This window comes from Cytobacillus sp. SAFR-174 (genome assembly GCF_051964675.1).
Lineage (GTDB): Bacteria > Bacillota > Bacilli > Bacillales > Cytobacillaceae > Cytobacillus.
Genome location: NZ_JBQCMZ010000031.1, coordinates 1 through 44,595, shown reverse-complemented (window position 1 = coordinate 44,595; position 44,595 = coordinate 1). Strand labels below are relative to the sequence as shown.

Genomic DNA, 44,595 nt, shown 5'->3' with positions numbered 1-44,595 from the left:
ATATTGGCCCCTTGGTCAAGCGGTTAAGACACCGCCCTTTCACGGCGGTAACACGGGTTCGAATCCCGTAGGGGTCATACAAAAAAGCTGTCAACAATTTGTTGGCAGCTTTTTTGTTGTCTTTTTGCAGATCACTTTTGCGTTCCGTCCGCTCCTATTTAATCAAATTTCTCTTCTTCCCTGCTTAATTTATTGCCTGGATTATTCAAATCGATTTCAGAAGATATTCCCGTATAAGGGCCCCTAAACATATCACCAGTGGCCATAATCTTTCCATCTGGTGCTTCAAATAGCGGAATTCTTATTTCCTTTTTGGAAGCCTCATTCAATAAAAACTCTTCTTCTTTATTGCTCAAAATATTATTCTCCTTTCATTTTTTGCTTGCATACTTTGTTTTATTTTGTCTAAGTTTACCGGAGATTATGTCGAAGGCTGTTAAAATGGGCAAAATGCTATCGGATATTAGCGGAATATGAACGTTGTTGTCATAAAATTAAAAAAACTTTTACAAGGACTTTTCCCAGATGCAGCGAATATAACAGGAAAGTCAAAAGAATCGAGACTGGGTGGGGAGAAGGATGGTAGTGGATACTTTGTTTCCAACCGATTATCAGCTGCATTTGTTCCATGAAGGGACGCTTTATGAGAGTCACCAGTTATTTGGTGCACATGTAGTTTCAAACGGAGGAGCAGTGATTACCCGTTTTTGTGTATGGGCACCGAATGCTGAAATTATCAGATTAGTCGGTGATTTCAATGATTGGAATGGAGAAGGCTATACCTTACATAGAGTGAATAAGGAAGGTGTCTGGATTATTCAGCTGGATGGAAACATGGAAGGTGCCTTGTATAAGTATGAAATTACTACAAAGAGAGGAGATATGCTTTTAAAGGCTGATCCTTATAGTTTTTTTTCAGAAGTAAGGCCGAATACAGCTTCTAAAGTATATTCGCTGGATGGATATCAGTGGAATGACAGCAAATGGATGCAAAAAAAAGAAAAGAAGCCTATTTTTACAGAGCCTGCGGTCATTTATGAGGTCCATCTTGGTTCGTGGAAGCAAAAAGAATCGGGCAGTCCCTATACGTACCGGGAGCTTGCAGGGGAATTAATACCTTATGTGGTGGAGCATGGGTTTACTCATATAGAATTGCTTCCTCTAATTGAGCATCCGCTCGACGCTTCCTGGGGCTATCAGGGAACAGGTTATTACTCGGTTACCAGCCGTTATGGCAGTCCTCATGATTTTATGTATTTTGTTGATCAATGCCACCAGCATGGTGTTGGGGTGATTCTGGACTGGGTGCCGGGGCACTTCTGCAAAGATGCCCATGGCCTTTATCAGTTTGATGGTTCGTATTTGTATGAGTATGAAACAGAAGGTGACAGAGAGAACCGGGTATGGGGAACCGCCAATTTTGATCTCGGCAAAAATGAAGTGCAGAGTTTTCTTATTTCCAACGCTGTTTTTTGGATGGAGAAATACCATATTGACGGCTTCAGGGTTGATGCAGTTGCTAATATTATTTATTGGCCGAACCGGGATGGGAAAACAGAAAATCCGTTTGGTACCGGTTTTCTGCAAAATCTCAATAAAGTGGTTTCACAATATGATTCTTCCTTTCTCATGATGGCAGAGGATTCAACAGACTGGCCGCAAGTGACTGCACCAGTTCATTATGGGGGGCTGGGTTTTCATTATAAGTGGAATATGGGCTGGATGAATGACGTCCTTACATATATGGAAACAGAGCCCGAGAGGCGATCTGGTGTCCATGGGAAAATGACATTTTCACTTTTATATGCTTTTACAGAGAACTTCATACTGCCTTTTTCACATGATGAAGTTGTCCATGGAAAAAAATCGCTGCTGGATAAAATGCCGGGCGATTATTGGCAAAAGTTTGCCCAATACAGGCTCCTTTTAGGCTATATGATTGCCCATCCAGGCAAGAAGCTTCTTTTCATGGGGAGTGAACTAGGGCAGTTTTCCGAATGGAAAGACAAAGATCAGCTTGATTGGCATCTGCTTGATTACGAGATGCATAAAAAAGCAAATGATTATGTGAAAGAATTAATAAAGGTTTATAAACGTTCCAAGCCTCTTTTTGAACTTGATCACCTTCAGGATGGCTTTGAATGGATTGATTGTCATAATTCGCACCAATCCATCTTTTCTTTTATCAGGAAAGGCTCCAAAGAGGATGATTATCTCGTGATTGTCTGCAATTTTACACCGGCTATATATCCAAAATATCGTATAGGCGTACCAGATATGGGATCTTACCGGGAAATACTTAACAGTGACAATGATAGCTTTGGAGGATCAGATTGCATAAACAAGAGGGTCATTAAGAGTGAGGAAAAAGAGTTTCATGGCAAGCCGTTCAGTTTGGAAATGTCTATTCCGCCATTTGGCATTTCAATATTACGCCCTGTAAAACATCGGAAGGAGAGGAAGGAAAATGGGAAAGAAAAAGTGCGTCGCAATGCTATTAGCAGGAGGGAAAGGGAGCAGGCTTAGTTCTCTGACAAAAAGCCTGGCGAAACCTGCAGTTCCTTTTGGTGGAAAGTATAGGATCATTGATTTTACATTGAGCAATTGCACCAATTCCGGAATTGATACAGTCGGTGTTTTGACACAATACCAGCCGCTGGTTCTGAATTCGTATATCGGCATAGGAAGCGCATGGGATCTTGATAGAAAGAACGGCGGTGTGACAGTGCTGCCCCCTTACAGCGAATCATCGGAAGTCAAATGGTATACAGGAACAGCCAGTGCCATTTATCAGAACCTCAATTATCTAAAGCAATATGATCCAGAATATGTCCTGATCTTATCCGGTGATCATATTTATAAAATGAATTATGAGCTGATGCTTAAATATCACATTGAAAAAGGCGCGGATGCCACTATTTCAGTAATTGAAGTGCCTTGGCCGGAGGCAAGCAGATTTGGCATCATGAACACGGATGGTGAGATGCGGGTCGCAGAATTTGAGGAAAAACCAGCATATCCCAAAAATAATCTAGCTTCCATGGGAATATATATTTTTAATTGGTCTGTTTTAAGGGAATATCTGGAAATGGATGACCGCAACCCGGAATCTAGCCATGACTTTGGGAAGGATATCATTCCATTAATGCTTGATGAAAATAAAAAGCTGTTCGCGTACCCGTTTAATGGCTACTGGAAGGACGTTGGTACAGTTAAAAGCCTGTGGGAAGCAAATATGGATTTACTGGATGATGAATGCGAGCTGAATCTTTTTGATCATGATTGGCGGATTTATTCGGTGAATCCGAATCACCCTCCACAGTATATTTCAACTCAGGCGGAAGTTGCAGAGTCTTTGATAAATGAAGGCTGTACGGTTGAGGGCGAAGTGGAAAAGTCAGTGCTTTTTCAAGGGGTTCAGGTTGGGAAGAATACGGTGATCCGTGAATCGGTCATTATGCCTGATGCTGTGATTGGCGAAAATGTTTATATTGAAAAGGCGATTGTGCCAAGCGGAATGAACATACCTGATGGCGTTGTGATTAGTGCTTCCGAAGAAGATGACGAAATTATTCTGATAACACAGGAAATGATACAGGGTATTTGTTCTTAATTTACAGCTGGATGCCTAAACGGCTCCTGGCCAATAAAACGGGAGGGAATGTCATGAAGAAGAGAATGCTTGGTGTAATAGATGCAACAACCTACCATGAGGATTTAGAGGAATTGACAGTACACAGGTCGCTCGCAGCTGTTCCGTTTGCAGGCCGCTATAGGCTGATCGATTTTGTTCTCTCCAATATGGTCAACTCGGATATTGAGAGTGTGGCCATATTTCCGAAGTATCAATATCGCTCTTTAATGGATCACCTTGGTTCAGGCAAAAACTGGGACCTAAACAGAAAAAGGGATGGGCTATTCTTTTTTCCGTCTCCTTTGCTGGATAGTCCAAGTAAAGGGATCGGATCTTTCAATCACTTTGCTGCCAATTTGGATTATTTTTATCGCAGCAAGCAGGAGTATGCCTTGATCTCAAACTGTTTCACCGTTTTTAATATGGATTTCAGGCCTGTTCTGGATAGACATATTATGACGGGGTGTGATATTACAGTTGTTCGCCAGGATGGACGGTCCCTGGAAATGTACCTTGTAAAAACCTCGATGCTTATTAGTTTAATAGAAAATAGAAACGAAACAGGATACACGTGCATGAGTGATGTTGTTACAGATATCCACCATTCGTACACGATATGCAATTATGAATATACCGGCTTGGCTGTTATGATTGATTCCATTGAAAATTACTTTGCTGCCAGCATGGGGCTATTGGAACCGGAGGCATGGAAAAATATTTTTCTGCGCAGCCAGCCCATTTATACAAAAGTAAAAGATGAACCGCCAACCCGATATGTAAAAGGTGCGAGCGCAAAGAATTCAATGATTGCAAATGGCTGCATGATTGAAGGAACAGTCGAGAACAGCATTATCTCCCGCGGGGTCAAAATTGGCAAGGGCTCAGTCGTGAAAAATTGTATAATCATGCAAAAAACCCAAATTGGAGAGAACTGTGTTTTAGACTCTGTTATTTTAGATAAAGATGTTAAGGTAGAATCCGGTGCCAGAATTGAGGGAAGAAGTGAAATGCCTCTGGTAATTCGCAAGGGTACCGTACAAGGAGCGCTGATGAACTCGTGAAAGTATTGTTTGCTGTTTCTGAATGTGTTCCATTCGTCAAATCCGGAGGTCTTGCAGACGTAGCCGGTTCTCTTCCGAAAGAGCTTGCCAAACAGGGGACTGACGTACGGGTGATTCTTCCCAAGTATGGTTCCATATCAGATGATTTTAAAAAGAAAATGTCAAAAAAGTGCGAGTTTACAGTTCAGGTAGGCTGGAGAAACCAGTATTGCGGAATTGAAGAACTTGAGCACCAGGGAATCATATTCTATTTTGTGGATAATGAATATTACTTTAACCGTGAAAAATTATACGGCTATTTTGATGATGGAGAGAGGTTTGCCTATTTTAACCGGGCCGTGCTGGATGCTCTTCAGCATATAGATTACTGTCCAGATGTTATTCACAGCCATGATTGGCATACCGGGATGATTCCTTTTCTCCTCAGGGTTGAGTATCGTGCGAAAAAGGGGTATGAATTCATTCGGACAGTCTTCACCATTCATAACCTTCAATTTCAGGGGATTATGCCAGGGACTGCTTTAGGGGATCTATTAGGGCTTGACAATAGCCATTTCCATCCGGATAAGCTTGAATTCTTCGGAAACATCAATTTCATGAAGGGCGGACTTGTCGCTGCTGATAAAATTACCACAGTCAGTCCTACGTATAAAGATGAAATTCAAACGGAGTATTACGGTGAGAAGCTGCATGATTTGCTGAAACGCAGAGCTTGTGACCTGGAAGGAATCTTAAATGGGATTGATGATGAATTTTATAATCCTGAAAAGGATCCATATATAAAAGAGAACTATGCCGCTGAAAAGCTGCAGATTAAAAAAGAGAATAAAGTTCATCTTCAGAAAAAATTCGGCTTGCCGGTGAAGGAAAAGGTTCCTTTGATAGCCATGGTTACGAGACTGACAAAGCAAAAGGGCCTGGACCTTGTAAAATGTGTGTTCCATGAGCTTATGCAGGGTGATGTTCAAGTCCTGATTCTAGGGACTGGAGACCCTGAGTTTGAGCAATTTTTCAGGGAGATGGAAGCGGGCTACCCGGATAAATGCAAAGCTTATATTGGGTTTGATGAAGGGCTTGCACATGAATTCTATGCAGGGTCCGATTTATTCTTAATGCCTTCACAATTTGAGCCCTGCGGGTTAGGGCAGATGATTGCGATGAGATATGGCTCCATTCCCATCGTCAGGGAAACAGGCGGTTTAAATGATACCGTCCATTCTTACAATGAATACACAGGAGAAGGAAACGGTTTTTCCTTCAGCCACTTTAATGCCCATGACATGCTGTACACCATTCGAAGAGCAATAAGCTTTTACAGTGACAGCAAATTATGGGAGCAGATTATGAAAAATGCGATGGGTATGGATAACAGCTGGGCACAATCTGCTTTCAAATACAATCAGCTATATGCAGGCCTTGTTTCAAGGAGTGAAAGCCATGTTTTCTGATCGCGATGAGTTCAAAGAGGAATTCCTGAAGAAACTGGAGATGACCTGTGGAAAAAGCTTTGGCGAAAGCACAGAAAGAGATCATTACTTCACTCTCGGAAATATGATCAGGGAACATGTGAGCACAGAGTGGATTAATACAAATGAACGATACCGCATCGACCGTGAAAAGCAGGTATATTACTTATCCATCGAGTTTTTATTGGGCCGCCTGCTTCATCATAATCTGATAAACCTGGGGATTGAGCAGGTTGTAAAAGAAGGCCTGGCAGATCTGGGCATTGACCTCAACCGCCTTGAAGAAATCGAAGCAGATGCAGGGCTTGGAAACGGGGGACTGGGACGTCTGGCTGCCTGCTTTATGGACTCGCTGGCATCCTTAAACCTTCCCGGCCATGGCTGTGGAATTCGCTATAAGCATGGCCTATTTGAGCAGAAAATTGTGGATGGCTATCAGGTGGAGCTTCCGGAGCAGTGGCTGCGGAACGGCCATGTATGGGAAGTCCGAAAAGCCGATCTGGCCATTGAAGTTCCTTTTTGGGGCAAAGTCGAAACGGCAGAGGACAACGGAAGGCTTGTGTTCCGCCATGTAAATGCGGAAACTATTTCGGCTGTTCCCTACGATATGCCTGTCGCCGGCTATCAAACAGATACGATTAACACTCTCAGGCTTTGGAATGCTGAACCGTCTCCTTATCCTGTAAATCATGATATTTTAAAATATAAGCGGGAAACCGAATCTGTTTCCGAGTTTCTATATCCTGATGATACCCATGATGAGGGGAAGATCCTGAGGCTGAAGCAGCAATACTTTCTTGTTTCGGCCAGTATCCGTTCCATTGTCCGTTCCTATCGAAAGCAGCATACCAGTTTAAGAGATTTCCATGAATATGTGAGCATTCATATTAATGATACACATCCTGTTCTTGCCATTCCTGAACTTATGAGAATCCTGCTGGATGAAGAGGGAATGGGCTGGGAGGAAGCCTGGGATATTACGGTCCGGACGATTGCCTATACGAATCATACAACTCTTTCAGAGGCATTGGAGAAATGGCCTGTCCGCATTTTCCAGCCTTTGCTGCCGCGGATTTTTATGATAGTGAATGAAATCAATGAACGCTTTTGCCGCAATCTTTGGGACAGATATCCGGGTGACTGGAAGCGGATTGAGGATATGGCAATTATCGCACATGACCAGGTTAAGATGGCACATCTTGCCCTTGTTGGCAGCTCCAGCGTAAATGGTGTTGCCGCCCTTCATACAGAAATCTTAAAGAAGCGGGAAATGAATCAGTTTTATGAAATTTTTCCTGAGAAATTTCATAATAAAACCAATGGGATTACACACAGAAGATGGCTTTTGAAATCCAATCCGCTTTTGTCTGGTCTTATAAATGAGAGCATTGGGGCAGGCTGGGTTCGGGAACCGGAAAAGCTCCGCGAGCTGGCAGATTTTAAGAATGATAGAGTTTTCCTTGGGCAGCTGCATCAGATTAAGCAATTGAACAAGGAAAGATTGGTAAAGCGCATTCAGGAGCAGCAGGGCATTAAGATTGATACGTCTTCGATTTTTGACATTCAGGTTAAGCGTCTGCATGCTTATAAACGCCAGCTGCTAAATATTCTTCATGTTATGCATTTATATAACAGGCTGAAGGAAGATTCCAATTTCCGCATGCATCCGCGGACTTTTATTTTTGGAGCAAAAGCTTCCCCTGGCTATTACTATGCAAAGAAAATCATCAAATTAATTAATACCGTTGCTGAAAAGGTAAACAGCGATCCGCAGACAAGAGATGTTCTAAAGGTTATCTTTCTTGAAAATTACCGGGTTTCTCTGGCGGAGGAAATTTTCCCCGCTGCAGATATCAGCGAGCAGATTTCTACAGCAAGCAAGGAAGCATCAGGTACAGGGAATATGAAATTCATGATGAATGGAGCTTTGACAGTTGGTACACTGGATGGAGCCAATATTGAGATAAAAGAAAAAGCAGGAGATAACAATATTTTCATCTTTGGCCTGACGGCAGATGAGGTGCTCAGCTATTACCAGAATGGCGGATATAATTCCAGGGAGTATTACCATCATGATAAGCGAATCCGCCAGGTCACCGACCAGCTTGTGAATGGATTTTTCCCGGATGCAGATGATGAGTTCGAGCCCATTTTTGATTCATTGCTGATGGAAAATGACCAGTACTTTGTATTGCGGGATTTTGCTTCGTATGTCAATATCCAGAAAGAAGCCGGAAAGGCATATGAGGATCGGAATCATTGGCTGAAAATGAGCTTATTGAACATTGCCGGTTCAGGCTATTTTTCAAGCGACCGCACAATCAGCGAATATGCACGCGAAATATGGAAAATCAAGCCCGCTGGCGTTGAGATGATGAATAAGTAGTAAGAAAAACAGCCCTTCTTGTGAGAAGAGGCTGTTTTTGGTGATTAATGTTGACTGCGCTTAACCGGCATGGTACAGCAGCGGAAGGCACCTCCGGATTTAATAATTTCAGTAATGTCTACCTCAATGACTTCATAGCCCCTGGACCTGAGCTCTTTATTGACATTCTTATTAATGGGAAGACTGAAGATTTTTTTATTGCCAATTGAGAGGACGTTCGTTCCAAGTGTGAATTGCTCCTCTTCGGAGACTTTAATTAAATCATAGCGCGATTCCAGCATTTTTACTTTTTCCCCATGAATCTCTCCTGGAAAAATAAGAGCTTCCTCTGGTGAAATGACATTAAATACACAATCAAGGTGAAGATATGTATCAGTGAAGGGGACGGATATGACTTCATAATCAGGCATAAGGCTGCGAAGATGTTCAATCGCTTCCTCGTGGGTCCGGCTGCTGACTCCTGCGTATATAGTCTGGCCATCGATGAGAACATCGCCACCTTCTATACGATCACCGGTAAGATTGTAAAAAGGAACCTGATTTACTTCCAGCCATTGTTTCAGAATATTTTCCTCTCCCTGCCGGATATCAGCTGCCATTTCTGCAACATACACCTTTTCTCCAAGCGTGAATCCGATATCACGGGTAAAAACCTGCTCTGGGTATTTTTCAAGCGGGGGCAGTAATACGACTTCGACACCCTGATCTTTTAATGCGCTGACAAAGTGCCTGTGCTGTTTCATCGCCACGTCGATGTTAATACCCTCTTTTTCATAATGCTTCTGCGTTTCATTAATGGTATCTACTATCGTCATGTACTTTGGTTCACATAACACCACTTGTTCAAGTTTGTCATATTCTGAAAAGCATGCTGCTTTCATTTGTGCGGACATAATGAACCTCCCAGCAATTTATTCTAAAACTAATATTTCCTTTGTGGCGAAGTTTTACTCTGCAAAGGAAAAATATTAACAATAATTTCCACTACAAAAAAGGTTTAAAAACCCTGATAATGAAATCATTAGATATAAAGGGGGTAGCTGTTAAGTGTACCAAATCGAGAGAGGATCTATGGAAGAAGTTTTGCTGCATCTTCAAAATATTGGACTGCAACTAAATGAATTCGAGAAAACAAGTGATTCTATTCCGGTGAAAAATTATAAAGAACTGCTGGAATTCAGCATCTCCATTGCCCGCCGCACAAACGATGTTTCCGATACTATTGATGAGATTATCCAGGATATCGAATCCAAACTATAAATAAGGGTATCTTATTTTGCCATTTGACATAAAAAAGCGATGCAGCTGCATCGCTTTTATTTTAATCCTTATCTTTCTTATCTTCATCCACATAGCCGTCAGTCTCATGATACGGCACATCACCGAAAGGTGCTTCGATATCATTTTCATCCAGCATCGCTTCATACTCTTCCTGTTTCTTGGAAGGATAGATTTTTCTCTCCTTGCCTTCAAGATCATTACCGACAAATGTCTCATAATCTTCTGTAAAGCCTTCGTCGTCATGGCCTTCATTATAAAGGGAATTATAATCTTCATAGTCGCCCCTTAAATCAGAGGGTGTCTCAGAAGTGCCAAACCGGGCAACTTCCTGAAAGCTGTCTTCATTATCTACTACTTCCCTGAATTGATGATGCTGGAAGGTATTTCCGTGAGCAGGTTCAAGCACATCTTCTTCAACAGGACGGTCTCCCGGCACGTTTTGTTCCGGACTATGATCCTTACAGTAAAGGGTTGCCGGAATCACTTCCAGCCGCTCGTATGGAATATCAGAACCGCACTCTTTGCATTTGCCGTATGAACCATTTTCTATTGCCTTTAGTGCAGCATTCACTTTATTGAGTTCGGAGTCATGATGCTCTTCTAAAGCAAAATCCTTTTCACGTTCATAAAGTTCAGAACCCATATCTGCCGGATGGTTATCATACAGTGATAGCTCTCCTACTGCATCTCTGGCACTTGCACCTTCCAGACTTCCTTCTTTATTACCCTGCAGCTGGGACTCCAGTGATTCCTTTTCATCATTCAATTCCTTTTTTAAAGTGCTGATCTGTTCATTGGTCAACATATTATGTCACATCCTTAGTTTTGATGATTTTTATAAAAGCCTGTTGATCTGATAGTCAAGCTTATAATAAAGCCGAGCTCTGACAGTTTTGCTCCGCCGGATATCAAATCTTAGTCCATATGGGTTTAGTATGGACGTAGTTTGCAAAATCATAACGGAAGAAGTAATTTTACGGCCTGCATCTTCCTTACGTAAAAAATACCCGTTAAAAATGGGATGAAACCAGGATGACGATTTCTGCTGATTTTTTCCAAGCAAAAAACCCCTGCCATAGAAGCAGAGGTTTAATAGATGATTATAGTAGATATCCGAGAAACAGGCCTACTGATAAAAGGAAGCCAAAGATTGTATTTGTCTGTGCAGTTGCTTTCATCGCAGGCATCATTTGCATCGGAAGTGTTTTGCCGATGAAGCCCTTCGTTGCTTTAATGGCCTTAGGCGCACTAAGGACAACGATAGCAAGCCATGGTGTTATGATGTTCATGGCGATTAATATGAAGACCCATGCATAAGACACGATGAACATACCGGCAAGCAGGTTAATCGCTCCATTTTTTCCTAAAAGAATAGCCAATGTTTTACGGCCGAATTCCTTGTCTCCATCCAGGTCTCTGATATTATTGGCCAGCAGAATGGCGCCAACAAGAATCAATATTGGGAATGAAACTAAAACACTTGTTGCGGTTACGGTTCCTGCCTGGATATAGAAAGAAATAAGAATGATTAGCATACCCATGAAAAAACCTGCGAATAATTCACCAAATGGTGTGTAGGCAATCGGAAGAGGACCGCCTGTATATAAATATCCTACTGCCATGGAGGCAAGTCCGATTACTGCAATCCACCAGCTTGTGTTCATGCAAATATAGAAACCAAGCAATATCGAAACTCCGTAAAGCCCAAAGGCCAAATTCAGGACCGTTTTTGGTTTGATTCCTTCACGGACAATCGCTCCGCCGATTCCAACAGAGTCTTCCGTATCAAGCCCTCTTTTGAAATCATAATATTCGTTAAACATATTGGTAGCAGCCTGAATCAGCAGACTTGCTGCCAGCATGGCAAAAAACAGGCTGAAATTTATTTCGGTAAGTTCCATTGCAAGAGCTGTTCCAAGTAAAACCGGAACAAAAGCAGCGGTCAAAGTGTGCGGCCTGGTCAGCTGCCACCAGACTCTCCAGTTCTTTGAGCTCGAAGCAGGCGGAAAATTGGTCTGTGCTTGTGGTTGCATGATAACTCTCCCCTTATTTATCTATTCTGTAGTGGTCAATCATTGCATCATTCAAACTTGTTTATTTTAACTGATTATCAGGGTATTGTCAAAGTAAACCCCTATACGCCAACTATACCAAACACCTTAAGTTTAGGTAAATACGGCAAGAGTGTCAACGTATTATTGCCGTAAAATGCACCGGTATTTGCCATGAATGCTGTAACGTAACAGTTATTTACAGTGAACCTGAGTTAATTGATATTATAGATGCCGAAAGTAAGCTATAATATAAAGGATACAAAAAGGAATGGCTGGATTGACATCATTGACATTCCTTGAATCACAGGTGTATCTTAGAATGAGTTTAAAGTAGGATAACGGCAAATTAAGCTGTTATTGGAGGGATTTTTTTGGTTACGATACAAGATACGGAACTAAAAGAAGGGATCCAGGATGCGATTGAGAGGGCCAAAGCCTTATCAAAGCCTGTTTTAGTGAGTGAAGTGAAAAAAATAAATCATATAGACCCCCTTTCTTTTTATGCGGCAGGAAAGAGCCGTTTTTTTGGTGAACGCTTTTTCTGGAAGGATCCTTCCGGTGAAGCTTATATAATCGGGCTTGGCATCTGCAGGCAAATCCAGTCAGACGAAAGTACAGACAGATTTAATCGGGTTGAAAAGGAATGGAAGCGTTTTATTAATAACAGTATCATTTTTAACTCTTATAATGAAAATGCAACCGGGCCCGTGATGTTTGGCGGTTTTTCTTTTGACCCGCTGAAGCAAAAAACAAAGCTTTGGTCGAAGTATTCCAATTCCCTTTTTCATGTGCCGGCTTATATGTACAGTGAAATCAATGGACAAGCTTTTTTGACAACAAATGTTGTCTGTACACAGCATGATAGTGAATCACTTTTTGAAAAGATAGCCGCTGAAAGAAGCATCCTAATAGGTTCAATTAATGATTATCATCCTGAGAGTGCAAACACTCTTCAGGAAGAAGCAGATATCAATCCCGAAAAATGGATGGAGACAGTGGATGAAATTGTTAACGAACTAAACTCAGGATCCGTATTAAAAAAGGTTGTGCTTGCGAGGGAATCCAGACTCATTTATGAAAAGCCGATTGAGATTGAAAGAGTTCTTCAGAATTTGATGAAAATGCAGAGTGAAAGCTTTATCTTTGCGTTTGAATCGAACGGTGACTGCTTTATTGGAGCCTCTCCTGAACGCCTTATAAAAAAATACGGGGAAAACGTGTTTACAACTTGTCTGGCAGGTTCCATCCCCAGAGGCAAAACGGAAGAAGATGATCATATCCTTGGAGAAACATTACTGCATGATCAAAAGAACTTGACTGAACATCAATATGTGGTGGATATGATAAAGGAAGCTATGGAAGAATCCTGCACAGAAGTTGAACTGCCGAATGAGCCGCAGCTGATGAAGATGCGGGATATTCAGCACCTATATACCCCTGTAATAGGAAAGACCAGGGAAGATGCTTCACTGCTTGCTTTAGTTGACCGTCTTCACCCGACTCCTGCGCTTGGAGGCCTGCCTAAAAGAGAAGCTGTAGAAAAAATCAGAGAAGCAGAAGAACTGGATCGCGGCTTTTATGCTGCTCCATTAGGATGGATGGATTTTAGAGGAAATGGCGAATATGCTGTTGCGATAAGATCCGGTCTAATTCAGGGGAATGAGGCATCCTTATTTGCAGGCTGCGGAGTGGTACAGGATTCAAATGCCGAAAGCGAATACCAGGAAACAAAAATTAAATTCCGGCCTATGCTTACGGCTCTTGGGGGTTATGAGAAGTGAATCATCAGGAAGCTTTAACTTCATATATAGCCGCATTTGTGGCTGAATTAGTAAAAAGCGGGGTAGAGGATGTCGTGGTCAGTCCCGGCTCCCGTTCTACCCCAATGGCAATGGTAATGGCAGAGCATCCGGAGCTTCGTGTACATATTCATGTAGACGAGCGTTCGGCTGCCTTTTTTGCGTTGGGCATTGCTAAAGCATCCCAAAAACCGGCAGCTTTACTGTGTACATCCGGAACAGCAGCAGCCAATTACTACCCCGCCATTGTGGAAGCACGGTATTCCAGAGTGCCGCTAATCGTGCTTACGGCGGACCGGCCTCATGAACTAAGGGATGTAGGCGCTCCACAGGCAATCGATCAGATTCACTTATATGGTAAAAATGTAAAGTGGTTTGTTGAGATGGCTCCTCCCGAGAATTCAGCAGAAATGCTTCGTTATGCACGAACAGTATGTGCCAGAGCTGCTTCTGCCGCCAAGAGTTCGCCGGCTGGACCTGTACATCTTAATTTCCCTTTCCGTGAGCCGCTAGTTCCGCAGCTGGATCGTGCTGATTTATTTGAGCTTAGTGAACGAACGGAAGGGTATGTAAATATTCAGGGTGGCAAACTTAGTTTGCCTCATGAAGAGTACAAAGAAATGGCACAGGTTTTAAACTCCGCACAAAAAGGGATTATAATCTGCGGTCATTTAGAAAAATCCGGCTTCCCGGCTGCCGTTATTAAACTGGCGGAAAAGCTGAACTTTCCGATCATTGCCGATCCATTATCACAGTTGAGAAGCGGACTGCACGATGGCAGTTTCATTATGGATGCATATGATACCTTTTTGAAAAATGACGATGCAAAAAAAGCGCTTAAGCCGGATCTCATTATTCGCTTCGGTGCTATGCCTGTATCAAAGCCATTGTCCATTTTCATGAAAGAAAACAGTACTGCCCGGCAGATAATTGTTGATGGAGGCGGCGGATGGCGTGATCCTTCATTGCTCTCGACCGAAATGATTCATTGCGATGAGCTGCTGTTCTGCGAATCCGTCATGTCATATTTTAACGCTTCAGAGAATGATGAATTCATTGCACTGTGGAAAAAAATCAATGATCTTACAAGAGTAAGGCTTGCTGATATTAATGAAGCAGATGAATTGAGCGAGGGTAAATTGTTTTTCCAGCTGGCAGAAATGCTTCCGGAAGACTCCACCTTATTTGTAGGAAACAGTATGCCTATACGGGATCTGGATACTTTCTTCCATTTTAATCAAAAAGGCATTAAAGTAATGGCCAATAGGGGAGCAAATGGCATTGATGGCACCGTTTCAACAGCTCTGGGTGCCGGAATGGCATCCCAGCCGCTCTATCTTGTGCTCGGTGATTTAACTTTCTTTCATGATTTAAACGGTTTAATAGCCTCTAAGCAGTATGGAATTGATATCAATATATTGCTGATTAATAATAATGGAGGAGGAATCTTTTCATTCCTGCCTCAGGCGAATTACCCCAATAACTTTGAAAAACTGTTCGGAACACCGCTGGATCTTGATTTCAGCCATGCCATTAAGATGTTTGGCGGGCAATATGATTTGATATCGGATTGGGAACATTTTATTTCCGCCTTCAAACGGAATATGGACATACCCGGCTTGAAGGTAATGGAAATTACGACAAATCGGGACAGGAATTTAACTGAGCATCGAGAATTGTGGAATTCTGTTTCCCGGGAAATAAGTCGATTGCTGGAAGGGTGAATGCCGATGAAATATGTCATGAATGGGGTTCACTATCATGTCGATACGTGGGGTAAGGGATTTCCGCTCCTGCTTCTTCATGGCTTCACGGGAAATAGTGAGGGGTGGAAAGAGTTCACTCCATTCTGGGAAGGTCACTCGAAGACAATAGCTTTGGATATCATCGGCCATGGGAAGTCTGGAGCACCATCTGATATTGCCCATTATCAAATAGAAGAGTGTGCCGCTGTGATAAACAGTCTCTTAGAAGAGATGGGAATCGGGAAAATTGATGTTCTTGGATATTCCATGGGGGGACGGCTTGCGCTGACTTTTGCAGTTAAATATCCTGAAAAAGTCCGCACGCTGATTTTGGAAAGTGCTTCCCCAGGGCTTAGGACAGAAGAAGAAAGGCATGAAAGAAGAGTGCAGGATGCCAGGCTGGCTGACAGAATCAGGAAGGAAGGCATTGTGAATTTTATCGATTATTGGGAGAATATCCCCTTATTTCAAAGCCAAAGAAATCTTCCTGATCAAATCCGGACACGAATAAGAAACGAGCGTAAGGCCAATTCTATTGGTGGTCTGGCAAACAGTTTGAATGGCATGGGCACCGGTTCACAGCCATCCTGGTGGGAGAAGCTCGGTAATCTGAAAATGCCAGTCCTTCTATTAACAGGAGAATTGGATCAAAAATTTTGCAGAATTGCAGAAGAGATGTCGAAAGCTCTGCCAAATGTTCAGTGGAAGTCCGTTGAAAATGCAGGACATGCAATTCATGTGGAGAAACCTGAATTATTTGGTACAATAGTAAGTGGGTTTTTGTCGCAATCAGGGGAGATTAATACAAACTCAGTAAAGATTGAAGAATGATGTCCTGTGCTGGCGCAAAGCTGTGCGGCAAATATCGCGCTTTTTAATAGAATACATATTGAGGAGGATTCATGTATGTCAGCTGTAGAATGGGTTGCAGGAAAAAAGTACGAAGAGATTATGTATGAAACATACAATGGAATTGCGAAAATCACCATCAATAGACCGCAAGTCCACAACGCCTTTACTCCAAGAACGGTAATGGAATTAATTGATGCATTTGCATACGCACGTGATGATGAAAGTGTAGGTGTAATTGTTCTCACAGGTGCAGGAGATAAAGCATTTTGTTCAGGCGGAGACCAATCTGTCAGAGGACATGGCGGATATGTAGGGGATGACCAGATCCCTCGTTTAAATGTTCTGGATCTTCAGCGCTTAATCCGTGTCATTCCTAAGCCGGTTATTGCGATGGTAAAAGGCTATGCAATTGGCGGAGGACATGTCCTTCATATCGTATGTGACTTAACGATTGCAGCTGATAACGCTGTATTTGGACAAACAGGACCTAAAGTCGGAAGCTTCGATGCAGGTTACGGTTCAGGATATCTTGCAAGAATCGTTGGCCATAAGAAAGCACGCGAAATTTGGTATCTGTGCCGCCAGTACGGAGCTCAGGAAGCTCTGGATATGGGTCTTGTTAATACAGTTGTGCCGCTTGAGAAAGTGGAAGAAGAAACAATTAAGTGGTGTGAAGAAATTTTGGAGAAGAGCCCGACTGCTATCCGTTTCTTGAAGGCTGCCTTTAATGCCGATACAGATGGACTTGCTGGAATACAGCAATTCGCCGGTGATGCAACTCTTCTATACTATACAACGGATGAAGCGAAAGAAGGCCGTGACGCATTTAAAGAAAAGCGCAAGCCGGACTTTGGCCAATTCCCGCGTTTCCCTTGATTTTAGGGGTATATTATTTTTCAGCTTGATGGCCAGTCCATCAGGCTGTTTTTATATAAAAATATCGCATGAATTGAGGTGTTTATGATGGAAGCGCAAATAGTGCCAAGTTTCCTTCACAAGCGGGCATTTTTAACACCCGAACGCCCAGCCCTTTCTTTTCTGGAAAGAACCTATACATTTTCAGAAGTGTATGATCGTTCATACACGATAGCAGGGCAATTACAGGCAGCTGGATTAACTAGAGGCCAGTTTGCAGGGGTGCTCCTGAGAAATCATGAAGACAGTGTTTTTATCCTTTTGGCTCTGCAGCTAATCGATGTGAAGGCCGTTATTTTAAATAACAGGCTGACTGCCGAGGAATTAATTTGGCAACTGGATGATTCGAAGTCCGCTTTCCTTTTAACAGAGAGTTCCTTTGATGGAATTAGCCAAAAGGTTGTAAACTCTTTACGGGGAATTTCGGCAATACATAAAGAAGAGCTCTTCAGGAAAGATCCTGCCGAGCCGTCATTAATAGAGGAAATAAGTCTTAATGAGGTTTGTACTGTCATGTATACATCCGGTACAACAGGGAATCCGAAAGGCGTTCTGCAAACCTACGGTAATCATTGGTGGAGTGCAGTGGGGTCTGCATTGAACTTAGGGCTGAATGAAAACGACAGCTGGCTGTGTGCTGTTCCGATTTTTCATATTAGCGGCTATTCCATTTTAATGCGAAGCATCATCTACGGCATGAAAATGGTTCTTTTTGAATCTTTCCATGAGAAAAAAGTCATCAAAGCCATTTCCGGAGAAAAAGTGACCATCATGTCTGTTGTGAGTACGATGCTCACTCGGATTGCAGATGAACTAAAAAATGAGCGGCTGCCGGACTATTTCAGATGTATGTTATTAGGGGGAGGTCCAGCAGCGAAATCTCTTCTGGAAGTTTGCAGGGAGAAGGGTATTCCTGTTTACCAGACTTACGGAATGACGGAAACTTCGTCACAGATTGTTACTCTGGCTCCGGAATACAGTTTCAGCAAATTAGGTTCAGCCGGTAAGCCTTTATTTCCTTCCCAGCTGAAAATTGTTAATCAGAATGGGGGGATTGCGGATCCTGAAGAAGCAGGTGAGATTCTTGTGAAAGGCCCGAATGTGACGAAAGGGTATTTAAACCGTGAAGAAGAAACTGCGAACAAAATAAAGGATGGCTGGCTCTCAACCGGAGATATAGGCTATGTCGATCAAGAAGGATTTTTATATGTACTTGATCGGCGTTCAGACTTAATCATTTCAGGCGGGGAAAATATTTATCCTGCTGAAATTGAGGGCGTTCTTGCTTCACACCCCAAAATATCGGATGCAGGGGTGATTGGCATGAAGGATAATGTTTGGGGTGAAGTGCCTGTCGCCTTTATTGCAGGGGACGAAAGCCTGGATAAAAAAGAATTGACAGAGTACTGCTTAAAGAGGCTGGCAAAGTATAAAGTGCCTAAAAAGATCATCATGATTAATGAAATTCCCAGGAATGCTTCTAAGAAGATAGTAAGAAGGAAGCTCCGGGAACTTCTCGGGGAAAGCGGGAAATAGCATGGATATAAAAACTATTACTTTGTATAGAATTGCGATGCCCCTAAAAACGCCATTTTCCACTCATTTAGGAACTGTCAAGGACAGAGAGGGAATCATAGTTGAAGTAATGGATACGGAAGGACGGAAGGGATATGGGGAAGGTGTAGCTTTTTCTTCCCCCTGGTATACAGAGGAAACGGTTGAGACGAGCTATTATGTGCTTAAGGAGTTTCTTATCCCCATCATGCGGAAATCGGATATTAAACATCCTTCAGATGCAAGCCGTGATTTTGATGCCCTCAGAAGGAATCAAATGGCGAAGGCAGCACTGGAAACGGCTTTATGGGATCTGGCTGCCAAAAAAGAAAATAGCTCTCTTTCTAAATTTATAGGCGGTAAGAGGGAACAAATTTTATCCGGCGTGGTTGTTGGCGCCAAAACAAAGGAAGAAGTAAGAAGGCAAATTGAAAGCTATCTGGAAAGCGGATATCAAAGAGTCAAAATAAAGATCAGCCCCGAAAATGATTATGAATTGATCTCGGAAATCCGCCGCTATTATCCCGATCTGCCAATAATGGCTGATGCTAATTCAGGTTACTCATTGGAGGATATAGACCAGTTAAAAAGGCTTGATGACTTCGGGCTTATGATGATTGAACAGCCGCTTGAACATGATGATATTGTTGATCATGCAAAGCTTCAGAAGGAATTGCAAACACCGATCTGCCTGGATGAAAGTATTGTTACCTTTAATGATGCCAGAAGAGCTGTCGAGCTTGAAAGCTGTAAAGTTATCAATATTAAGATTGGCAGGGTTGGAGGTTTAGGAGCAGCAAAGAAAATCCATGATTATTGCCTGGATAAAGGGATTGCAGTCTGGTGTGGAGGTATGCTCGAGTTTGGAATCTCCCGTGCCCATAATATTGCGCTGGCTTCTCTGGAGGGCTTTGCCATTCCCGGTGATATTTCAGCGTCAGAAAGGTATTGGGAAGAAGATATTATTCTTCCTGAAGTCACCGTAAAGAACGGAATGATTAAGGTTCCCGATAAACCGGGAATTGGTTTTGAGATTAATGAGAAAAGACTGAGTGAAGTTACAATCTCAAAGGAAAGTTTTGTCCTATAGAAAAAAACCGCAGTTCTATTCCGGCAGAACGGCGGTTTTCGTTTGATTGCAAAAAAATAAGGCGCATCCGCAGCGCCATATATTATCAATTAATGAGTAATTTCATCTTTAATAAATGAATCTTCTTTAATGGCAAAGGAGCTTAATCCAGCAGCAGCGGCAAAAGCAGCTCCAAGCAAAATAACGGTTGATAACATATGTATCACTCCTATAGGTTATTGTTATTCTATACATTCCCGATAAATAAAATAATAAACTTATTTATATAAAAAAAAGCGGTGCAGCCTATGCACCGCTTTTGCAGTAAGATGCATAAATGGCATTGCCGGAATTCGACAAAATTCGGGCGGTGCCTGTCACCATTAATGCGGTTCGAACGTTTTGCAGTCTGTTTCTTTAGTGTCGTCTGCCGTTTTGCCAGTATGGCTGACTACGTATATCTGGTCTGCGCTGCATAGGTTTCCATCTTTCCAGAAAGTGCAGTTGTTTACTTCACATAAAACATCTTTTGCCATCGATTATTCCTCCTAAGCAGAAAAAATATGACCAGGCCGAAATCGCGTGGTCTTTTATATTTTCTGCAATGGCTGGCGAAACAGTCATGGCATTTGCAGGAATGTTATGGCCAAAGCTTTTTAGATGAAAAAACCTCCCAAGGCGGGAGGTGAAATGTGATTATTATTCATTTAAAGCTTTTTCAAGGGCCGACAGATTGTCTTGCATAAGAGTAAAATACGTTTGGTTCTCTTTAAGATCTTTTTCCGTTAAAACGGATAAATTATGAAGTTGTAAAGGGGTTGCGCCAATTTCTTTTTGCAGAATTTCAGTCAGTTTTGAGCTGACATTCTGTTCAAAAAATACATATTTTAAGTCATGTTCTTTTGCTTCCGCAATGATCTTCTGCAGCTCTTTCTGAGTAGGCTCACTGGAAGAATTTAAACCGGATACACTGATTTGATCCAGATCATAACGTTCTTCCCAATAACCATATGCTGAGTGTGAAACGATGAATTCCTTATGCTTTGCACTTTGAACTGTCTGCTCAAAATCATTGTGAAGATTATCAAGCTCCTGGGCAAGCTCCATATAATTTTGTTCAAACTGCTTTTTCTGATCAGGCATCTGTTCCACTAAAGCATCTTTTATAGATTCAGCCAATTCTTTGGAGTATAAAGGATCCAGCCAAACATGCGGGTCAATATCCCCGTGATCATGATCATGCCCGTCTTCAGCACCAGCTTCATGATCATCTGCATTTTCTTCTTCATGCGCGGGATCATGATTTACATCTGAGTGGACAAACTCTAAGTTTTCTCCAGCCGCCACCATTTTTACATTCTCATTTTTCAGTGTTTCTTTTGCCTTCTCCACAAAACCCTCAAGACCCAGTCCTATAAAAATAAACAGATCTGAATCGGCCAGCTTCATCATATCTTTTTGAGATGGTTCAAAAGTGTGTTCATCCGACCCGGGCGGGTAAATGGTTTCAACTTTTATCGCTTCTCCTCCGATTTGTTCAGTAAAGTATTGAAGAGGATAAACCGTTGTATAAACCATAGTCTTGCTGCTGTTTTCCTCTGTCTTATCACCTGTACAGCCAGAAAGAACAAGGATTAGCCCCAGAATATATATCAAAAATGCCTTTTTCATTTTTCTCCTCCTTTTATAAAGCGTAGTTATTACGATTTAAAGAACGGACCATAATTTAAATAATGTTTATAAGTATGGTATTAATACGTAATCATTACGATTTTCCTTAGTAATCTTACAAAATATCCAGCTAAAAAGCAAGGAAAAAAATTGTTTGGAGCTTCTACTTTATGTATCATAATTGTAGAGGCCAGTGAAAGGTCTTTATTAGTATTGACATTTTTTCGTCAAGTATGGGAGCAATAGCTCTTACAATCAAAGTATTCACAAAAAGACAGGGAGTGGAACAATTGAAACTTTTAGAAGAGATCTTAAACCATAACCAGCAATTTGTTGAAGAAAAAAAGTACGAAGAATTTGAAACAACGAAATTCCCTAATAAGAAAATGGTTATTCTGACTTGCATGGACACACGTTTAGTAGAGCTTTTGCCAAAAGCGCTTAATGTAAGGAACGGTGATGTGAAAATCATTAAGAACGCAGGAGCTTTAGTAACCCACCCATTTGGAAGTATTATGAGAAGCATATTAATAGCTGTTTATCAGCTGCAGGCGAAAGAAGTATTTGTAATTGGCCATCATGACTGCGGCATGAGTGGAATGAAGGCTGATGCGGTTGTCAGCAGCATGAAGGAGAGAGGCATTACTGACGATGCACTGGATACGATGACATACTCAGGAATCGCTGCAGATGATTGGCTAAGAGGTTTTGAAAATGTAGAGGATAGTGTATCCCATAGTGTACATATGGTGAAAAAGCATCCGCTGATGCCGGCAGATGTGCCTGTGCATGGGCTTGTTATTCATCCCGGCACAGGCAAGCTTGACCTTGTAGTGGACGGATACGAGGGTTAATTCTTTTTCTTTTTGGGCCATTGCTCTGGAACCAGGTCGACACCGCCCGGATGAAGGGGATGGCATTTAAGGATCCGTTTTATTGTCAGCCAGCCGCCCTTGAAGGCGCCGAATCGCTTAACTGACTCCAGCCCATAATGGGAACATGTCGGATAAAACCGGCATGTAGGAGGCTTGAGCGGGGAAATCACAATTTGATAAAAACGAAATATTGAAATGAGAATTTTTTTTAGCATGTCATTACCTTTCCCGGTTAAATCATATTTTCTTTTAAAATAACATATTATCATGGAAAAGTCATAATTTTCATATTAATTTGATTAATTTAGTCGGATATTATGTTATAGTAAAAGGAAAACTTTAGGGGAGTGTTTTATATGCCTTCAGTAGAAAGTTTCGAGTTGGATCATAATGCTGTAAAAGCGCCTTACGTGAGGCACTGCGGTGTCCATAAGGTGGGCAGTGACGGATTAGTGAACAAGTTTGATATCCGGTTCTGCCAGCCAAATAAACAGGCGATGAAGCCGGATGTCATACACACACTTGAGCATCTCCTAGCGTTTAATATCCGTACTCATGCAGAGAAATATGACCATTTCGACATTATTGATATTTCCCCGATGGGCTGCCAGACCGGCTATTATTTAGTGGTAAGCGGTGAGCCGTCAGTTGAAGAAATAATTGATCTGCTGGAAGCTACAATGGAAGATGCAGTTGAAATTACCGAAATCCCCGCGGCAAATGAGAAGCAATGCGGTCAGGCAAAGCTTCATGATCTTGAAGGGGCAAAGCGTCTTATGAGATTCTGGCTGCAGCACTCAAAGGATGACTTGAAACAGGTTTTTGCATAAAGTGAAACTTCAATCAGTGGGGGTTTTCCTTATCCCCACTGATTGTTAGTCGCGTTCTATTGTCGCTAAGATCTACGCTAGCGCTTCGATCAATCGACTACGAACCCGATTGCTTCAACTAAGCCTCTGCATGCGCGTCGGCAAGTTTCACTGTATCTCACCAATCGGGCCATTACATTATAAAGCGAGGCGACTTGCCTTGGGGTGACAAGCATAAGACGAGCAGATGGTGGGGAGTGCTTTTCTTCCCATCAGCTGATTGGCTTATGACCTCGAGCCCCTAGGAGCCGCAGCTAGATCGGGCAGTTTGACCCCCACTTATCCTCCTTTGATTCCTCTGAGTCTTGAAGTGGGGGGCTTACTGCCCGTTAGACTGCGATAAAGAAAACGGGCTGATTTTTTCAGCCCGTTTTATAATATTGGCGAAAGCAGTCTTGAAATGGATTCTTTCAACTTTATTTTCAAGGACCTATTTCTGTAATCTCCTGCAGACAGGTTTGTTGAAAGCTGGACATCTTCCTTAAAGCCCTCAGTCAGTTCTTTTGAAACATCCTGATCGTAAATAAAAGCATTTACCTCAAAATTGAGCCTGAAGCTTCTCACGTCTATATTCGCAGTTCCTACCGATGAAACTTTTTCATCTACAATCAGGGTTTTTGCATGTATGAAGCCATTTTCGTATATATAGATATTTGCATTTACCTTTAGCATTTCCCCAATATAGGAGTAAGTGGCCCAATAAACAAACATGTGGTCAGGTTTATTCGGAATCATAATATTTACTTCCACACCTGACAATGCAGCTATTTTCAAAGCATCCAGAAGACTTGCATCAGGAATAAAATATGGGGTTTGGATATATATGGACTTACGTGCAGATGAAATCATTTTAATATAACCATTTTTAATTTGTTCCCATTCAGAATCAGGACCGCTGGTAACAATCTGCATCCCTACACTATCCTGAGACTCGCACAGCGGAAAAAACTCCGGAGCATAGAAAATATCATGGCGGTGGGAAGCCTGGTTCCAGTCCAGGATAAAGCGGGTCTGCAGAGAATGGACAGCACTTCCTCTGATTCTTAGATGGGTATCACGCCAATACCCGAACCTTGGATTCAGCCCAAGATATTCATCCCCGACATTGAAACCGCCCACATAGCCAATCCGTCCGTCAATGATGGCAATTTTTCGATGGTTCCGGTAATTAATTCTTAAATTGATAAAATGCAGGCGCGAAGGGAAAAAAGCCTCAATTTCTCCTCCTGCAGCAATCAGCTCTTTAAATGCCCTTTTATGCAGGCTCCTTGAGCCAAGTTCATCATAGAGAAGCCTGACTTTAACACCTTCCCTGGCTTTTTCCGTTAAGAGAGTGATTAAGCTTTTCCCAAGATTGTCTCTCTTGAAGATATAATATTGCAGGTGGATATGATCGGTTGCCCTTTTTATATCCTCTACAAGCGAATTGAACTTATCTTTCCCATCTGTAAAAATCCTGACCTCGTTATCCTGGGTCAATACTGCATCATTGTTTACAAGATGCATGTATATAAGGTCTTTGTATTTCTCAATGATCTCATTGCGAAAATGGAAATCCTTTTCCTTAATTCCTCTGATTTGGTTGTTCAGCAGTTCATCAATTCCAATTTTTTTGCGGTCTTCCCATTGGAACATCTTTCTTCGGGTTAAATTCTGTCCAAAGAAGAGGTACATGAAAAAACCAAGAAGAGGAAGAAAGAATAAAACCATGAGCCATGCCCATGTGGCGCCTGCATCCCTTCGCTCAAGAAAGATAACAAATACAGCCAGGATAATATTTAATACTAAAAATACTGTAAGCATCATGGAGTATATATCCATCTTAATGTCCTCTCCACATGTATTTTTCCGTCCTTTTAAAAAGAAAACCTCCGGCTGTACGGAGGCTGTTTATATGATAGCGTATGCTTATGAACGGTTTTGGTTATCTTCTTGCTCCTCGTTAGCCTCTTTTTGTTCCTTGCCGCTGTCAGGAAGCGGATCAATTGGGTCTACCGTATGCTTGAATTGGTAAGCCTTTGAAGTAGTAATGACGCTCAGCAGCAGAACCACAATCACGATAATGATCGATATGACTAATACCGTATACATTTGTCTCCCCCTTTTCACTCAATATTCTACCATGAAAGCAGCTCAATAATGAAAAATTTCGCCATGGTTCTGTACAGGTTTTAATTCTCTCAATGTGGGTATTCTATTGTTGGGAGGATGATTAATATGAGTAAAGAATTAGTAAAAGCTGTTAACCAGCAAGTAGCAAACTGGACAGTTCTATATGTAAAGCTTCACAATTATCATTGGTACATTAAAGGGAAAAACTTTTTTACCCTCCATGCAAAATTTGAAGAGCTTTATAATGAAGCCAACGTACATGTAGATGAACTGGCTGAGAGAATCCTTGCTCTTGAGGCTAAACCGGTTGCAACGATGAAAGAAGTTCTCGAGACCAGTTCCCTTAAAGAAGCGACAGGAAAAGAAAATGAAGAACAAATGGTTCAATCTGTCGTTGACGATTTTGAAAAAATGGTGGAAGAGCTTCAGGGAGCAATCGAGCTTGCAGAAGAAGCCAAAGATGAAGGAACAGGCGACATGCTGATTGCTGTAAAGCAAAGCTTGAAAAAACATATCTGGATGCTTAAAGCATACCTTGGATAATAAACAAAGACTGGCTGGAAAGCTGGTCTTTTTATTTGTAATAAAATAAAAAAGCGGCTTCACGCCGCCTTCGAGTATGGATCGTTATTCTAAATTCGGATATGTATAGGTTAGTGTATGTTCCGGTGGTGAATGATCGGGCTTCTGCGCTGACCGTAATTTTCACTGGCAAATTTCCCTTTTAAGCTCTCGATCAAATAAAGCCCCATTAAATCATATAACTCCTGATTATCAAGGTCCTTGATAATATTCAGCAGGTCTTCTCTGTTCATTTCTTCTAAGAAGGCAAAAGCGAGCATATCGATATCTTCTTCATCACCAGTCAGCTTATTCCTGTAAAGTTCATATAGCTCATCAATCAGTTTCATGATAACACCTCCTTAAAATTCTCCGGTTTTCTATAGTATACTTAATTTAATACCCCTGATGCAGAAAAATATTCACCCCATGACAATTGGAAAAGCTGACTTCCAATTTGTTTAACTTAGTATATGTCAGCTTAAGAAGAATGATCGTAATTTTGTATAATTTTATCATAAATGTGGGATACGATAACTATAGAAATGAAAAATATTGTGATATGTAAAGAAAAACTAACCGGTGTTGAATCTGCGTCACAGCAATGAACAATAAAGGGGCTGACAGAATTGGAAGGAAATAAAAAGACGTATTATATAACGCTTGGTTCGGGTGAGATATCTCAAAGTGCCACTGACTCCACCTGGAATTATAAAATTGAGGCAAATGATGATGAAATTATTGCACTAAGAGAATATTTTGACCAGAACTATTCAACAGAATGGCAAAACTTTTTCAGAGCCCATGTTCCTTATGTTCAATACCATTATGACCGTGAAAACGATGCCTATGACGAAACAATGAAAAGAATATATGGAATGATATATGATCTTGGGGATGATGAAGCAAGAAAGCATATTGAAAGCATGGGAATCCTGACAGAAGAGGAACATAAATAAAAAGCTGAGGCGCACCTCAGCTTTTCTACATTTCCATTTCTACAGCTGTATCAAGAACTTCCTGTGGAACGGCAATAGCCTCAACTTTATTATAGTTTGAGTATTGGCCGTTCATGTTCTGCTTCATGGAGATTTTCTGGCCTTCAGCCGTGATTTCCATGTCCATAATCATATTCAGCACGCTCGGGTAAAAAGTTTCTTTATCAATCACAATCTCATATTCCACGCCCTTGATGTTCATGTTTTCAAGCATTTCCCCATTGGCGGCCAATTCAGGCGGGAGTGTTTCTGCTGCCGTTTCCTTCACGAAATCATTGAATTTTTCTCCATCGGCTTTCAATTTCAGGATATAGCTTTTTGCATCCTGTTCAAAGGTGAAATCGTCCACAAATTCCTGCAGTTTCTTCAATTCCTCACCAGGATTTGTCTGCTGGCTGGACATTTGAAGCAAATCATCAGACATTTCTTTAGGGAACTTCATCCACTGCTGTCCGGCAGCATCATAAAGAAACATGCCTTCTTCCGTAAAATAGCTTTCAATATCATAGGATTCTTCTGCTCCTGCCATGGACATAGTCATTTTTTGATAAAAAGCCATCGGGTCTGTTGTGACATTCATGTCAATGACAGAATCGATATTCATATTTTCCCCTTCAGCACCAGAGCTCATTTCCTGGCTCATATCCATTTTTACTGAGAAGCTTTTTAGCTCTTCCGAAGCTTCCGTTGATTTCTTTAAAACTTCCTCCAATGTCATTTCAGAAGCTTCTTCTGTTTTTGCTTCTTCCTTTTCTGTGCCGGCTGCTGATTCATTAACAGGTTTGGCCGTTTCATTGCATGCAGTCAGCATTAAAATCATGAAGAAGCCGGTAAGGATTGCGAGAGATTTTTTCAAGATATACACTCCTCTATTTATGTTAGTCACCTAATTTTACGGGAAAAAAAGGAGAAAAGTTTCAAAAATATGTAATTTAATACTTTAGCCCCAGAAGTTTTTAAAAACTAGATTTACCTTTATAATGGAAACATCAACATTAATTTATTGAGTGAGGGAATAGCATGGAAACCTTTTTGGATGAAAACGGCGGGAAAGTGCGCTTTTCTTTTAATAAAAGAGCATTCGAAACCGAGCCTGAACATGTTTTGGTCATTTGCCGATATGGTGATCAATGGCTGCTGACGAATCATAAAAAAAGGGGATGGGAATTTCCTGGCGGCAAAAGAGAACAGGGAGAGTCTCTGGAAGAGGCAGCCAGAAGAGAAGTATATGAAGAAACCGGAGCAGACTTATTTAATCTGAATTTTATTGGTGAATATGAAGTTAACCTGGGCAATGAGCGTTTTGTCAAAGCTATATTTTTCGCAGAGGTTAAAACCCTCAACAATACAAATCAATATTTTGAGACAAACGGTCCCATCCTGACAGGGGAAAACCTGCTTGAAGACAGGTGGAGCAGTCAATACAGTTTCATCATGAAGGATAAAGTAGTTGAAAAGAGCCTCGAAAAAATTTTGAAGAAAAAATAAAAAACGGCATGCGATTTGCCGTTTTTATGAACCATTCTTAATTAGTTTTCTCTCCAGGAGTTCAACCAGCTGATACATTACTGTTGCAAAAACAGCAATCACAAGCAATGAAAGCATAACAAGGGTGAAGTTAAATACCTGGAATCCGTAGATAATCATGTATCCAAGACCTTTTGAGGATACAAGAAATTCACCGACTATTACTCCGACCCAGGATAACCCCACATTCACCTTTAAGGTTGAAATGATGGTCGGAAATGAAGCGGGCAAAATGGCTTCCCTGAAGGTTTGGAATCGACTTGCCCCAAAAGTTTGAAGCACTTTAATATAATTGGGGTCTACTTCTTTGAAAGATGTATACACGACAATGGTTGTGATGATGATCGAGATAATCGCACCCATGGCAACGATCGAAGTAAAGCTCGGGCCTAAAGCTACTATTAAGATAGGGCCAAGAGCAACCTTTGGCATTGAATTCAGGACAACCAAATAGGGATCCGCTATTTTTGAAAGCATGGGTGACCACCAGAGGATGGCTGCCAGAAATGTGCCTAAAAAAGTGCCTAAAATGAATCCAAATACGGTTTCAGACAAAGTGTAGCCTAAATCCACCATCAAGGTACCATCCTGTATTTTGGTTAAAAACAATCCCCATACTTTAGAAGGCGCACTGAAAATCAGCGGGTCAATCCATTGCTTTTGGCTTGCCAGCTCCCATCCTGAAAAAAACACGATAAAGATGACAGCCTGATAGAAGCGGACCCACTTCTTTTCGCGATTCAGCGACCGGATATACTTCTGGTGGAGGAATTTAACGTTCTCCTGCGGGCTCAAGGGACTCCAGCTCCTTCCATATAGTTTGAAAAATCGCTGGATATGCTTCATGATTTCTTGCGTTAAAAGGGGTTTCATCTCTTAATTCTTTTGGTATTACAAATGTCTTATGAAGCTGTCCGGGCCTTGCGGAGAAGAGAAAAACACGATCACTCATGCTGATTGCCTCACCAATATCATGTGTAACCAGTATGGCTGTTTTTCCGAAAGATTTAAGCGTGTCAGAGACCAGATCCTCAAGCTTAAGTTTGGTTTGATAATCCAATGCGGAAAAGGGTTCATCAAGCATAAGCAGCTTTGGGCCGGTTGCAAGTGTTCTTACAAGTGCAACCCGCTGGCGCATTCCCCCTGAAAGCTGTTTCGGAAACTGTGACTCTACACCTTTTAGTCCCATCTCCTGAAGGAGCTTCAGTGCATAAGCTTTTTTGTCCGGAGTGAGGCTATTCCCGATTTTCAGCCCCAGCAGTATATTTTCTTCAATGTTCTTCCAGGGAAAAAGATAATCCTGCTGAAGCATATAGCCTATTTCTTTTTCTGCTGTTTCAACCCGCTTTCCTTCAAGTGTGACAGTGCCTTCTGTGGGTTCAAACAGGCCTGCTATGATAGAAAGCAATGTTGTCTTACCGCATCCGCTTGGACCGAGGAAGGAAACAAATTCTCCTTCCTCCACTTCAAGCGAAACATCGGAGAGGGCCGTGACAGCAGAGGTTTTCGTAAAATAAGTGTGGTGGACAGCATCAACTTTCAGAAATTCCATGTCGGCCTCCTCTTTCGTTTAGTTATTTCATTACCCCTTCAGCAATCTCTGTGTTGACAAGTGTGCCATGCTCTAAGCGCTTAGGGAGCTCTCCTGCTTCTTCCATAATATTCTGCAGGTTATCCCATTCTTCCGTATCCAGTATAGGATCTGTTGCAAAAGATCCCTGGCTCTTATATCGGTCTACTACCATTTCAATGATTTCAAGCTCAGTGTTGTCAAAATATCCTTGAATAGCTTCTGCCGTTTCTTTCGAGCTATGCTGCTCAACCCATTGCTGTGCTTTATAAATCGCTCTTGTGAATTTCTCGACTGTTTCCTTATTTTCATCAATATAGCTTTGTTTCGTCATGAATGTGGTATAAGGTATATGTCCGGATTCGGTTCCAAAGGAAGCAACAATATATCCTTTTCCTTCTTTTTCAAATACACTTGCAGTAGGTTCAAAAAGCTGGACAAATTCACCGGTGCCGGAAGCGAAAGCTGGAGCAATATTGGCATAATCAATATTTTGGATTAAATCCAAATCCTGGTGCGGGTCAATGCCATGCTTTTTCAATACAAACTCGCCGGCCATCTGCGGCATGCCGCCTTTACGCTGCCCGAGAAATGTTTTGCCTTCCAGCATATCCCATGAAAAGTTATCGATTTTATTGCGTGAAACCAGGAATGTTCCGTCCGTTTGGGTAAGCTGTGCAAAGTTAATGACCGGATCATTGGAGCCCTGTGCCGAAACGTAAATGGAAGTTTCTGAACCTACTAGCGCAATATCAGCGCTATCCGACAGGAGCGCGGTCATTGTTTTATCTCCGCCGGCTGTTGTTGTAAGCTCTACTTTAAGTCCTTCTTCTTCAAAGAAGCCTTTCTCAAGGGCTACATATTGTGGGGCATAGAAGATGGAACGTGTCACTTCAGCAATACGGACGGTTTGCATTTCATCCTTTCCGCAGGCTGCCAAAGGAACGATCAGTATCACTGCAAGCATAAGCAACATGCTTGTTTTCATCCATTTTTTCATAAGTCATAAGACCTCCCTTATGCTAAAAAGTCAGATTGAAAAGCCTAGGATATCGTATGAAAATCAAAAAAATGTGTGAATGCCCATGGAAATATTTTTAGAGGAAGGTCTAAAAGTTCAGACTAAAAGGTAGCCTCAAGAGGGAGGATGAGAAAATGGAATTCAGTAACGGCCAAATCATCAATAAACAGAGATTCCCTTCGCCAAATCCGGCAATTGAATTATCTGTTGTTACTTATCAGGCAAATGGATTACATATAAAAGGGCTGCTGGCAGAGCCAAAGGGAGAGGAGCTATATGATGGATTCCTTTACCTGAGAGGAGGCATCAAAAATGTCGGGAAAGTACGGCCTTCCCGGATTGTCCAGTTTGCCTGTGAAGGTTTTATTGTATTCGCGCCTTTTTACAGAGGAAATCAAGGGGGAGATGGAAACGAAGACTTTGCAGGGGAGGACAGGCAGGACGCGTTTGCTGCGTTTACCCTTCTTCAGGAGCATGCCCGGGTAAAAAGAGTTCATATATTTGGTTTTTCCCGTGGCGGCGTAATGGCATTGCTAACTGCAATCGAGTTTCCGCAAGCCGCATCCATTGTAACATGGGGAGGAGTCAGTGATATGTTTCTCACCTATGTGGAGCGCAAGGATCTCCGGAGAATGATGAAACGGGTAATCGGCGGAACTCCGGTAAAGTTTCCGGAACGGTATAAATACCGTACCCCGCTTTTTCAGCTGGAGCAGCTGCAGGCGCCTGTCTTAATCATTCATGGAGAACAGGATCACAATGTTTCGGTGGAGCATTCCTATCGCCTCGAAAAAAGACTGAAGGCTCTTAATAAAGAAGTGGATAGCTGGTACTTCCCTGAATATACCCACTACTTTCCTCCAGCCGTGAACCGGAAGACGGTAGAGGATTTAGGTGCGTGGATGAAAAGTCATGAATGACGAATGATTTTCGCTTAAAGGCTTTCAGAGCATGAAAAGCTGGGGTAAAATAGAGGAAAGTATAAAGAATGAAGGAGAGATACCAATGGGTATGCCTTTAGAGCTGAACACAATGATCGTGACAAAGGGAAGGGAAAAAAGACTTGATGAAAATTACTTTTCACTTGTCAAAGAAGGGTACAGATTATATCCCCTCGATATCCCGGTCGAAGTAAAAAGAACAATTGACGGCGACCTGAACGGAATGGGAGTCATCCGAAAAGTGGAATGGGAAAACAGCCGGACACTCATTACTTATCAGCTTGTTTCCTTAAACTCAACAAACTAGAAGAACGCGCCTGGACAAAGTCCGGCGTTTTTTTGATTTGGAATGTTTTTGAAGACTGCATTCCTAATACTAAAAAAGAATTGCCGCGCAAACGGCAATTCTTTCTCTAAAATGATAAGAAAGTATTAATTTTAACTTTGAGAACTGTCTAGCTCCAGCGCCTACCCCCTCGAGGTCACAAGCCAATCCTCCCAAAAAGGCGAAGAACGTTTTTCTGTGAGGCTCGTCTTGTGCTTGTCGGGGGTGGGCAAGGCGCTTGCGCTTTTCTTATATTATGCGATTGGTCCGCCTTTTTCTTCAATGTCAGATGAAACGCTTGTGAATTTCTTGAAGTTTTCACGGAATTTAGCAGCAAGCTCTTTTGCTTTCGCTTCATAAGCAGCCTGATCTGCCCATGTTTTGTTTGGCTGAAGAACTTCATCAGGCACTCCTGTAACGTGCTGAGGAATTTCCAGACCGAAAATTTCGTCCTTGATTGTTTCTACGTTGTTTAGTTCACCTTCGAGTGCAGCTTCCACCATAGCACGGGTGTAGGCAAGCTTCATGCGTTCGCCGACTCCATACTCTCCGCCAGTCCATCCTGTGTTTACAAGGAAGACTTTTGCATTATGCTCATCGATTTTCTCGCCAAGCATTTCAGCATAACGATTTGCAGGAAGCGGTAGGAAAGGTGATCCAAAGCATGTAGAAAACGTTGCCTGTGGTGATGTAATGCCGCGCTCAGTTCCTGCAAGCTTGGATGTATAGCCGCTTAAGAAATGGTACATTGCCTGCTCTTTTGACAGTTTAGAGATTGGAGGCAATACGCCAAATGCGTCAGCTGTTAAAAATACGATTGTATTAGGATGTCCGGCAATGCTTGGGTCAACGATATTATCGATGGCCTGAAGCTGGTAGGCCGCACGTGTATTTTCAGTTAAAGTGCTGTCATCGTAATCTGCAACCCGGGTTTCGCTGTTTACCACTACATTTTCCAGCACAGCTCCAAAGCGGATTGCATCAAAAATTTGCGGTTCTTTTTCACGGGATAGGTTGATGCATTTCGCGTAGCATCCGCCTTCAATATTGAATACGCCATTCGCAGACCAGCCATGCTCGTCATCACCGATCAGCTTGCGGTTCGGGTCTGCAGATAAAGTTGTTTTTCCAGTTCCGGATAAGCCGAAGAATAAAGCCACATCACCTTCACGTCCAACGTTTGCTGAACAATGCATCGGAAGGATTCCGTTTTCTGGAAGCATGTAGTTCATAACAGAGAAGATGGACTTTTTCATTTCACCTGCATATTCTGTTCCGCCAATTAAAACTGTGCGGCGCTCGAATGAGATGATAATGAATGTTTCGGACTTTGTGCCGTCAACAGCAGGGTCTGCTTTGAAGTTTGGAGCAGATATGACTGTGAACTCTGCCTGATGATCCAATAGCTCGTCTTCTGCCGGGCGAATGAATAACTGGTGTGCAAAAAGGTTATGCCAGGCATATTCATTGATCACCTGGATAGGCATGCGGTGTTTTTTATCAGCACCTGCAAAGCCTTTGAAAACAAATACTTCTTCTTTTTCTTTTAAGTAATTGATTACTTTATTATAAAGATTGGAGAATGCTTCTTCAGAGATGGGCTGGTTTACGCTGCCCCAGTCCATTTTATCTTTATTTGATGCTTCTTCAACAATGTATTTATCTTTAGGGGAACGCCCTGTATACTTTCCTGTAGTAGCGCGTACAGCACCAGTGGAAGTAAGGGACCCTTCATTGCGGTTTAAAACTTTTTCCACAAGCTGAGGAACGGATAATTGCACTTGAATGTTGCTGCCATTTAATAATTCACTCAATTCGTTTGATATGCTTACAGAGTTCATCTGATGAATACCTTCCTTTTTCCCGATTTTTTTATGAAAGTGATTACATCTCGAAATTAGTATAACACATTGAAATGATTAGTCTATACTATTACGAAACTTTTTTGTCTCTGTTATTAAATTGTCACAATTGGACAGGTAATCTCCTTTGATCGCCTTATAACCGATATATGCTATTATAGAAGAAAGTGTTAATTTTACCATGGGACTGATCTAAAATGAAGACAATTGCCCTATATGATGGAACTTGCTCGTTATGCAAGGAAACAAAGAGAATATTTAAAAAGCTCGATTGGCTGGATAAAGTGGAATGGATTTCTCTGCAGGAATATGAGAAAATGCCGGGTTCTTTATCATTCTCCAGACAAGATTTGCGCAAAGAGCTTCATCTTATTACCCCCTCGGGCAGTGTGAAAAAGGGGTACTCTGCAGTACGGAGACTGCTGCTCCTCTTTCCTGCATCCTTTTTGATCAGCACCTTTTTATATTTACCTTTCACTGAACTTCTGGGCGATCCTGCCTACAAATGGATTGCGAAAAACAGGCAAAAATTTCTAAAGAAAAAGTGTGGCGATGGAAGCTGTTCCCTGTAAAGGGGAAGCTTACATTTTGAAGCTGAAATTTAACGGTGAAAAATAATGAGAATCTGTTGACATGGTTCGATAAAATACGGTATGATTCAACCTTGAACGGATACTCTCTTATCCCGAGCTGGTGGAGGGACAGGCCCTATGAAACCCAGCAACCTGCTAAAGGCAATAATCAGCAAAGGTGCTAACCTGACGCAAGGACGTAATTCCTTGAACGATAAGAGTGAAAGGCGCGAATCGATTTGCTTTCAACCTTTTCACTAAATGAGAAGGTTTTTTATATTGCAATGAAATGAACGGCTTTTGGAATGTACTATTTATGTGAGTTTTTGGCATGATTATGAATAATGGATACCTGGCATTCTTGCCGGCGCTGTCTATTTTTCTAATAAAAACTCCATGTTTATTTCATACTACTAAGGGAATGAGTTCCGTATCAAACAGAGATCCATGAAATGACAGGGAAAAATTATTTTTCCGCTTCCCCATTTCTTATTTCTCGCTCAATTTTCTATTTATAAGGAGGAAGCCAGATGTCAACAAAACGTCGTTTGTTTACTTCTGAATCAGTTACTGAAGGTCATCCGGATAAAATCTGTGACCAAATTTCTGATGCAATCTTAGATGCGATTTTAGCTAAAGATGCGAATGCCCGTGTTGCTGCAGAGACTTCTGTAACAACTGGACTTGTATTAGTTGCAGGTGAAATCACAACATCTACATACGTAGATATTCCAAAAATCGTTCGTGAAACGGTAAAAGAAATCGGTTATACCCGTGCTAAATATGGTTTCGATTCTGAAACATGTGCAGTTTTAACTTCCATTGATGAGCAGTCTGCAGATATCGCAATGGGTGTTGACCAGGCACTTGAAGCACGCGAAGGGCAAATGAGCGATCAGGAAATTGAAGCAATCGGTGCAGGAGACCAGGGCTTAATGTTCGGTTTTGCCTGCAACGAAACGAAGGAGCTTATGCCTCTTCCGATTTCTTTGGCACATAAGCTTTCCCGCCGCCTGACTGAAGTTCGTAAAGAAGAGATCCTTCCTTACCTTCGTCCGGATGGAAAAACTCAGGTAACCGTTGAGTATGATGAAAATGACAAGCCTGTCCGTATTGACACAATCGTTATTTCTACTCAGCATCACCCTGAAATCAGCCTGGAGCAAATCCAGCGCAACCTGAAGGAACATGTTATTAACCCGGTTGTTCCGAAAGAACTAATCGATGAGAATACAAAGTACTTCATCAACCCGACTGGACGTTTTGTTATCGGCGGACCACAAGGGGATGCTGGTCTGACTGGACGCAAAATCATTGTTGATACCTACGGCGGATATGCACGCCATGGCGGCGGCGCGTTCTCCGGTAAGGATCCTACAAAGGTTGACCGCTCAGCTGCATATGCTGCACGTTATGTAGCGAAGAACCTTGTAGCAGCCGGTTTGGCAGAAAAAGTTGAAGTTCAGCTTGCTTATGCAATCGGTGTGGCACAGCCTGTTTCAATCTCTGTTGATACATTTGGAACTGGCAAAGTGGATGAAGATGTATTAGTTGATTTAGTAAGAAAGCATTTTGATCTTCGTCCTGCAGGAATTATTAACATGCTTGGCCTTCGCCGCCCAATTTACAAGCAGACAGCTGCTTACGGACATTTCGGACGTACAGATGTTGACCTTCCTTGGGAGCGTACTGACAAGGCAGAAATTCTTCGTTCTGAAGCGTAATAGAAAAGCGGGAGTTGCATTTACAGTGTAACTCCCGCTTTCTTTTTTGCGTCATAATACATATAGGGTGTAATTCACTTTTCGGTCTTTATGCTCTATAGTCGTTTATAATTTTATGGTATCGTATAAACTTCGGATAATGGCTTAATTTTCCGTACAGAAACATTTTATATTCTGCGTGCTAATTATTAGCGATTAGTGGTAGTATTATAGGGTATGTTTTCTAAGACAAAGGAGCCGCATGAGGCTATATCTAAATATTGAGAATAGAATGGAGTAGGTGACGTACATAATGTGTGGTTTTATTGGTTGTGTACATGAAAAAGCACAAAATTACCGTGACGCAGATAAAGAACAATTCCAAAATATGAATGATATCATTACTCACCGGGGTCCGGATGACTCAGGATACTATTTTGATGATCATATTCAATTTGGCTTCCGCCGGCTGAGCATTATTGATATTGAAAGCGGACACCAGCCGCTGACTTACGAGAATGAACGTTATTGGATCATCTTTAATGGTGAAATCTATAATTATGTGGAACTTCGTGAAGAACTTCTCAAAGCGGGCTTAAGCTTTGAAACAAGCTCAGATACAGAAGTCATCATTGCCCTTTACAGCCATATGAAAGAAAAAGCTGTTGAAAAATTGCGCGGTATGTTTGCGTTTGTCATATGGGATAAACAGGAGCAATCTTTATATGGAGCCAGAGATCCATTTGGGATTAAACCTTTCTTTTATTACGATAAGGGAGACAGCACGTTCTTTGGATCAGAGAAGAAGAGCATTCTATTGGCGCTTCAGAATGATGTATTAAACTATGACTCCCTGCAGCATTATCTGACCTATCAGTTTGTGCCTGAGCCAAACACGATGTCAGAAGGAATCCACAAACTGGAGCCAGGCCATTATTTTACTAAAAAAATCGGTGCTCCTATGGATATTAAGCGCTATTGGAAAGCTGCTTTCCACCCCGTGCAGAAATCAGAGGCTGATTTTACAAAAGAAATTAGAGATGTGTTATTCGACTCGGTCAAGATGCATATGCGTGCCGATGTTCCTGTAGGTTCTTTCCTTTCAGGCGGAATTGATTCTTCCATCATTGCGTCGATTGCGAAGGAATTCCATCCTGCTATTAAAACATTCTCTGTCGGTTTTGAACGCAATGGCTTCAGCGAGGTGGATGTAGCGAAGGAAACAGCAGAAAAGCTGGGTGTTGAAAACATCAGCTATATCATTACTCCTGAGGAATACATGAATGAGATTCCGAGAATCATGTGGCATATGGACGATCCGCTTGCCGACCCGGCATGTGTGCCTCTTTATTTTGTGGCAAGAGAAGCACGTAAGCATGTAACGGTTGTGCTTTCAGGTGAAGGAGCCGATGAGCTGTTTGGCGGCTATAATATTTACCGTGAACCACAATCTCTGGAAGTCTTCAATAAAATTCCTGCCATCGGCAAAAAGCTTCTTCGCATGATCGCAAGCATGATGCCAGAGGGAATGAAGGGTAAAAGCTTTATCGAACGCGGTGTCACGCCCATGGAAGAGCGCTACATCGGAAACGCAAAAATGTTTACAGAACAAGAGAAGCGCAATCTGCTTCATGTCTATAAAGGCAGCTTAAATTATACGGATATCACGAAACCTTTATATGAAGAAAGCCGCGGCTATGATCCGGTTGATCGCATGCAGTATATCGACATTCATACCTGGATGCGAGGAGATATTTTATTAAAGGCGGACAAAATGACGATGGCTCATTCTCTCGAGCTTCGTGTTCCGTTCCTTGATAAAGAAGTGTTTGAAGTGGCTTCCAAAATCCCGACCAGCCTGAAAACGGCAAATGGCACTACGAAGTATATTCTTCGCAAAGCTGCTGAAGGAGTCGTTCCGGATCATGTACTGAACCGCAAAAAGCTTGGGTTCCCTGTGCCAATCCGCCACTGGCTGAAGGACGAGATGAATGAGTGGGCGAAAAATATCATTCGTGAAAGCAATACAGATCACCTGATTAATAAAGAGTATGTATTGCAGCTGCTTGAAGACCATTGTCAGGATAAAGCGGACAACAGCCGCAAAATATGGACCGTTCTGATGTTCATGGTTTGGCATCAGGTATATGTGGAGAAAAAATACTCCTTTGAAAAAGAATACTTGTTAGATAAAGACTTGCAGCCTCTTAAAGGCTAAACAAAAGCGTCCATCAGGAATACCCTGGCGGACGCTTTTCTTATGGAAGATAGGTAATAGCCTGCTTGCCCATCTGCACCCATGCTTTTTCAAAATCGTTCATGGATGCTTTTTTATTTTTCTCTCCTGTGAGCGGGTCGTTGAAGTACATGAATTCCTGATCATAGCCTGTTAGCAGAACAGAATGCTCTTTATAGGTAATCTGAATCTTTCCGCTGGGTGTATGCCAGGTCTGGAAAAAGTCATCAGACAGCTGTTTGTAGGCTGTGTTGATGATGACCCAGACAGGCCTGCCATCTGACAAATGAATTTTTAAGTCTTCAAAATCGGATCCGGTAAAATCTTCAATCGAGCCGGGCAAGTACTTTTCTGCAAGCTCTTTTACGGGTTCATGATAAACGCCGAGACCGGGATTATCAAAGGAATACATATCGCCTATGAAGCCTTTATTCGGATGTCCGAAATAGATTTTTCCATCTTCTACACGGTATGGCTCAGGATTTTTCTTTATTTCTTTAGCCAGTGTCATTTTATCTGCCTGGATCCCCGCGTGATGCAGGAGCATGGATAAGCTCGTGACTTCGCATCCTCTGGGGAGCTCAGGAAACTGATTGATTGCGGGCACATCTATAATTATTTTTTCCTTGATCTTAATAACAGACGTGCTGTTTCCAAGGAAAGCAGTGGCTTTTTCAGCTGGTTCAGACAGCCACGATTTTATTTTGTTCACGGCTGATGGAGGCTTGCTTCCTGCAAGGCTGTCATAAACAAATGCTGCAGAAACAAGGATGAAGACAAGTAAAAACATGGGTGCCGTTTTTACTATGGTTTTTCTGAATACCACTATTAATAATAAGAATAGAACAATTGCCCCGATATAAATCTTCATTTCCTTCACCCGCCAATAGCTGTTGCCTTATATTTTAATATCGGCCTATTTCCCATTCTATTAAGGCTGGAGAGTTATTTTAGCTTTTTTTGCAAAGACTTATAGTACTGGCCTTTTTCAGCGTATTCCCTGCTTATCCGTTCCATATCTTTAATATCTTCCGGTGTCAGCTCACGGATTACTTTTGCAGGCCTCCCGAATGCAAGTGTATTGGGCGGAATTTTCTTTCCCTGTGGAACAAGGCTGCCTGCACCAATAAATGCTCCCTCCCCGATTTCTGCCTGATCTAAGACAATTGAGCCCATCCCAATTAGAGCTTTCTTGCGGATAATGCAGCTATGAAGGATTACCTGATGGCCTACTGTTACTTCGTCTTCCAATATCAGCGGGTTATTTGGGCTCTGATGCAGGACGGAATTATCCTGGATATTGACCTTCCTGCCGATGATCGTTGGTGCTATATCTCCGCGTATGACGGAGTTGAACCAGACGCTGGAATCCTCCCCAATTTCAACATCGCCGGTAATGGTAGTGAAATCTGCAATAAATGCGGATTCTGCAATTTTAGGTTCTTTATCTTTAAATGGATAGATCATGTGAAAAACACTCCTGTATTTAGTTGGATTATTTTGATTTTATCATATGAGACATGATAAACGTTATTTTGGCAAAAGAGTTTTTTAAGGGGCTGATTCATGAACAATTTTTGCATCTAGGCTATAATATATTTACATAAGATCGTACGTAAAAAGGCTGGGAGGATGGACTATGTGGAAGTGGGAAACTGAGGGAGAAGCAAAGGGCGTTATAGTCATGGTGCATGGGGCAATGGAGCATCACCGCCGTTATGGCTGGCTGATTGGAATGTGGCGCTTGGCCGGTTTCCATGTCATTATGGGAGATCTTCCCGGCCAGGGGATGACTACAAGATCCAGAAGAGGCCATATTGATTCCTTTGATGAATATATCATTGAAGTTAAAGATTGGGTACAGGCTGCCTATGAATTTGAACTGCCGGTTTTTCTTTTAGGACACAGCATGGGCGGACTGATTGCCATTCGCCTGCTGCAGGAAGAAAGAATGAATCTCGCTGGAGTGATTTTGTCATCCCCATGTTTAGGTTTAGTTCAGCAGCCTTCGAAATTACTGAACTTCTTATCGCTTGGACTCAATTCAGTGATGCCCGGACTGAAAATGGATTCAGGATTGTCAGTGGACATGGCGACACGGAATCAGGATGTTCGTGATGCTGATTTAAATGATTCACTGTATGTGAAAAAAGTGTCGGTCAGATGGTACAGGGAACTTGTTTATGCCATAAAGCTTGCCTTTGAGAATCTTGATAAAATCCAGGATATGCCCCTTCTCGTAGTTCAGGGCGGCGATGATAAGATCGTGAATAAAACAACGGTCAGAGAATGGTTTAACCTTGCGCCATTCTCGGAGAAAAGGTTCAAAGAATGGCCAAAGTGCTACCACGAAGTCTTCAACGAACCTGAACGTGAAGAAGTATTTGAATATGCGAAGGATTTCGTGAACAGCCAATTAAAGGCGCTTGGTTATGTGGTTTAAGGGGTCACTGAATTGCTTTAAATATTCACCAGACCTGATCAAAAGGAGGTTTCTGCTGTCATGAGTGTCCCTTCCATGCCAATTAGTCTGATGTCACATGTCTATCGGAAGGTTCTGCCTGCTGTCCATAAGGAGCTTGCCTACTGGAAGAGCCGGGCGGAAGCAATTCCTGATCCGGAGTTAAGAAAGCAGGCTCTTGCCAGCCTTGAACATAAAGCCTTCCACTGTGAAGGCGGAGCTATTATGTCGTTAATGGCCAAGGGGAAATATGAGCAAGCGATTAAGTTTATTGTTGCTTATCAGACAATCAGTGATTATTTGGATAATCTCTGCGACCGGAGCACCTCGCTTGATCCTGGAGATTTTGCCGCACTTCATGAGTCAATGGAGGATGCCCTGAATATTGACGCAGCAGGGAAGAATTATTACCGGCTGAGAAATGAACAGGATGATGGAAACTATCTTGCAGATTTAGCAGCATCCTGCAGGGAAGTGCTATTGAGTCTTGAACAATATCCCCATATAAAGAATCATTTGCTTGAATTATGCCGTTACTATTGTGATCTGCAAATACATAAGCATGTTGCAGTCGAAGAGCGGGTTCCGCGTCTGCAAAACTGGTTCGACCAATATCGGTCTGATATTCCCGAGATGGAATGGTATGAGTTTTCGGCCTGCTCGGGATCGACACTCGGGATTTTCTGCCTTGTTTCCTACGCACTGAGAGATGATTTTCAAGCGGAGCATGCGGTAAATATAAGAAATGGATATTTTCCATACATCCAGGGCCTCCACATTCTGCTTGATTATCTGATTGATCAGGAAGAGGACAAGGCCGGGGGAGACTTGAATTTCTGCTTTTACTATGAAAGCGAAGAGCAGCTGTTTTCGAGATTGAAGCACTTTGTTGCAGAGGCAGATAGGCATACGGAAAAGCTGCCACATAAACATTTCCATAAACTGATCAATCGCGGCTTGCTTGGGGTCTATCTCTCCGATGATAAGGTAAGGAAGCAGCGGAATGTCAGGAGATTAGCCAAAAGCATAATCAGAACAGGCGGTATGGTGAGCTATTTCTTTTATGTGAATGGAAGAGCTTACCGGACAATGCAGAAGGTGATGTCTCCTGGATTTACAAAAGCCTTTGTGAAATAAGTAAAAGCCTGCATTTTTTTGCAGGCTTTATCATTACCGTTTTTCAATTGCAATGATAAACGGCGGGTTATTTTTTTGATTAATAAACTGATACTGCAGAACATGGACGAGGCTTTGATCCAGCTGTTTTACATATCGGAGCAGGTAATCGCGCTCAACAGCACCCTCTATATGGCCGTGATAAATCACCAAAAGAATAATCCCTTCAGGTGCCATCAGTTCCAATAGCTGATCGATGGCAGAAATGGTCGTCTGCGGACGTGTGACAATATCTTTATCGCCCCCGGGCAAGTAACCTAAATTAAAAATGGCTGCCGTTATTTTTCCATGGTGGACAGGCGGTACATTTTCAAGAATGAGTTCATGTCCTGTTTGGAAAAGAGTAGCCCTGTCTGACAGTTCATGATCAGCCAGGCGTGCTTTTGTATTCAGGACAGCGTCTTCCTGAATATCGAATCCGTAAACTCTGCCATTAGGTCCCACCAGATCTGCGAGAAATACGGTATCATGTCCGTTGCCCAAAGTGGCATCAATAACGATATCTCCAGGTGATACTGCTTTCTCAATCAGCTGTCTTGCATATGGTAAAATTCTTTCGAGCTTCATGACAATGCCTCCATTTGGCTTGGATTGTAAAATTTCCCTTGCCAGCTGTTTCTTCGCTTTAATTCTGCATCAATGCTATTAAGCACTTCCCACTTATTGACACTCCACATCGGCCCGATCATCAAGTCGATCGGCCCATCACCTGTGATGCGGTGTACAATCATTTCCGGTGGTAGAATTTCCAGCTGGTCGCATACTAAATTTATATACTCATCAAGAGACAGAAACTCAAGCATGCCCTTTTCAAATTGCTTCACCATCGGGGTTCCTTTTAATAAATGAAGGAGGTGGATTTTAATTCCCTGTACATCCAGCTTCGCTACTTCCCGGGCGGTTTCCATCATCATTTCGGGTGTTTCAAGCGGAAGGCCATTAATGATGTGGGAACAGATGCGGATCCCATGTTTGCGGAGCTTGTTTACTCCCTCCGCATAGCACTGATAATCATGTGCGCGGTTAATTAAAAGGGCGGTTCTTTCATGAACAGTCTGTAAGCCAAGCTCTACCCAGAGATAGGTCCGTTTATTAAGCTCTGCCAGATAGTCAACTACATCATCAGGCAGGCAGTCAGGGCGGGTCGCTATGGACAGCCCAATAACACCTTCCTGCTCAAGCACTCTCTCATACATATCACGAAGAACCTCAACAGAGGCATGTGTATTTGTAAAGGCCTGAAAATAGGCCATATATTTTCCGTCTTTCCATTTATGATGCATTTTCGTTTTAATTGCATTAAACTGTGTTTCCAAATCATCAGCGCGGTTCCCGGCAAAGTCTCCAGAACCGGCGGCGCTGCAGAACGTACATCCTCCATATGCGACCGTGCCATCACGGTTTGGGCAATCAAAGCCCCCATCAAGTGCCACTTTAAAAACCTTATGGCCAAATTCACTGCGCAAATGATAATTCCATGTATGGTACCGTTTATTATCGGATGCATATGGAAAAGGATTCACTTTATCCACAATTATCCCTCCTTAATCAAAGAGTAATTTATATGGTGAAAATCGTTATGAATGGTTTCATAAAATTAATCTTATCATGACGCAAAACCTTATAAAAGGGGAATTGGCAGGAAATAGAGTGGTAAAGATTACGGAAAAATGAACAAACTAATTCATGAAGCTTGCAAGCTTCAAGACCCATTCTTCAAGGAGGGGAACATACAATGGCAACCCGTGAATCGATGGATACACTTATTCAGCAGTGTGAGGATGCAATCCGTTTTGCGCAGGAGCAGTTTGAATCGGGAAGAACGCAGGAGCATTATAATGATTTCGAATACTCCAATGCACTTCAGTCCCTGGAAGCTGCCTATAATGATATAACCCAGATGGCCCACAGCGCCAACTCCCAGCAGAGGGAACAGCTTCACCGGATGAGGCTCCAGCTGCAGCAGCTCCAAAATCAGATGATAATTCTTCCTCATTAAGGAGTGGTTCACAGATGGTGAAAAAGCGTTCAAAACAAAACAATCCGGAACAAAAGACCCGCAATGGCGCCAATAGCCAGGATGTTGAATTTGGCCGGGATTTTGATATGGTAAAGCAGTCGAAAAAGAACTATGAGAAATCAGGCGGTCAGCCTGTTAAATCAAAATTCCATCCTGAACCGGAACAATCTTCATAAATAATTGTGGCAAGGCCCCGATCCACCTGAACTGCCCCCTGTCAAGTAGACAGTAGAAATAATAAAAATGATTTAAGCGGCTTTAGTTCTATATTCCATAGGG

Annotated in this window: 45 protein-coding genes, 1 tRNA gene and 1 riboswitch; of the genes, 27 read left to right on the top strand and 19 right to left on the bottom strand. The window is 42.2% G+C overall.

What is annotated here, in order from left to right; genetic code table 11:
• Positions 1 to 5 precede the first annotated feature (5 nt).
• Positions 6 to 77: transfer RNA gene (locus ACTHRG_RS21995), tRNA-Glu, on the top strand.
• An 81-nt stretch (positions 78 to 158) separates the two neighbouring features.
• Here ACTHRG_RS21995 and ACTHRG_RS21990 read toward each other — a convergent pair.
• Complete coding sequence (locus ACTHRG_RS21990) at positions 159 to 356, bottom strand: hypothetical protein (RefSeq protein ID WP_440232039.1); 198 nt, start codon at positions 354 to 356, stop codon at positions 159 to 161.
• A gap of 223 nt (positions 357 to 579) precedes the next feature.
• On the opposite strand from ACTHRG_RS21990, the gene glgB reads away from it, so the two are divergent.
• Genes glgB through ACTHRG_RS21965 form a run of 5 tightly spaced genes read left to right on the top strand, consistent with a single transcriptional unit; the run spans position 580 to position 8,547 of the window.
• Positions 580 to 2,526, top strand: coding sequence for a 1,4-alpha-glucan branching enzyme (glgB, locus tag ACTHRG_RS21985; RefSeq protein WP_440232038.1), 1,947 nt, complete (start codon positions 580 to 582; stop codon positions 2,524 to 2,526).
• Positions 2,468 to 3,613 (top strand): glucose-1-phosphate adenylyltransferase, encoded by a 1,146-nt coding sequence (locus tag ACTHRG_RS21980; protein ID WP_440232036.1) that lies wholly within the window; start codon positions 2,468 to 2,470, stop codon positions 3,611 to 3,613. The genes glgB and ACTHRG_RS21980 overlap by 59 nt, the downstream gene beginning before the upstream one ends.
• A 53-nt stretch (positions 3,614 to 3,666) precedes the next feature.
• A complete protein-coding gene (locus ACTHRG_RS21975; protein WP_440232033.1) occupies positions 3,667 to 4,695 on the top strand; it encodes a sugar phosphate nucleotidyltransferase in 1,029 nt (342 codons plus the stop codon).
• Entirely contained in the window at positions 4,692 to 6,143 is a 1,452-nt protein-coding gene (gene glgA / locus ACTHRG_RS21970; RefSeq protein ID WP_440232031.1) for a glycogen synthase GlgA, read from the top strand. The genes ACTHRG_RS21975 and glgA overlap by 4 nt, the downstream gene beginning before the upstream one ends.
• Entirely contained in the window at positions 6,133 to 8,547 is a 2,415-nt protein-coding gene (locus ACTHRG_RS21965; RefSeq protein ID WP_440232029.1) for a glycogen/starch/alpha-glucan phosphorylase, read from the top strand. The genes glgA and ACTHRG_RS21965 overlap by 11 nt, the downstream gene beginning before the upstream one ends.
• 44 nt (positions 8,548 to 8,591) lie before the next feature.
• On the opposite strand, the gene ACTHRG_RS21960 is transcribed toward ACTHRG_RS21965, so the two are convergent.
• Complete coding sequence (locus tag ACTHRG_RS21960) at positions 8,592 to 9,440, bottom strand: dimethylarginine dimethylaminohydrolase family protein (RefSeq protein WP_076263287.1); 849 nt, start codon at positions 9,438 to 9,440, stop codon at positions 8,592 to 8,594.
• Positions 9,441 to 9,594: 154 nt separating this feature from the next.
• Here ACTHRG_RS21960 and ACTHRG_RS21955 point away from each other — a divergent pair, with 154 nt between their 5' ends.
• A complete protein-coding gene (locus tag ACTHRG_RS21955) occupies positions 9,595 to 9,807 on the top strand; it encodes a hypothetical protein (RefSeq protein ID WP_048011093.1) in 213 nt (70 codons plus the stop codon).
• Between the two features lie 61 nt (positions 9,808 to 9,868).
• Here ACTHRG_RS21955 and ACTHRG_RS21950 read toward each other — a convergent pair whose 3' ends face one another.
• Together ACTHRG_RS21950 and ACTHRG_RS21945 are read right to left on the bottom strand one after the other, a co-directional pair.
• Positions 9,869 to 10,633, bottom strand: a complete 765-nt coding sequence (locus ACTHRG_RS21950; RefSeq protein WP_440232026.1) for a TraR/DksA C4-type zinc finger protein — start codon at positions 10,631 to 10,633, stop codon at positions 9,869 to 9,871.
• 295 nt (positions 10,634 to 10,928) lie between these two features.
• Complete coding sequence (locus tag ACTHRG_RS21945; protein ID WP_440232024.1) at positions 10,929 to 11,861, bottom strand: 1,4-dihydroxy-2-naphthoate polyprenyltransferase; 933 nt, start codon at positions 11,859 to 11,861, stop codon at positions 10,929 to 10,931.
• A gap of 392 nt (positions 11,862 to 12,253) precedes the next feature.
• On the opposite strand from ACTHRG_RS21945, the gene ACTHRG_RS21940 reads away from it, so the two are divergent.
• The 6 genes from ACTHRG_RS21940 (at position 12,254) to menC (ending at position 19,837) form a co-directional block, all read left to right on the top strand.
• Entirely contained in the window at positions 12,254 to 13,663 is a 1,410-nt protein-coding gene (locus ACTHRG_RS21940; RefSeq protein ID WP_440232022.1) for an isochorismate synthase, read from the top strand.
• Entirely contained in the window at positions 13,660 to 15,405 is a 1,746-nt protein-coding gene (menD, locus tag ACTHRG_RS21935; RefSeq protein WP_440232019.1) for a 2-succinyl-5-enolpyruvyl-6-hydroxy-3-cyclohexene-1-carboxylic-acid synthase, read from the top strand. The genes ACTHRG_RS21940 and menD overlap by 4 nt, the downstream gene beginning before the upstream one ends.
• A 6-nt stretch (positions 15,406 to 15,411) precedes the next feature.
• Positions 15,412 to 16,257 (top strand): 2-succinyl-6-hydroxy-2,4-cyclohexadiene-1-carboxylate synthase, encoded by an 846-nt coding sequence (gene menH, locus ACTHRG_RS21930; protein ID WP_440232017.1) that lies wholly within the window; start codon positions 15,412 to 15,414, stop codon positions 16,255 to 16,257.
• A gap of 75 nt (positions 16,258 to 16,332) precedes the next feature.
• The gene (gene menB, locus ACTHRG_RS21925) at positions 16,333 to 17,154 is read left to right on the top strand and encodes a 1,4-dihydroxy-2-naphthoyl-CoA synthase (protein ID WP_440232015.1); all 822 of its coding nucleotides are present in this window, start codon (positions 16,333 to 16,335) and stop codon (positions 17,152 to 17,154) included.
• An 87-nt stretch (positions 17,155 to 17,241) separates the two neighbouring features.
• Positions 17,242 to 18,729 carry an o-succinylbenzoate--CoA ligase gene (locus ACTHRG_RS21920; protein ID WP_440232040.1) on the top strand — a complete coding sequence of 496 codons (1,488 nt, stop codon included), beginning with the start codon at positions 17,242 to 17,244 and terminating at the stop codon, positions 18,727 to 18,729.
• Position 18,730: 1 nt separating this feature from the next.
• Complete coding sequence (gene menC, locus ACTHRG_RS21915) at positions 18,731 to 19,837, top strand: o-succinylbenzoate synthase (RefSeq protein ID WP_440232013.1); 1,107 nt, start codon at positions 18,731 to 18,733, stop codon at positions 19,835 to 19,837.
• Positions 19,838 to 20,199: 362 nt separating this feature from the next.
• On the opposite strand, the gene ACTHRG_RS21910 is transcribed toward menC, so the two are convergent.
• Positions 20,200 to 20,352 carry a DUF1540 domain-containing protein gene (locus ACTHRG_RS21910; protein WP_076263303.1) on the bottom strand — a complete coding sequence of 51 codons (153 nt, stop codon included), beginning with the start codon at positions 20,350 to 20,352 and terminating at the stop codon, positions 20,200 to 20,202.
• Between the two features lie 163 nt (positions 20,353 to 20,515).
• Positions 20,516 to 21,487 (bottom strand): metal ABC transporter substrate-binding protein, encoded by a 972-nt coding sequence (locus ACTHRG_RS21905; RefSeq protein WP_440232010.1) that lies wholly within the window; start codon positions 21,485 to 21,487, stop codon positions 20,516 to 20,518.
• 290 nt (positions 21,488 to 21,777) lie between these two features.
• On the opposite strand from ACTHRG_RS21905, the gene ACTHRG_RS21900 reads away from it, so the two are divergent.
• Positions 21,778 to 22,341 carry a beta-class carbonic anhydrase gene (locus tag ACTHRG_RS21900; RefSeq protein WP_076263309.1) on the top strand — a complete coding sequence of 188 codons (564 nt, stop codon included), beginning with the start codon at positions 21,778 to 21,780 and terminating at the stop codon, positions 22,339 to 22,341.
• Here the strand turns inward: ACTHRG_RS21900 and yidD are convergent.
• Positions 22,338 to 22,577, bottom strand: coding sequence for a membrane protein insertion efficiency factor YidD (gene yidD / locus ACTHRG_RS21895; protein ID WP_048011104.1), 240 nt, complete (start codon positions 22,575 to 22,577; stop codon positions 22,338 to 22,340). The genes ACTHRG_RS21900 and yidD overlap by 4 nt on opposite strands.
• Positions 22,578 to 22,718: 141 nt before the next feature.
• Between yidD and ACTHRG_RS21890 the strand changes: the two genes are divergently transcribed.
• The gene (locus tag ACTHRG_RS21890; protein WP_440232007.1) at positions 22,719 to 23,192 is read left to right on the top strand and encodes an S-ribosylhomocysteine lyase; all 474 of its coding nucleotides are present in this window, start codon (positions 22,719 to 22,721) and stop codon (positions 23,190 to 23,192) included.
• 411 nt (positions 23,193 to 23,603) lie between these two features.
• Here the strand turns inward: ACTHRG_RS21890 and cls are convergent, their stop codons facing one another.
• A complete protein-coding gene (gene cls, locus ACTHRG_RS21885; RefSeq protein WP_440232005.1) occupies positions 23,604 to 25,052 on the bottom strand; it encodes a cardiolipin synthase in 1,449 nt (482 codons plus the stop codon).
• Between the two features lie 87 nt (positions 25,053 to 25,139).
• The gene (ytzI, locus tag ACTHRG_RS21880; RefSeq protein ID WP_048007839.1) at positions 25,140 to 25,322 is read right to left on the bottom strand and encodes a YtzI protein; all 183 of its coding nucleotides are present in this window, start codon (positions 25,320 to 25,322) and stop codon (positions 25,140 to 25,142) included.
• A 126-nt stretch (positions 25,323 to 25,448) separates the two neighbouring features.
• Between ytzI and ACTHRG_RS21875 the strand changes: the two genes are divergently transcribed.
• Positions 25,449 to 25,886: a Dps family protein gene (locus tag ACTHRG_RS21875; RefSeq protein WP_440232003.1), complete on the top strand. Its 438-nt coding sequence runs from the start codon at positions 25,449 to 25,451 to the stop codon at positions 25,884 to 25,886.
• A 110-nt stretch (positions 25,887 to 25,996) separates the two neighbouring features.
• Here ACTHRG_RS21875 and ACTHRG_RS21870 read toward each other — a convergent pair whose 3' ends face one another.
• Positions 25,997 to 26,254 carry a DUF6154 family protein gene (locus tag ACTHRG_RS21870; protein WP_076261833.1) on the bottom strand — a complete coding sequence of 86 codons (258 nt, stop codon included), beginning with the start codon at positions 26,252 to 26,254 and terminating at the stop codon, positions 25,997 to 25,999.
• Between the two features lie 279 nt (positions 26,255 to 26,533).
• On the opposite strand from ACTHRG_RS21870, the gene ACTHRG_RS21865 reads away from it, so the two are divergent.
• A complete protein-coding gene (locus ACTHRG_RS21865) occupies positions 26,534 to 26,863 on the top strand; it encodes a hydrolase (RefSeq protein WP_440232001.1) in 330 nt (109 codons plus the stop codon).
• A 25-nt stretch (positions 26,864 to 26,888) separates the two neighbouring features.
• Here ACTHRG_RS21865 and ACTHRG_RS21860 read toward each other — a convergent pair whose 3' ends face one another.
• Positions 26,889 to 27,767: a DUF6612 family protein gene (locus tag ACTHRG_RS21860; protein ID WP_440231999.1), complete on the bottom strand. Its 879-nt coding sequence runs from the start codon at positions 27,765 to 27,767 to the stop codon at positions 26,889 to 26,891.
• Positions 27,768 to 27,922: 155 nt separating this feature from the next.
• Between ACTHRG_RS21860 and ytkD the strand changes: the two genes are divergently transcribed.
• Positions 27,923 to 28,390 carry an RNA deprotection pyrophosphohydrolase gene (gene ytkD / locus ACTHRG_RS21855; RefSeq protein ID WP_440231997.1) on the top strand — a complete coding sequence of 156 codons (468 nt, stop codon included), beginning with the start codon at positions 27,923 to 27,925 and terminating at the stop codon, positions 28,388 to 28,390.
• A 24-nt stretch (positions 28,391 to 28,414) separates the two neighbouring features.
• Here the strand turns inward: ytkD and ACTHRG_RS21850 are convergent, their stop codons facing one another.
• Genes ACTHRG_RS21850 through ACTHRG_RS21840 form a run of 3 tightly spaced genes read right to left on the bottom strand, consistent with a single transcriptional unit; the run spans position 28,415 to position 30,999 of the window.
• Positions 28,415 to 29,224, bottom strand: coding sequence for an ABC transporter permease (locus ACTHRG_RS21850; RefSeq protein WP_076261841.1), 810 nt, complete (start codon positions 29,222 to 29,224; stop codon positions 28,415 to 28,417).
• Positions 29,202 to 29,981 (bottom strand): ABC transporter ATP-binding protein, encoded by a 780-nt coding sequence (locus ACTHRG_RS21845; protein WP_440231995.1) that lies wholly within the window; start codon positions 29,979 to 29,981, stop codon positions 29,202 to 29,204. The genes ACTHRG_RS21850 and ACTHRG_RS21845 overlap by 23 nt, the downstream gene beginning before the upstream one ends.
• Positions 29,982 to 30,003: 22 nt before the next feature.
• Positions 30,004 to 30,999 carry an ABC transporter substrate-binding protein gene (locus ACTHRG_RS21840; RefSeq protein WP_076261845.1) on the bottom strand — a complete coding sequence of 332 codons (996 nt, stop codon included), beginning with the start codon at positions 30,997 to 30,999 and terminating at the stop codon, positions 30,004 to 30,006.
• 155 nt (positions 31,000 to 31,154) lie between these two features.
• On the opposite strand from ACTHRG_RS21840, the gene ACTHRG_RS21835 reads away from it, so the two are divergent.
• Together ACTHRG_RS21835 and ACTHRG_RS21830 are read left to right on the top strand one after the other, a co-directional pair.
• Positions 31,155 to 31,940: an alpha/beta hydrolase family protein gene (locus ACTHRG_RS21835; protein ID WP_440231993.1), complete on the top strand. Its 786-nt coding sequence runs from the start codon at positions 31,155 to 31,157 to the stop codon at positions 31,938 to 31,940.
• A gap of 85 nt (positions 31,941 to 32,025) precedes the next feature.
• Complete coding sequence (locus ACTHRG_RS21830; RefSeq protein WP_035330406.1) at positions 32,026 to 32,268, top strand: DUF2584 domain-containing protein; 243 nt, start codon at positions 32,026 to 32,028, stop codon at positions 32,266 to 32,268.
• A gap of 272 nt (positions 32,269 to 32,540) precedes the next feature.
• On the opposite strand, the gene pckA is transcribed toward ACTHRG_RS21830, so the two are convergent.
• Positions 32,541 to 34,127 (bottom strand): phosphoenolpyruvate carboxykinase (ATP), encoded by a 1,587-nt coding sequence (gene pckA, locus ACTHRG_RS21825; protein ID WP_076261850.1) that lies wholly within the window; start codon positions 34,125 to 34,127, stop codon positions 32,541 to 32,543.
• Positions 34,128 to 34,345: 218 nt separating this feature from the next.
• Here pckA and ACTHRG_RS21820 point away from each other — a divergent pair, with 218 nt between their 5' ends.
• The 3 genes from ACTHRG_RS21820 to asnB all read left to right on the top strand — a co-directional run bounded on the left by ACTHRG_RS21820 (position 34,346) and on the right by asnB (position 38,641).
• Entirely contained in the window at positions 34,346 to 34,720 is a 375-nt protein-coding gene (locus tag ACTHRG_RS21820; RefSeq protein ID WP_048007828.1) for a thiol-disulfide oxidoreductase DCC family protein, read from the top strand.
• Between the two features lie 105 nt (positions 34,721 to 34,825).
• Positions 34,826 to 34,941: riboswitch (SAM riboswitch) on the top strand.
• 309 nt (positions 34,942 to 35,250) lie between these two features.
• Positions 35,251 to 36,444 (top strand): methionine adenosyltransferase, encoded by a 1,194-nt coding sequence (gene metK, locus ACTHRG_RS21815; RefSeq protein WP_009333385.1) that lies wholly within the window; start codon positions 35,251 to 35,253, stop codon positions 36,442 to 36,444.
• A gap of 292 nt (positions 36,445 to 36,736) precedes the next feature.
• A complete protein-coding gene (asnB, locus tag ACTHRG_RS21810) occupies positions 36,737 to 38,641 on the top strand; it encodes an asparagine synthase (glutamine-hydrolyzing) (protein WP_440231990.1) in 1,905 nt (634 codons plus the stop codon).
• Positions 38,642 to 38,681: 40 nt separating this feature from the next.
• Here the strand turns inward: asnB and ACTHRG_RS21805 are convergent, their stop codons facing one another.
• Both ACTHRG_RS21805 and ACTHRG_RS21800 read right to left on the bottom strand, forming a co-directional pair.
• A complete protein-coding gene (locus ACTHRG_RS21805) occupies positions 38,682 to 39,530 on the bottom strand; it encodes a C39 family peptidase (protein ID WP_440231989.1) in 849 nt (282 codons plus the stop codon).
• Between the two features lie 74 nt (positions 39,531 to 39,604).
• Entirely contained in the window at positions 39,605 to 40,126 is a 522-nt protein-coding gene (locus tag ACTHRG_RS21800; protein WP_440231987.1) for a gamma carbonic anhydrase, read from the bottom strand.
• 172 nt (positions 40,127 to 40,298) lie between these two features.
• On the opposite strand from ACTHRG_RS21800, the gene ACTHRG_RS21795 reads away from it, so the two are divergent.
• Positions 40,299 to 41,102 carry a lysophospholipase gene (locus ACTHRG_RS21795; RefSeq protein WP_440231986.1) on the top strand — a complete coding sequence of 268 codons (804 nt, stop codon included), beginning with the start codon at positions 40,299 to 40,301 and terminating at the stop codon, positions 41,100 to 41,102.
• Positions 41,103 to 41,162: 60 nt separating this feature from the next.
• On the top strand, positions 41,163 to 42,257 hold the full coding sequence (locus ACTHRG_RS21790) for a tetraprenyl-beta-curcumene synthase family protein (RefSeq protein ID WP_440231985.1): 1,095 nt from the start codon (positions 41,163 to 41,165) through the stop codon (positions 42,255 to 42,257).
• Between the two features lie 33 nt (positions 42,258 to 42,290).
• Here ACTHRG_RS21790 and ACTHRG_RS21785 read toward each other — a convergent pair whose 3' ends face one another.
• Entirely contained in the window at positions 42,291 to 42,863 is a 573-nt protein-coding gene (locus ACTHRG_RS21785; RefSeq protein WP_440231984.1) for a class I SAM-dependent methyltransferase, read from the bottom strand.
• Positions 42,860 to 43,828, bottom strand: a complete 969-nt coding sequence (locus ACTHRG_RS21780; protein ID WP_440231982.1) for a TIGR01212 family radical SAM protein — start codon at positions 43,826 to 43,828, stop codon at positions 42,860 to 42,862. The genes ACTHRG_RS21785 and ACTHRG_RS21780 overlap by 4 nt, the downstream gene beginning before the upstream one ends.
• 203 nt (positions 43,829 to 44,031) lie before the next feature.
• Between ACTHRG_RS21780 and ACTHRG_RS21775 the strand changes: the two genes are divergently transcribed.
• Positions 44,032 to 44,295, top strand: coding sequence for a YtzC family protein (locus tag ACTHRG_RS21775; RefSeq protein ID WP_076261866.1), 264 nt, complete (start codon positions 44,032 to 44,034; stop codon positions 44,293 to 44,295).
• Positions 44,296 to 44,312: 17 nt separating this feature from the next.
• Complete coding sequence (locus ACTHRG_RS21770; RefSeq protein WP_175609158.1) at positions 44,313 to 44,492, top strand: glycogen biosynthesis protein GlgD; 180 nt, start codon at positions 44,313 to 44,315, stop codon at positions 44,490 to 44,492.
• Positions 44,493 to 44,595: the final 103 nt, after the last annotated feature.

Coding starts and splice junctions, on each gene's coding strand:
- glgB (WP_440232038.1), top strand. CDS start 580: ATGGTAGTGGATACTTTGTTTCCAACCGATTATCAGCTGCATTTGTTC.
- ACTHRG_RS21980 (WP_440232036.1), top strand. CDS start 2,468: ATGGGAAAGAAAAAGTGCGTCGCAATGCTATTAGCAGGAGGGAAAGGG.
- ACTHRG_RS21975 (WP_440232033.1), top strand. CDS start 3,667: ATGAAGAAGAGAATGCTTGGTGTAATAGATGCAACAACCTACCATGAG.
- ACTHRG_RS21965 (WP_440232029.1), top strand. CDS start 6,133: ATGTTTTCTGATCGCGATGAGTTCAAAGAGGAATTCCTGAAGAAACTG.
- ACTHRG_RS21960 (WP_076263287.1), bottom strand. CDS start 9,440: ATGTCCGCACAAATGAAAGCAGCATGCTTTTCAGAATATGACAAACTT.
- ACTHRG_RS21950 (WP_440232026.1), bottom strand. CDS start 10,633: ATGTTGACCAATGAACAGATCAGCACTTTAAAAAAGGAATTGAATGAT.
- ACTHRG_RS21945 (WP_440232024.1), bottom strand. CDS start 11,861: ATGCAACCACAAGCACAGACCAATTTTCCGCCTGCTTCGAGCTCAAAG.
- menH (WP_440232017.1), top strand. CDS start 15,412: ATGAAATATGTCATGAATGGGGTTCACTATCATGTCGATACGTGGGGT.
- menB (WP_440232015.1), top strand. CDS start 16,333: ATGTCAGCTGTAGAATGGGTTGCAGGAAAAAAGTACGAAGAGATTATG.
- ACTHRG_RS21920 (WP_440232040.1), top strand. CDS start 17,242: ATGGAAGCGCAAATAGTGCCAAGTTTCCTTCACAAGCGGGCATTTTTA.
- menC (WP_440232013.1), top strand. CDS start 18,731: ATGGATATAAAAACTATTACTTTGTATAGAATTGCGATGCCCCTAAAA.
- ACTHRG_RS21910 (WP_076263303.1), bottom strand. CDS start 20,352: ATGGCAAAAGATGTTTTATGTGAAGTAAACAACTGCACTTTCTGGAAA.
- ACTHRG_RS21905 (WP_440232010.1), bottom strand. CDS start 21,487: ATGAAAAAGGCATTTTTGATATATATTCTGGGGCTAATCCTTGTTCTT.
- yidD (WP_048011104.1), bottom strand. CDS start 22,577: ATGCTAAAAAAAATTCTCATTTCAATATTTCGTTTTTATCAAATTGTG.
- ACTHRG_RS21890 (WP_440232007.1), top strand. CDS start 22,719: ATGCCTTCAGTAGAAAGTTTCGAGTTGGATCATAATGCTGTAAAAGCG.
- cls (WP_440232005.1), bottom strand. CDS start 25,052: ATGGATATATACTCCATGATGCTTACAGTATTTTTAGTATTAAATATT.
- ytzI (WP_048007839.1), bottom strand. CDS start 25,322: ATGTATACGGTATTAGTCATATCGATCATTATCGTGATTGTGGTTCTG.
- ACTHRG_RS21875 (WP_440232003.1), top strand. CDS start 25,449: ATGAGTAAAGAATTAGTAAAAGCTGTTAACCAGCAAGTAGCAAACTGG.
- ACTHRG_RS21870 (WP_076261833.1), bottom strand. CDS start 26,254: ATGAAACTGATTGATGAGCTATATGAACTTTACAGGAATAAGCTGACT.
- ytkD (WP_440231997.1), top strand. CDS start 27,923: ATGGAAACCTTTTTGGATGAAAACGGCGGGAAAGTGCGCTTTTCTTTT.
- ACTHRG_RS21845 (WP_440231995.1), bottom strand. CDS start 29,981: ATGGAATTTCTGAAAGTTGATGCTGTCCACCACACTTATTTTACGAAA.
- ACTHRG_RS21840 (WP_076261845.1), bottom strand. CDS start 30,999: ATGAAAAAATGGATGAAAACAAGCATGTTGCTTATGCTTGCAGTGATA.
- ACTHRG_RS21835 (WP_440231993.1), top strand. CDS start 31,155: ATGGAATTCAGTAACGGCCAAATCATCAATAAACAGAGATTCCCTTCG.
- ACTHRG_RS21830 (WP_035330406.1), top strand. CDS start 32,026: ATGGGTATGCCTTTAGAGCTGAACACAATGATCGTGACAAAGGGAAGG.
- pckA (WP_076261850.1), bottom strand. CDS start 34,127: ATGAACTCTGTAAGCATATCAAACGAATTGAGTGAATTATTAAATGGC.
- ACTHRG_RS21820 (WP_048007828.1), top strand. CDS start 34,346: ATGAAGACAATTGCCCTATATGATGGAACTTGCTCGTTATGCAAGGAA.
- metK (WP_009333385.1), top strand. CDS start 35,251: ATGTCAACAAAACGTCGTTTGTTTACTTCTGAATCAGTTACTGAAGGT.
- asnB (WP_440231990.1), top strand. CDS start 36,737: ATGTGTGGTTTTATTGGTTGTGTACATGAAAAAGCACAAAATTACCGT.
- ACTHRG_RS21805 (WP_440231989.1), bottom strand. CDS start 39,530: ATGAAGATTTATATCGGGGCAATTGTTCTATTCTTATTATTAATAGTG.
- ACTHRG_RS21800 (WP_440231987.1), bottom strand. CDS start 40,126: ATGATCTATCCATTTAAAGATAAAGAACCTAAAATTGCAGAATCCGCA.
- ACTHRG_RS21795 (WP_440231986.1), top strand. CDS start 40,299: ATGTGGAAGTGGGAAACTGAGGGAGAAGCAAAGGGCGTTATAGTCATG.
- ACTHRG_RS21790 (WP_440231985.1), top strand. CDS start 41,163: ATGAGTGTCCCTTCCATGCCAATTAGTCTGATGTCACATGTCTATCGG.
- ACTHRG_RS21785 (WP_440231984.1), bottom strand. CDS start 42,863: ATGAAGCTCGAAAGAATTTTACCATATGCAAGACAGCTGATTGAGAAA.
- ACTHRG_RS21775 (WP_076261866.1), top strand. CDS start 44,032: ATGGCAACCCGTGAATCGATGGATACACTTATTCAGCAGTGTGAGGAT.